Genomic DNA, 56008 nt, shown 5'->3' with positions numbered 1-56008 from the left:
GAAGTCCTTGCTGCGGCCGGTGATCCAGGCGACGGCCGCGCACAGCGCCACCGCGGCGAAGCCCAGCACCGCGGGACGGGTGGACTCCCCGCGCGCCAGTTGCCACCCGAGGACGGCGGCCGCAGCGGCCTGCGCGGCCACGACGGCGGGAACCAGCCCGAACAACGCCGAGGTCGGGGCGAAGGCGGCGACGGGCAGGGCGGTGGAGACCAGTCCGCGGATTCCGCCCGCGCGGGCGAGCAGGCTCTGCAGCGGGGGTGCCGATTCCGTCATACGGGCCGAGCGGCGGGCCGGCGGGACATGGCCCGAGGGTACTGCGCGGTGACCGGATGCGACAGCGTCCCGCCGCTACGGCAGGATGGCGCCGGTGACCTCCCGGCGGCGCCACATCGCGCGGCTGGCCTTCTTCGCCGCGCTGGTGTTCGTCGTCTTCTACCTGGTGGCGGTCGAGCGGGTGATTGACGTGGACGCGGTCCGCGGTGCGGTGGCGTCGACCGGACCGGTCGCTCCGCTGACCTACGTCGTGGTGTCGGCGGCGCTCGGTGCGCTGTTCGTGCCCGGCGCGCTGTTGGCCGGCGGCAGCGGTCTGCTGTTCGGTCCGGTGCTGGGCACCTTCGTCACGCTGGGCGCGACGGTCGGCACCGCGGTCGTCGCCAGCCTCGTGGGCCGGCGCGCCGGACGGGACAGCGCCCGCGCGCTGCTGGGGCCCGAACGCGCCGACCTGATCGACGCGCAGATCGCCCGGCGCGGCCTGTGGGCGGTGGTGGGACAGCGGTTCATCCCGGGCGTCTCCGACGCGCTGGCCTCGTACGCGTTCGGGGCGTTCGGTGTTCCGTTGTGGCAGATGGCGGTCGGGGCGTTCATCGGTTCGGTGCCGCGTGCGTTCGTCTACACCGCGCTGGGAGCGTCGATCGGCGATCTGTCGTCGCCGCTGGCGTACACCGCGATCGGTATCTGGGTGGTGACGGCGGTCGTGGGCGCCTTCGCCGCGCATCGCGGGTACCGGCGCTGGCGGCGGCGCCGGCCGTCGAGTCCGGACGGTGACACACCCGAGTCGCCCGATCACGCCTAGAGTCGGACGGGTGAGCGCCGGGGAGAGCCGCGCCGGGGTCGATCTGACCAACCTCGACCAACCGCTGAGCCCGGACGCCGGGGCGACCAAACGCGACCTCGTCGACTACCTGGACGCGGTGGCGGACCGGATCCTGCCCGGTCTGGCCGGGCGGCCGCTGACCGTCCTGCGGATCCTGCGCGGCAGGGCGCCGTTCATGCAGAAGAACGTCCCGAAGTACACCCCGGAGTGGGTGAAGACGGTGACCATCTGGGCGGAGAGCTCACACCGCGAGGTGCGGTACCCGCTGTGCGACGACCGGCGCACGCTGCTGTGGCTGGCCAATCAGCGTGCGGTGGAGTACCACCCGACCCTCGGTCTGGCCGGCGACATCTACCGGCCCACGCATCTCGTACTCGATTTGGACCCACCGACGGACGACGATTTCGCCGCCGTGGTCGCCGTGGCGCATCTGGTGCGCCGGGCGCTCGCCGACAGCGGGTTGGCCGGGGCGGTGAAGACCAGCGGCGCCAAGGGTTTACACGTGTTCGTCCCGGTCGACGACCGCGCGCCGGTCGAGGATGTGGCCGCGGCGACGCGGGCGCTCGCGGCCCGTGCCGAAGCCCTCGACCCGTCGATCGCCACCACCGCGTTCATCGTCGAGGACCGGCAGGGCAAGGTCTTCGTCGACTCCACCCGGGCCGGTGGGGCAACCGTCGCGGCGGCCTACAGCCCCCGGCTGCGCCCGGGGACCCCGGTGTCGTTTCCCGTCGACTGGTCGGACCTGTCCTCGATAGTCCCAACGGATTTCACCGTGCACACCGCCGTCGACGCGCTCGGCGGACGTGACCCGTGGGCGGAGTCGATGCCCGCATCGCAACGGTTACCGGTCGACCTGATCGAACACGGCCGCACCATCCCCGTCGCCCGGGTGGCCGCGATGCACGAGGGCAAGCGCCGCGCCCGGGCCCGCCGCACCGGCGGTGAGTGACGGGCGTCGCGCGTGAACGGCGGACTCAGGGGCTCAGCCGTTCTCGGCGGCCACCCGGGCTCGCTCCCTCATCGACGCGACCACTCCACCGTCGTTGAGGATGTCGGTTCCGGTGAGGTAGCCGGCCCGGTCGCTGACGCAGAAGGCCAACAGTTCGGCCATCTCCTCCGGCATGCCCCAGCGCGGGACGGCGGCGTCGGCAACCATCGCGCCGGCGCCGGCCTGCTCCTCGAGCCGGCCCATCTCGGTGTCGACCGACCCCGGTGACACCGAGACGATCCGCAGTCCCCGCCCGTTGAACCGCTCGGCCTGCGACGAGCTGTACCACTTCACAAAGGCCTTGCTCAGCGCGTAGGCGTAACCGGACCGCGCCTCCTCGGGAGCCATGGCGCAGGCGGCCAGCATGTCGGTCATGAACGTGTCCTCGTCCTCGAGGGCGCGGGCGAACTGTCCGGTCGGGATGATCTCGTCGGGCAGCAGGTGCGCCGCCATCGATGCCACGTTGACGATCGCGGCGCCCTCACCCGCCGTTTTGAAGAAGGTCTCGTTGACGTTCACCGTGCCGATCGCGTTGGTCCGCATGACGTATTCGGCGTCGCCCATGCTGGGACTGACACCCGCGGTGTGGATCACCGACACGACGGGCCCGAGGCTCGACGCGGTGTCGAACAGGGCGGCCACCGCATTCCGGTCGGTCACGTCGCAGTGCACGGCCGTGGGTGCGAGCCCGACGTCCCGCAGCGCGGCGACGGCATCGTCGAGCCGCTCCTTACGGATGTCGCAGAGCACCACGGTGTGGTCGCGCCCGACGATCCGCGCCGTCGCCACACCCATACCGCCCGCACCGCCGGTAATTACCGAGATTCCACTCATCCTCGGACCGTATACGTTGGATGCGGTGAACCACGCGGACAGTGAGAAAGTCGACGCGGGCGCCCTGAGCGGCATCTCGGAGACCGCGCTGCTGACCCTGAACGGCCGGGCTCACCAGGCCCGCCACCCGCAGGCGATCATCGACGACCCGATGGCCATCCGGCTCGTCGACGCCATCGACGTCGACTTCGACAAGTTCGGCCGCAAGGGCCAGGAGATGGCGTTGCGCTCGCTGGCCTTCGACCGGGCGGCCCTCCAGTACCTCGGCGCGCACCCGTCGGCCACGGTCGTCGCGCTCGCCGAGGGTCTGCAGACCAGCTTCTGGCGCCTCAGCGATGCCCGGCCCGACCTCGACTTCCGTTGGCTGACCGTCGATCTCGACCCGGTCATCGCACTGCGGGAGCGACTGCTGCCGCCGTGCGACCGGATCACCACCCTGGCGCAGTCGGCGCTGGACTTCTCGTGGATGGACCGGGTCGATGCCGCCAACGGTGTGTTCATCACCGCCGAGGGGCTGCTGATGTACCTGCAACCCCACGAGTCGATGCGTCTGATCACCGAGTGCGCGAAGCGGTTCCCGGGCGGACAGATGATCTTCGACCTGCCGCCGGTGCTCGTGAAGAAGTTCGCGCCCAAGGGGATGCGGGCCTCCCGCCGGTACCGCGTTCCGCCGATGCCGTTCAGCCTCACACCGAACCAGCTCGCCGATCTGGCCATCACGGTGCCCGGAATCCGCGCGGTGCACGACCTTCCGATGCCGAAGGGCCGCGGTGTGGTGTTCGAGAAACTGTTCCCGGCGTTCTGGCAGTTCCGGCCGACCAAACAGATCCGCGGCGCCTACACCCTGCTGGAATTCGGCTGAGCCTCGCCGCGAGCGGCGCCGAGTTCAGCCGGCCACCGCGTCGGTGAGCAGTGAGGCGATCCGCCGGTGCAGTGCGTCGGTGTCGTCCTCCACGGCGACGGTGGACAGGAACAGCGCCGCACCCGCTGCCATGGCGAGGACGGCCCGGGCGTCGCGTTCGGCGTCGGGATCGTCGGCGTCGCGCGTATGGGCGCCGAACAGGTCGATGGCGGGCCCGCTGAACGCGGCCCACAGCCGCCGCCGCATATCGTCGTTCTCCGACATCGCGAGCAGCAGGCCGGGCACCGCCGCCCGGACCTCGGGCCGGGCGAACAGCTGCCGGCTCCCCCGCACCACCCAGTCGATCCAGCCCCGCCGATCGGTCCCGGCGAACGGCGCCAGGTCCGGGGTGTCACCCAGGATGGCGTGGAACACCAACTCGGACTTCGACGGCCAGCGGCGGTTGATGCTCGACCGGCTCACCCCGGAGCGCGCCGCGATCTGGCGCATGCTCAGGTCGTCCCAGCCGGTCTCCACCAGCAGCTCCCGGGTCACCGCGAGCACCCGCTCGTCGATCGAGCTGTCCCTGGGGCGACCCTGCGCCCTCATGTCCTCCACGCCCGCAATTCAACCGCAGTGTGCGTTAGGCCGGCCCGCCCCGGAACCTCGACACTAGGCTGAGCACGTCGGTCGGCGTGGGGAGCTCGTGTGGTCACTTTGGACCGGCTCGTCAATGTGCTCGGCGGGTACGGAGTCCAGTTCCGGACGGGCTCGACGCCGCGCTCCACCGAGTTGCGCACCGTGGTGATGCGTGAGGACCGCGACGTCGTCGGCGACGTGCTGCTGGCGGTCGGCGCCGATTCCGTGGCCACCGCACTCGAATGGGCCCGCGCGGCCCGGGCGGCGGTGGTGCTGGTCCGCGGCGACCACGGCACAGTCGCGGCGGAGTCCGGGCAGCCCGCGGTGCTGACGGTCGACCCGGACGTGTCGTGGAGCGAACTGGCGGCCGTGGTGTTCGGGCTGGTGCTCGAGGGCCGCGAGACCGAGTCCGGGCGCGGCCCGACCGATCTGTTCGCGCTGGCCGACAGCCTGTCCGATGCGATCGGCGGCGCGGTCACCATCGAGGACCGGCACTGGCGGGTGCTGGCCTACTCGCGGATGCAGCAGCACACCGACGACGCCCGCGTCGCGACCATCCTCGGCCGACAGGCGCCCGACCGGCTGCGCGCGCTGTTCACCGAACGCGGCGTGGCCCGGCACCTGGCGAGCTCCGACGCGCCGATGTTCGTCGCCCCGTCGCCCGAGGACGGGCTCGCCGGCCGGATGGTGATCGCGGCCCGCGCCGGTCGCGAACTGCTCGGCTCGGTGTGGGTGGCGTGCGCCGAGGAACTGCGCGGCGACCAGCTGCGGGCGCTGGCCGACGGGGCCCGCATGGTCGCACTGCACCTGTTACGGTCGCGGGCCAGCGCCGACCTGGAGCGGCAGGTGGAGTCCGACCTGGTCATCGGTCTGCTCGACGGCACGGTGGACGCCCCGACCGTGGTGAGCAAGCTGGCGTTGCCCCCGTCGGGGTTGCGGGTCATCGCGCTGCGGGCCCGCCTCGGCGAAGAACGCCACGCGGCGCTGCTGCTGGCCTTCGAACGCGCCACCACGGGCTTCGGGTGGTCGCGGCCGGGGCGCAGCACGCTGTCGGACACCACCGTCTACACGGTGCTGCCGAGCGAACCGGCCGCCAGCGCGCGGCACTGGGTCGACAGCCTGCGTGCCGCGCTGCCGGAGCGGGCCGCCATACTCGCCGGGATCAGCAGCACCGCAACGGTTCTCGAGCTCCCCACGGCTCGTGACGAAGCCGACGAATGTCTGGCGCTGCACGAACTGCAGGGCGGCGTCGGCGAGGCGCCCGCCTACGACGAGTCCTGGGACGACATCGTGCTGCGTCGGCTGCGGATCGCCGCCCGCGTCGGCCGTACCCCGCAGCGCGGTCCGGTGGCGGATCTGCGGCGCCACGACGAGCACCACGCGACCCGCTACGTCGACACGCTGCGGGCCTGGCTGGCCGCGCAGGGTGACCTGCACGAGGCGGCCGAACGCCTCGGCGTGCACGAGAACACCGTGCGCTACCGGCTGCGCAAGATGGCCGAGGTGACCGACCTCGACCTCACCGATGCGCGCAAGCGGCTGGCCATGACGGTCGAACTCGCCGCTACAGACGACGACGGTTTCACGTTGTCGGGCCCCGACAAATCCTCCTAGCCGTGTTGTCCTGAGCGGGCAACCGCCTCACGCCTCCGCCCGCCATCATCGGTGGGGACAGTGCTGCCCGGAGCAGCCGTCCAGTGGGAGGTGACGTGATGTTCGGCGGGGACGGATTCGACGGCGGGCCACGATCGGTGATCGTGGTGGGCGCCGGCATCGTCGGCCTGTCCACCGCCTGGTTCCTGCAGGAACGCGGCGTCGAGGTGACGGTCGTCGACCGCGGCGGCGTGGCCGCGGGCGCATCCTGGGGTAACGCCGGGTGGGTGTCGCCGGCGCTGACGATCCCGCTCAACCAGCCGTCGGTGCTGGGGTACGGCCTGCGGTCGCTGGCGAATCCGGCCGCGCCGTTGCACGTGCCCGCCCGCGCCGACGTTCGGCTGTGGTCGTTCCTGACCCGCTTCGCGGCCAACTGCCGACGGTCGTCGTGGGACCGCGCGGTCACCGCCAACCTGCCGTTCAACGCCGAATGCCTCGAGGCGTTCGACGTGCTGACCGGCAACGGCGTCGACGCGCCGACCACCGACTGCCCGATCACTGCGATGTTCACCTCACAGCGCCGCGCCGCGCATCTGCTCAACGAGCTGGGCGCGTTGCGGGAGGCCGGCCAGGACGTGTCCTACCGTCGCCTCACCCGCGCCGAGCTCGAGGACTACGTACCGCTGGCATCGCGGGCGGTGACGGTCGGCGTCAGCGTCGAGAACCAGCGGTTCGTGGACCCGGGACGGTTCACCCACGCGCTGGCCCGCGCCGTCGTGGCGCGCGGCGCGACCATCGCGGAGGTGGACGTCGTCGACGTGCTGCCGGACCGTCGGGGCGCGCGCGTCTATCCGCGGACCGGTACACCGCTGACCGCCGACGCCGCCGTGATCGCCACCGGCGCGTGGTTGTCGACGCTCGCCGACCGCTGGGTCCGCACGCCGGTGCGCGCCGGCCGGGGTTATTCGTTCACCGTGCCCGTCGACCGCCCGCTGCCGGGTCCGTTCTATCTGCCCGAGGTGCGGGTGGCGTGCACGCCGTACCAGGGCGCGCTGCGTGTCGCGGGCACCATGGAGTTCCGCGAACCGGACGAGCCGGTGATCCCGGCCCGCGTCGAGGCGATCGTGTCCTCGGCCGCACCGCTGCTCGACGGCGTGCGCTGGGGTGAGCGCACCCACGAGTGGGTGGGTCCGCGGCCGGTCACCACCGACGGCCGTCCGCTCATCGGAGCGGCGGCACCCGGCGTCTTCGTCGCCGGCGGACACGGCATGTGGGGGCTCGCGCACGGCCCCGTCACCGGTCGCCTGCTCGCCGAGCAGATCACCACCGGTAAGCAACCCGAGGCGCTGCGGGCCGTCGACCCGCTGCGCTGACCACGAACCCGCATCGAGTCGTCAGGGGCGGCGCATCGGCCCGCCCCTGACGACGATTCCGGCGCTATTCATCGAGGAGGACCCGTGACCACGGCACAACGCATTTGGATGACCCCGGTCGCCTATCGGCGCCTGCAGGACGAGCTGACCGAACTGCGCACGCTGATCTCCACCGAGGCCGCCGACGACGGCGAGGAGAACACCGTCGCGGTGCAGCGGGCCCGCCAGGCTCGTATCCAGCAGATCCATGATCTGCTGCTCAACGCCGTGGTCGGCGAGGATCCGCCCGACGACGGGGTCGCCGAACCCGGCATGGTGCTGACCGTCCGGTTCGACCAGACCGGGGACCAGGAGACGTTCCTGCTGGGGGTCCGCGGGGCGGAGTACGGCGATCTCGAGGTGTACTCGGTGAACTCGCCGCTCGGTGAGGCACTGATCGGCGCCCGCGCGGGTGACCGACGCACGTACGAGGTGCCCAGCGGTGCGTCGGTCCCGGTGACGCTGCTCAAGGCGGTGCCGTTCGGGATGCACCACACACGCGACTGATTCGCGCCGAGCCGGAGGTGCTGCTCAGCCGGTGACCGCCGGCTCGCACACCGCGGCGGCCTCCTCGGCCTCGTCGCGGGGTACGTGGCCGCGGGTGAGAAGGACGAATGAGGCGGCCGCGAGCAGCGCGAACCCGAACATCACCACGCCCATCGGCACCGCGTCGGCCTGACCCGCCAACCCGACCAGAGGCGGGGTCAGCGCCCCGGTTCCGTACTGCAGGAACCCGAGCACGGCCGAGCCGGTCCCGGCGGCGTGTCTGACCTCGGTGGTGGCCAGCATCGCGGCGTTGGCGTAGATGAAGCCGACCGAACCCATGAAGCAGGCCATCAAACCGATTGTCGCCCAAGCGGTCACGTGTCCCACGGTGACCGTCACCAACAGCAGCGTGGTGACCGTGACCATCGCGAACACCCCGCCCCGCAGCACCGAGCGGGGCGAGACGCTCTTGACCAGCCGGGCCGAGATCGCACTGCCCGCACCGACGGCCAGCGCGCAGGACCCGAAGGTCAGCGAGTACATGCCCGGGGACAGCCCGATGATGTTCTGCAGGACGAACGGCGAGGCCGAGATGTAGGCGAACATCGCCCCCGCGGCGAAGGCCATGGTGAGCGTGTAGCCGATGTAGTGCCGGTTGCCGAGCACGCTGCGTGCGCTGGTGAGGAACGCGTCGAGCCCACCGGGGCGGCGACGTTCGGCCGGTAGCGACTCGGGCGCGAAGAAGACCACGCCGAGCAGCATGAGCAGGTTCATCAACGCCAGCACCGCGAAGACGGCCCGCCATCCCACGGTGGTGACGACGGCGCCGCCGAGCATGGGCGCCGTGATCGGGGCCAGCACGCTGATGAGCATCATCACCGCGAACAGTCGCGCGGCGTCGGCGCCGCGGGCGCGGTCGGCGATGATCGCGCGGGCCAGCACCACCCCGGCCGCGCCGGCGAATCCCTGCGCGAACCGCAGGCCGACGAGGATCTCGATCGACGGCGCCACGATGCACAGTGCGCTCGCGGCCAGACACAGCAAGGTTCCGATGAGCAGGGGCCCGCGCCGGCCGTATCGGTCAGACAGCGGACCGATCACGAGTTGGCCGACCGCGAGTCCGACGAGGAAGGTGGTCAACGTCAGCTGGATCATCGACGCGGACGTTCCGAACTCCTCCGCCATCTGCGGAAACGCCGACAGATACATGTCGATGGAGAACGGCGCCACCGCATTGAGCAGGGCGAGGACGGCGATCAGCGCCGCCGACGGCGATCCGGCCGCCACGACCTTTCCCGGCATGGATTTCCTTCCAGCGTGCGCGGCGGACCCGGCACTACCTTTGAAACCATACGTATCTAGAAATACATGTGTCAAAATATCCATATGGCGGATGTGAGCGAACCCACCGGCGGCCACCGCGACCTGGCGCTCGCCCTGCACGACCTGTCGTGGCGGATCGCCCGGTTCGGCCCGGCGCAGGTGGGCCTGGAGCCGCTACCCGCCTCGGAGCTCACGGTGCTGCGGGCGGTGATGGACGAGCCCGGCCGCAGCGTGTCCGAGGTGGCCGCGGCCACGACCATGCAGTCGAGCAACGTCAGCACGGCGGTCCGCTCGCTGATGGAACGCGGACTGCTCGACAAACACGCCGACCCGCGCGACCGCCGGGTCTCGCTGCTGCAGCCGACGTCCCGCGCGCTCGCCGAGCGGGAGGCCATCGAGAACGCCATCACACGCTCGGTGTCCGCTGCGCTCACCGCGCTGCCCGACACCCACGTCGACGCGCTCGTCGCGGCCATCCCGGCGATCCGCGAGCTGACCGCCGAGGTCGCACCATCGCTGACCGTACGGATCGGTGCCACGCAGCGCGGCGCCTGACGGTTACGGACCCGGCGTGAACGACGCGATGATCGCGTCGGTCGGCGACCGCCACGTCAGGCCGAAGTCGGCCAGAGTGGCCGAGTCGTCGGTCGGGGTCGCGGCCGTGAGCAGCAGCGCGGCCTCGTAGGAGAGCCCGTCGCCGAGCGGCACGATGCCGGCCAGCGTGTCGCCGATTCGGCTCATCCCGCGAAAGACGCCTTGGCTCAACGGGATCCGCCGGATCCGTCGACCCGACCCGCGCTCGAGCGCGTCGATCATCCCGTCGAAGGTGATCAGTTCGCCACCGCACACATACCGTCGCGGCCCACGGCCGGGTTTCATCACCGCCGCGTGGACGGCGGCGACGTCACGCACGTCGATCATCTGCATCCCGCCACGCAACCTGGGGGCCACCCCGAACCGCACGATCGGCGCCCACCCGCGTTCGGTGACGCCGGGTGCGGTGTGGAACGCCGGACCCACCACGCTCGACGGGTAGGTGACGACGACGGGCGCTCCGTCGGCCTGGAGCCGCCTGGCGGCCCGGTCGGCGTACCCCTTGGTCTTCGCGTAGGCGCTGCGGCCGTTCGCCGGCGGCGTGTCCGGGCCGATGATCCCGTCGGGCGGTGGGAACAGTGAGCTGTAGCTGCTCACCGATACGACGGGGTCGAGGCCGGCGCGGACGGCCTGGGTGAGCAGCGCCTCCGTCGCGTAGGCGTTGACCTCCCACATCAGTGCCGCGCGCCGGTTGTCGGTGCCCACCACGCCCGCCCCGTGCAGCACGGCGTCGCAGCCGTCGAGCAGCCGGTCGATGGTCGTGGCATCGCGGATGTCACCGGAGAACACCTCGACGTCTCCGAGTTCGGCGAGGCGGTCGAGTACCGTGGCACCTTCGGCGTCGGGCCCGACGAGCAGCCGTACCCGATGGCCGTCGGCCAGAAGCGCACGGACGCAATGGGCCCCCACGTATCCGGTTCCACCGGTGACGCCGATCAGCATCGATCCTCCTCCTTCGAACGCGGTGCGCGTATCGCGCGTTACGGTACCAGTGGCATCGTTATAGGACGATCAGCCCGCCGGACACCACCGTCGCATTCGAGTACGGCATGCTCGAAATCATCTGGCGGGCAGCGGATGCCACGGTTCGGCACCGATGGCCCCAGCGAAGATCACCGAACGCCGTTTCACCGGGCCTGACATCGGCAACACTGGCAGGGCAGCGTGCCGGTACCCCGTCCGCTCTCGGCCGCCCTGACGGCCGGAGTCGGTACTCGACGCGGTTGCGGTGACAGAAAGGAACACCATGGCGCTCGACGACGACGACATCACCACCACGCCCGGCGGCGGAGAAGGCACCGCTGACGGCGGATCCAACCCCGAGGGCCACGACGGCGGAGCCGACGGCACCGCTGACGCCGGCGAGGGAACCGCCGACGGCGGCTCGAACCCGGAAGGCCACGACGGCGGAGCCGACGGCACCGCCTGACCGATCGACATGCTGAGCCGCTGCATCGCCACCGACCCGCACACGTTCGCCACCGAACACTGGGGTCGCCGACCGCTGCTCAGCCGTTCCGAGGCGCTGCCCCGCGACTTCGGGGATCTGCTCTCGCCCGGCATGGTCGACGAGCTGATCGCCGAGCGCGGGGTACGCGCCCCGTTCATCCGGCTCGCCAAAGAGGGTGACGTCCTCGCCAAGGACTGCTACCTCGGGCCGGCCGGGTTCGGCGCGGAGATGCCCGACCAGGTCGACTCCGCCAAGGTGCTCACCCAGTTCGCCGGGGGCGCAACCATCGTGCTGCAGGGTCTGCACCGTCTCTGGCCGCCGGTGATCGACTTCGTCCGCCACCTCGTCGACGACCTCGGCCATCCGGTCCAGGCCAACGCCTACATCACGCCCCCGGACAACCAGGGCTTCGAACCGCACTACGACGTCCACGACGTCTTCGTGCTGCAGACGGCAGGCCAGAAGCGCTGGGTCGTCCACGAACCCGTCCATCCGCACCCGCTGCCGTCGCAGCCGTGGACGCGACACCGGGCCGCGGTGGCCCGGCGCGCCGCCGCCGAACCCGTGGTCGACACCGTGCTGTCCGCCGGTGACGCGCTGTATCTCCCTCGCGGATGGGTGCATTCGGCTCAGGCCCTCGACACGACGTCGATCCACCTCACTATCGGAGTGTCGGCCGTGACGGGCGTCGACGTGGCCCGCGCCGTCGTCGACGTGCTGGCGGACGACCCCGCGTTCCGGGCGTCGCTGCCCATGGGCGGCGACCCGGCCGATCACGATGAGATCATCGCCACGGTGACCAAGGTGATGGCGCAGATGGTCGAGACCATGCGCGACGATGCGACCGCGCTCAGCGGCGCGGCCGCAGATCGGTTGACGCGCAGGCACACCGAACGGACCCGTCCGGTCGCCGTCCGTCCGTTGGCGACGCTGGACGCGGCCGCGCACGCCGACACCACCCCGGTGCGCTGGCGCCACGGGCTGGTCGCGACGGTCGACACCGCCGGTGACCGGATCGCGCTGCGACTACCCGACCGGGTCATCTCCTTCCCCGCCTCCTGCGCGGAGGCGGTGCTCGCGCTGCACCGCGGGATGGTGGCCGACGCGGGCAACCTCCCCGGACTCGACCGGGCCGACGGCACCGTGCTGATCCGCAGACTGCTGCGCGAAGCGGTCGTGACACCGGCGCCGGCCACCGCATGACGATGCGCAAGCGCACGCCGTGCAGTGACCAGTCGCTGCATCGTGGCGATCCGATGTACGGCACCGCCTCAGCCGGGACCTCGTGGGTGTTGCTCGAACTGCCCGGCGGCTGGGGGCCTTCGGCGTTCCTGCAATCGCCCGCGGTGATCGATCCCGAACTCGGACGGGCGATCGTCCGCCGCATCGAGGGCGCCAAGATGCGCATCGCCGCCATCCGCCGCCACGGCCGTCGGTCCGCCACCCCCCGGTGGCGGTGGTTCGTGGCCAGGACGGGGCTCGGCAGCGAGGCGCTGTACTCCGGGGAGGTCGACGCCCCGGGCGACTACCTCGACCTCGCACTGGACGGATCCGACGGCGCCCTGTCCACCGATCCGGTCGTGGCCGTCTGCGCGCACGGCAGACATGACCAGTGCTGCGCGGTGCGCGGCCGCGGCGCCATCGCGGCCATCGCCGCCGCCTATCCCGAAAGTGCCTGGGAGTGTTCCCATCTGGGCGGTGACCGCTTCGCGGCGACGATGCTCATCCTGCCGGAGGGGCTGTGTTACGGGCGGGTGGACTCCACCGATGCGGCCGAGCTCGTCCGGCTCTATCACGACGGCCGGTTGGACAACCGGTACCTGCGTGGCCGCACCTCGCTGCCGCATGCGGTGCAGGCGGCGCAGTATTTCGCGCGCGAGAAGTACGGGGACGATCGCATCGCGAGCCTCTCACCGCTGTCCGTCGAGCGGGACGACGACGTCCACCGGGTGGTGCTCGACGGCGACGCTGGCCCGGTCGAGGTGACGCTCGACGAAGGGTGGTCGGAACCGCTGCTGTCGCAGTGTCACGCCAAAGTGCCCGGGCGCGTGAAGGTCTATCACCTGGTGTCGATGACACCGGCCTGACCGCCGGGCCGGTCAGCGGACCGCCGGCTCGGGCACCTTCCAGGCGCTGCCCTGTTCGCGGTCCAGCGCGGTGATCCCCTTGTTCTTCAAGCCGAAGATGTAGACCAGCAGGCTGACCCCGATCACCACCGTGACGTACACGATGAACAGACCGATCCGGTCGGCCGACTTCGCCCCCTGATACAGCAGCGGCGCCGTGCCGCCGAACGCCGAATTGGCCAGCGCGTAGCCCAATCCGACACCGAGCGCGCGGACGTCGGCGGGGAACAACTCCGCCTTCACGATCGCGTTGACCGACGTGTAGCCGGTCAGGATCACGTACCCGACCGCGGTCAGCGCGAACGCCATCAGCGGCGACGTGGTCTGCGGCAGGTACGTCAACAGCACATAGGTGTAGAGGACGCCGCCGACGGCGAAGGAGACCAGCAGGGGTTTGCGGCCCACCTTGTCGCTGAGCAACCCGCCGAGCGGCTGCAGCAACATCAGGAAGATCAGGCCGAGCAGGTTGATCCACGTCCCGGTCAGCGCCCGATCGTCTCCGAAGGTGGACTTCACGATCGCCGGTGCGTTGATCGTGTACGTGTAGAACGCCACCGTGCCGCCCGCGGTGATGAGGAAGCACAGCAGCAGGGCCCGCCAGTGCGTGGTGAACAGCGCCTTCACCGAACCGGCCTCGCGGTCCTTGCCTTCGCGGATCGCTTCCAGGTGGGAGTCGCTGAGCGATTCGTCCATCGAACGGCGCATCCACAGCACCACCAGGGCCGCGATGCCGCCGATGAAGAAGCCGATCCGCCAACCCCATTCGGTCACCGCCTCGACGTCCAGGACGGCGAGCGCGATCAGCAGCGTGAACTGCGCGAGCACGTGCCCACCGACGAGGGTGACGTACTGGAACGACGACAGGAAGCCGCGCCTGCGCGGGGTGGCCGCCTCGGACATGTACGTCGCCGAGGTGCCGTACTCACCGCCGGTGGCGAACCCCTGCAGGAGCCTGGCCGCGATGAGGATCACCGCCGCCCAGTAGCCGATGACCTCCCGGGTGGGCATGACGGCGACCACGAACGAGCACGACGACATCACGGTGATGCTGACCATCAACGCGGCCTTGCGCCCCCGCCGGTCCGCGAAGCGCCCGAAGAACCACGAACCCACCGGCCGCATCACGAACGTCACCGCGAAGATCGCGTAGATGTACAGCGTGGAGTTCTCGTCGTCGGAATCGAAGAACTGCGCCTCGAAGTACGTCGCGAACACGGTGTAGACGTAGACGTCGTACCACTCGACCAGGTTTCCCGCCGACCCCCTGATGGTGTTGAGGACGGCACGCCGTGTGCTCGTGGGAGCCCGTGTCGGGCCGGTCGTGTCGGTCGGCGTCTCCCCATCGCTCATCGGGGGACGATAACGCGGATGGCGGCCCGTCCGGCGGGGATCGGTCACGAAACGCGGGGCAAACACTCGGCCCGATCTGAGCAAACACCCTGCACCCACGCCGGCTTTGCCCCAGAATCACTGCCGGATCGCCATCCGCGCCACGAGGGGGAAGACCCATGAGCACGGCAGCCGAGCGCGCAGCACAGTTGGATCTCGTCGCCCGACTCAAGTCGGCGTATCCGGAACTCCCGGATGCCCCGACGCCCGACCAACTCGACCACGGCCGCATCACCGCCTACCTCAAGCCGGTGCACGACGTCGGCGGTGAGCCCGACGCCCCGATGAAGTACGAGAACAAGCAGTACGAACAGTGGGAGGAAGCCACCTACGTCATCTGCGAAGTCCTCGCCTGGCGGGGTATCTGGCTGTCGGAGGAGCGGCGCCGCATCGGCAACGTCGACGTCGGCCGGGCGCAGTATCTGGGGCTGCCCTACTACGGCCGCTGGCTGCTCGCGGTCGCCCGCGTGCTGGTGGAGAAGCACCACATCGGGCTCACCGAACTGACCGAGCGCATGGCCGAGGTGAAGGCCCGATACGCCGGCGGGCTCGACGGCCGGAAACCCGACGCGCAACCGAAAGCCGAGGGCGACGGTTCGCAGGTCGCCCGCAACGAGCACCACCGTCACGCGGTCGGCAAGGGGGACCCTCAGGTGTACGCCGGGCTGGCCGGCCGGCCGAAGTTCGCCGTCGGGGACGCGGTTCGGGTGCGCGAACTGCCCGTGCTGTTCTACACCCGCACCCCCGAGTACACCCGCGGCGCCACCGGCGTCATCGCGACGGTGGCCTACGAGAGCCCGGCCGCCGAGGACGAGACCTGGGACCGCCGAGACGCGACCCCGGAATGGTTCTACGTCGTGCGGTTCAACCAGTCCGAGCTGTGGCACGGCTACACCGGCACGGCCACCGACACCCTGCAGACCGAACTGCCCGAGCGTTGGCTCGAAGCGGCGAGCTGAACACCGGAGGACACCACCGTGACCCACGACCACGACCACGACCACGACCGGACCGTCAAGCCGATGGTCGACGAGATCACCGACTTCGAGGTCCTCGAGATCGCGCTGCGCGAACTGTGCATCGAGAAGGGCATCTTCACCGCCGAGGAGCACCGCCACTTCACCGAGTTCGCCGAGCAGATCGGCCCCACCCCGGCCGCGCGTCTGGTCGCGCGGGCGTGGCTGGACGCCGACTTCAAGGACCTGGCGCTGCGCGAACCGATGACCGCCAGCAAGGAGGTCGGCGTCGACTGGATGGAACCGACCGGGTTCGGCACGCCCAGCGATTTCACCGCGTTCGAGATCCTCGCCGACACACCGACTCTGCACCACGTGATCGTGTGCGCGCTGTGCTCGTGCTATCCGCGTCCCATCCTCGGCAACTCACCGGAGTGGTACCGCACACCCAACTACCGTCGGCGCCTGGTCCGCTGGCCCCGTCAGGTGCTGGCCGAGTTCGGGCTCTACCTCCCCGACGACGTCGAGGTCCGGGTGCAGGACTCGAACCAGAAACACCGCTTCATGGTGATGCCCATGCGCCCGGAGGGCACCGACGGCTGGACCGAGGAACAGCTCACCGAGATCATCACGCGCGACTGCCTCATCGGCGTCGCGCTGCCCAAGCCGGGCGTCACCACGAACGTGATCGTGGACACCCGACCGGCGATCCACCCGATCGGCGACTGAGGCCACCCGATGAGTGCATCCGAGCACACCCCGATCGAAACACTCGCCCGCATCGTCGAACGCGGTCAGGTGTGGCCGCGCATGGCAGCCAAGTACGGCGTCGAGAACCCGGTGCCGCCGTGGAAGACCAGCCTCGACGGGCTCTGTGACGCGCTCGATCACGGCGCCTGCGGCGATGCGAACATCCCCACGTTCGCGGAGCGCCGGGACGAGGAGGATCACCTGTCCGCGACCGTCTACGCCGATCTGCCCTACCCCGAGAACCAGCTGGTGTCACTGGCGCACTCGCTGCTCATCCGCGGCGTCATCGACGAGTCCGAACTGCGGCAGCGTCTGGCCGGGATCCGCGCCCGCCTCGAAGCCTCCTGACGTCGCCCACGGCGGGCCCATTCGCGACGTGATCCGATTCGTCCATCTGCTGACGCTGCTGGGCCTCGTCGCCGTGCCCGCGGCCGGGTGGTTCGCCGCGGACTGGTCGGGCGGTACCACGCTCGCCGTGTACTGGGTCGAGAACGTGGCGACGTGCGTGTTCGTCTCGCTGCGAATCCTCGCGCACCAGACGTGGAGTCCCCGGCGCGGACATTTCCGGTACACGGCGCCCAGCGCCGACCGGCGCACCGCCCGCGGCTCGTTCCTCAGCGGCTTCGTCGTCACCGGTTTCGCCTTCTGCGCCGCGCACGGTGTGTTCCTGGGCGTCATCCTGTTTCTGCTCGACCGCAACGGCAAGAGCGGCTTCGCCGAGATCGACTGGCGCAGCGTCGGAGTCGGCTGCGCGGGCGTGGTCATCCTGCTCGCCGTCGACTTCCTCGTCGACCTGCCCGGGCTGCGCCGGCTGCCGTTCCACCAGCTCGAGCAGACCGCGAACCAGGGTGTCGGGCGCGTCATCGTCGTCCACCTCACGCTCATCTTCGGCATGGTGGGCGTGGCCGTGACCGGGGCGCCGTCGACGTTCTTCGGGGTCTTCATCGTCCTCAAGACGCTGTTCGCGATCAGCACGGCGCTGCCCCAATGGGAGCCCGAGGCGGCGCCGACATGGTTCAGCCGCCTGATGAACCGCCTTCCCAACGTGCACCCTGGCCGGACCTTCGAGGAGTTCTGGGCCGCGGACCGCGCCGCCGAACGCGCACGCCGCGAGCAGAACGAGCGACCGTGGAGCGGCGGCCGACGCGGGTAAGGCAGGCTGGAGACACTGTGCTGACCACCCAACCCACCGCCCGATGACCGTCCCACTGCTCGACGATCCGAGTGACCTCGCGCCCCTGCGCGCCAAGGGCACCGACGCCGACGAACTCTTCGCCGCGTTCTCCGCGTGGGCCGAGGCCAACGGCACGCCGTTGTACCCGGCGCAGGAGGAGGCGCTGATCGAACTGGTCAGCGGCGCGAACGTCATCCTCGCCACCCCCACCGGCTCCGGGAAGTCGCTGGTCGCCACGGGCGCGCAGTACTTCGCGCTGGCCGGCGCGGACGCGAGGAGCAAACAGGGCGGGAGCCGGCGCAGCTACTACACCGCGCCGATCAAGGCGCTGGTCAGCGAGAAGTTCTTCGCGCTGTGCGGGGTGTTCGGCGCGGAGAACGTCGGCATGCTCACCGGCGACGCAGCGGTCAACGCGGCGGCGCCGATCATCGCGTGCACCGCCGAAGTGCTGGCCAACATCGCGCTGCGCGAGGGGTCCGGCAGCGACGCCGGACTCGTGGTCATGGACGAGTTCCACTTCTACGGCGACCCCGACCGCGGCTGGGCCTGGCAGGTGCCGCTGCTCGAACTGCCGCGCGCCCAGTTCCTGTTGATGTCGGCCACCCTCGGCGACGTCACGTTCCTGCGCGAGGACCTCACCCGCCGCACCGGCAGGCCGACCGCGCTGGTCGCCCATGCCGAACGTCCGGTTCCGCTGTTCTACTCGTACGCGACCACGCCGATGCACGAGACGATCTCCGACCTGCTCGACACGAAACAGGCGCCGATCTACGTCGTCCACTTCACCCAGGCGTCCGCGCTGGAGCGGGCGCAGGCACTGATGAGCATCAACGTGTGCACGAAGGCGGAGAAGGCCGCGATCGCCGAACTCATCGGGGCGTTCCGCTTCTCCACGGCCTTCGGCGCCACGCTGTCGCGTCTGGTGCGCCACGGCATCGGCGTCCACCACGCCGGGATGCTGCCCAAGTACCGGCGCCTCGTCGAACAACTCGCCCAGGCCGGTCTGCTGAAGGTCATCTGTGGCACCGACACCCTCGGCGTCGGCATCAACGTGCCGATCCGCACCGTGGTGTTCTCGGCCCTGTCGAAGTACGACGGCACCCGCACCCGCCTGCTCAACGCCCGTGAGTTCCACCAGATCGCCGGGCGGGCCGGACGCGCCGGCTACGACACCGCGGGCACCGTCGTCGTGCAGGCCCCCGACCACGAGGTCGAGAACCTCAAACAGTTCGCGAAGGTCGCCGACGATCCCAAGAAGCGTCGAAAGCTGGTGCGCCGCAAGGTCCCCGAGGGTATGGTGCCGTGGAGCGAGTCGACCATGACCCGTCTGGTCGACGCCGCCCCGGAGGCGCTGCAGAGCAACATGCGGGTGTCGACGGCGATGATCCTCGACGTGGTCGCCAGGCCGGGCGACCCGTTCGAGGCGATGCGCCGGCTGCTCACCGACAACCACGAACCGCGCAAACGGCAGCTGCAGCTCATCCGCGAGGCGGTCGGCATCGCCCGCTCGCTGCTGCAGGCCGGGGTCATCGAGCGCGTCGACACCCCCGAGGGCCGGCGCTACCGGTTGACGGTCGACCTGCCCCATGACTTCGCGCTGTACCAGCCGCTCTCGACGTTCGCGCTGGCCGCCATCGAGGTTCTCGACACCGAGGCGCAAACCTATGCACTGGACGTGGTCTCGGTGATCGAGGCGACACTGGAGGATCCGCGCCAGATCCTGGCGGCGCAACTGAAGAAGGCCAGAGGCGAAGCGGTCGCCGCGATGAAGGCCGAGGGTATCGAGTACGACGAGCGCATCGAACTGCTCGACGACGTCACCTATCCCAAACCGCTCGAAGAGCTGCTCGAGCACACCTACGAGGTGTACCTGCAGAGCAATCCGTGGGCCGCCGACGGCACGCTGTCCCCCAAGTCCGTGGTGCGCGAGATGTGGGAGCGGGCATTCACCTTCCGCGAGTACGTCAGCGTCTACGGGCTCACCCGCTCGGAGGGCGCGGTGCTGCGCTACCTGTCCGACGCGTACAAGGCGCTGCGCTCCGGTGTGCCCGCCGCGGCCCGCACCGACGAGGTCACCGATATCGTCGAGTGGCTGGGCGAGCTTGTGCGACAGGTGGATTCGAGCCTGCTTGACGAGTGGGAACAGCTCACCAGCCCGGACCAGCCGTTGGACGCGCCCGTCTCGGTGCCCACCCGTCCGCGGCCGCTGACCGGTAACGAGCGCGCGTTCACCGCGATGGTCCGCAACGCGCTGTTCCGGCGGGTCGAGCTGTTCGCCCGGCGTCGCTGGGCCGATCTCGGCGAGTTGGACGGCGGCTCCGGGTGGACGGCGCAGCAGTGGGCAGAGGTCGGTGACGCGTACTTCGACGAACACGACGACGTGGGCACCGGCGCGGACGCCCGCGGTCCGGCGCTGCTGATCGTCGACCGGCGGCTCGGGGTGTGGCGGGTGCGGCAGATCCTCGACGACCCGGCAGGCGACCACGACTGGGGTTTCGAGGTGGAGGTGGATCTCGACGCCTCCGACGAGGAGGGCGCGGCGGTCCTGCGACTCCTCGACGCCGGCCGCCTGGACTGACGTCTATTTCCAGGCGAAGACCGGCTGCTCCAGGTCGTCCACGCGGTCGGGGCGGCCTTCGAGCGCGAGCCAGCGCAGTTGCAGCAGCACCGCACCGGTCGGGGCGTGGATGAGGTCGTTGCCCAGCGGGATCTGCACCACCGGCCGCGGGCTCTCCGGGATCGTGACGAACCGGGGCGAATCGTCGCGCTGCAACTGGTGCAGCCCCACCCGGTAAGCCGCCACCACCTCGTCGGGGGCGGGCCGCAGATCGAGCCGGCCCCCGCCCCACACGACCACCGGGGTGATGACGTACCCGGAGCGCGTCGGATAGTCGTCGAGCAGCCCGAGCACCGACGAATCCGGCAGCGCGACGCCCAGTTCCTCGTCCAGTTCGCGCAGTGCGGCCTCGACGGCGCTCTCCCCGGGGTCGAGCCGGCCGCCGGGAAGCGCCCACTGGGCCGCATGCGAGGACAGCCGAGATGCCCTGCGGCACAGCAGGAACGCCGCACCGCCGGAGACGTCGACCATCCGGCCGTCGAGACCGGCCTCCATCGGTCGGCCGTCTATCCAGTCGTCGACCGGCGCCGGATCCACCCGGTCCTCCCCGGTCTCGGAGTCGACGAGCACCACCGCCACCGCCGCGTGCCGTTTGGTCGGGTCGGTCACGGTGCGTCGCTCGTGGCCCGCCAGGTGGGTCGAGATGCGCTCGCGCAGCGGCTCATCGTAGGAGATGGTCACCGGTCCACCGTACGAGGGCGGGCTGGTCAGTCCCGCGCCAACTCCTCCCGGACCACCGCCACGAAGCCGTCGACGTCGGCCTCGGTGGTGTCCCACGCGGTCATCCAGCGGACCTCGCCGCGCGACCGGTTCCAGTCGTAGAAGCGCACCCGCGCGCGGATGCGGTCGGCCGCCGCGGTGGGCAGCGTCGCGAAGATCGCGTTCGCCGCGGTGTCCTGGGTGAAGGCCAGACCGGGCAGCGTCCCGTCGTCGACGCCGTTGTCGAGCGCGGTGCGCAGCCGCGCGGCCATGGCGTTCGCGTGCGCCGCACTGCGCAGCCCGAGGTCGTCGTCGAACAGCGCCAGCAGTTGCGCGGAGGCGAATCGCATCTTGCTGGCCAGCTGCATCGTCAGCTTGCGCAGATAGCTCAGACCCGTCGCGCGGTCCGGGTCGAGGACCACCACGGCCTCCACACCGAGCAGCCCGTTCTTGGTGCCGCCGAGGCTGAGGACGTCCACCCCCGCGTCGGTGGTGAACTCGCGGAACGGCACGTCGAGGGCGGCGGCGGCGTTCCAGAGCCGGGACCCGTCCATGTGGACGGCCATCCCCCGGCTGTGGGCGAGGTCGGCGACCGCCCGCACCTCGGCCGGGCTGTACAGCGTGCCCAGTTCGGTGGCCTGGGTGATGCTCACCGCAAGTGGCTGGGCCCGGTGTTCGTTGCCCCACCCCCACGCCTCGCGCTCGATGAGGTCGCCGGTCAGCTTCCCGTCCGGCGCGTCGACGGTGAGCAGTTTGATGCCGGTCATCCGCTCGGGGGCGCCGGCCTCGTCGGTGTGGATGTGCGCGGTCGACGCCGCGACCACGGCGCCCCAGCGCGGCAGCACGCTGGTGAGCGAGACGACGTTGGCGCCGGTGCCGTTGAACACCGGGAAGACCTCGGCCCGCAGGCCGAAGTGCTCGCGGACGACCTCGCGGAGCCGTGCGGTGTACCGGTCCTCCCCGTAGGCCACCTGGTGGCCACCGTTCGCGGCGGCCAGCGCGGCGAGAACCTCTGAGTGCACGCCGGCGTAGTTGTCGCTGGCGAAGCCGCGCCAGTCCGGGTCGTGGAGCGAGGAGAGCGTCACCGGGCAATCCTTCCACCGCCGTTGACATGCAAGTGAATGCTTGCCTATCGTGGCCGGTGTGGGTGACGTCTTCAAGGCGCTGGCCGATCCCACGCGCCGGACGATCCTCGACGAACTGGCCGACCGGAACGGGCAGACGCTGTTCGAGATCTGCGCGCGCCTGACCACCAAGCACGGGCTCGGCTCGTCGCGGCAGGCGATCTCGCAGCATCTCGACGTCCTCGAGGATGCGGGCCTGGTCCAGACCAGGCGCGACGGCCGGTACAAGTTCCACTACCTCGACACCACACCGCTCGAACCGATCGTCGAGCGGTGGCTCGACAAGACCCGGAAGGACAGGGAGGCACCACCGTGAAGATTCATCTGACGAGCGTGCTCGTCGACGATCAGGACAAGGCGCTGCGCTTCTACACCGAGGTGCTCGGCTTCGCCCCGAAGCACGACATCCCGATGGGTCCGGCGCGGTGGATCACCGTGGTGTCCCCGGAGAATCCGGACGGCACCGAACTGGTCCTCGAACCGGACGGCCACCCCGCCGTCAAACCGTTCAAGGAGGCCCTGGTCGCCGACGGGATCCCGTTCACGTCGTTCGCCGTCGACGACGTCGCGGCGGAATTCGACCGGCTCAGCGGACTCGGGGTGCACTTCACCCAGGAACCCGTGGACATGGGGCCGGTGACCACCGCGGTGTTCGACGACACCTGCGGGAACCTGATCCAGATCGCTCAACAGAAGTAGCCGACCGCGTTCACCGTGAGCCGCGGCCAGTCTATCGGTCGGGTGGGGGCTTGCGGCAAGGGCGGGGTCATCCCCCAAAATGGCTGGCTTCGGCCGGATTCGAGGGGTGGTGAGGCGATCATGCGGGAGTACGAGGACGAGCTGCGATCCGAGCGCACGTATGTGACGGGGTTGTACACCCGCCTCGATGGCGAACGCGCGCGGGCCAAGGAGAAGTACGCCGCGGCGCTGCGCGGCGACGGTGCGCTCGTGGAACGTGACGCCGAGGTGCGGGCACTGGCCAAGGAGATCCAGCGCCTCGACGTCGCGGACGACGGGCTGTGCTTCGGCCGGCTGGACGCCGACTCCGGTGAGCGTCTCTACATCGGCCGGATCGGCCTCTTCGACCGCGACGACGATTTCGAACCGCTGCTGCTCGACTGGCGGGCGCCGTTGGCGCGGGCGTTCTACGTCGCCACCGCCGCGCACCCCGAGGGGATGCGCAGACGACGCCAATTCCACACGCGCGGGCGGCGGGTGCTCGACTTCACCGACGAGGTCTTCGGCCGGCCCCGCGGCGACGAACGCGGCGGCGAGTCGGCGTTGCTCGCCGCGGTGAACGCGCCGCGCGGTGAGGGGATGCGCGACATCGTCGCGACGATCCAGGCCGAGCAGGACGCGATCATCCGGCACGACCACCCGGGGGTGCTGGTGATCGAGGGCGGCCCGGGCACCGGGAAGACCGTGGTGGCGCTGCACCGGGTGGCCTACCTGCTCTACACCCAGCGCGCGCGCATCGAACGCCACGGCGTGCTGGTGATCGGCCCGAACCCCGCCTTCCTCGACCACATCAGTCGCGTCTTGCCGTCGCTGGGTGAGACGAACGTCGTGCTCATGACCACCGGCGATCTCGTGCCCGGATTGTCCGTCACCGCCGAGGACGGTGCCGAGGCCGTCGCGCTCAAGGGGTCGCTGAAGATCCTCGACGTGCTCGCGGCGGCTGTCACCGACCGGCAACGGGTGCCCGAAGAGCCCCTGGTCATCGACCTGCCCGACGTCACCGTGCAGATCGACCCCGACACCGCGCAGTGGGCGATAGACGAGGCCCGTGGCAGCGGATTACCACACAACCACGCACGCAAGGTCTTTCGCGAGACCGTCGAGTACGTGCTCACCGAACGCGCGGTCTCGCGGATCGGCAGGGGCTGGCTGTCGCGGGCGGACAAGGGCGCGTGGGAGGAACTGCGCGCCGATGTGCTCGAAGACCTCGCGGACAGCGAGCAGTACCTCGCCGCCCTCGATGAGCTGTGGCCGGTGATGACCCCGCAGCAACTGCTGTCAGAACTCTACGAATCCCCAGAACGCCTGCGCGCGGCGGGCGCCGACGAGAAGCTGTGGCGCGCCGACGGCGCCGCATGGACGGTGTCGGACGTGCCGTTGCTCGACGAACTGGTCGACCTGCTGGGCCGCGACACGGCCGCGGACATCGCCGCCGAGAAGGCCCGAGAGGTTGAAACCGACTACGCCGAGGGCGTCCTCGAATCCATGGTCGCCCACGAGGATCTGATGGACGACGAAGACCTGCTCCTCGCCACGGATCTCTTGCACGGTGAGGAACTGGCGGACCGCTTCACCGAACGGGACACCCGCGAGCTGTCCGAACGTGCTGCAGCGGACCGGGATTGGACCTACCGCCATGTCGTGGTCGACGAGGCACAGGAACTGTCCGAGATGGACTGGCGGGTGCTGATGCGCCGGTGCCCGAGCAAGTCGTTCACTGTGGTGGGGGATCTGGCCCAACGCCGTTCGCCCGCGGGGGCGCGGTCCTGGGCGGAGATGCTCGAACCGTACGTGCCGGGCCGCTGGGTCTACCGGCCGCTGTCGGTCAACTACCGCACCCCCGCGGAGATCATGGCGGTCGCGGCCGCGGTGCTCGCCGAGTTCGCGCCCGACGCGCAACCGCCCGAGTCCGTCCGGTCCACCGGGTCACCGCCGTGGCGCCGTCGGGTGACACAGGACGACGTTGCCTGCGCCATCGAGGAATTCGTGCGGGACGAAGCCGCACGCGAAGGCACCAGCGTCGTGATCGGACCGCCGGACGTGCCCGGTACGGTGGCGCCGGCCGAGGTCAAGGGTTTGGAGTTCGACGCGGTCCTCGTCGTCGAGCCGGAACGGATCTTCGACGGTCCGCGCGGCGCCGCGGACCTCTACGTCGCCCTCACCCGCGCGACCCAGCGCCTCGGCATCGCGCACTGCGGCCCGCTTCCGCCGTCGCTCGACGGGCTGAGGGAACTGCCCGTCGATCGGGACGTCGCGAGCTAGGGTCGAGGGATGCGCATCGTTGTCCGGTCCGTCACGGCCATCGTCCTGACGGCAGGTGCACTGGGCGCGGCGATCCCGGTCGCGGCCCAGCCCGCGGCGCCTACCATCACCCAGATACCGGAACGTCCCCTGGCGGAGGGCTTTACGCCGTTCGTCGACAACCCCGCGATCGTCGACCCCCGCCCGCAGAGCATCGAGTCGTGGGGACGCCTACCCGACGACCGCGCGATCACCGTGCGCTTCACCGCCGGTACGCCCGAGTGCTACGGCGTCCACGCGGAAGTGCAGGAGACCGCCGACATCGTCGCGGTGAAACTGCGCTCCGGTGTGCTGCCGGAAGCGGTGAACCGGGCCTGCATCGCGATCGGGGTGTTCGCGAGCCTGCCGGTCGGACTCCAGGCGCCACTCGGTGACCGGGCGGTCGTCAGCATCACCTGATCGCTGTAGCCGCGACGAACCCGAAATGTCGGACCCTGCTGCTTGTATGGGGTCATGTCCTCGAGCATGGCGTCCGGCGCGGTGGTGGTGCGCCCCATCGACCGGCTCGAGGTGTTGTTCGAGGAGTTGGCGGAGCTGACCGGTCAGCGCAACGCGATCGACGCCCGGCTGGTGGAGATCGCCGCCGAGATCGACCACGACGAACTGTGTGGCATGACGGGCGCGACGTCGGTGGCGCATCTGATGGCGTGGAAGACCGGGTCGTCGTCGAGGAACGGTAAGACCATCGCCGCCATCGCCCACCGCATCGCGGAGTTCCCCCAATGCCTGCAGGCTCTGCGGGAGGGCCGGCTGTCGCTGGATCAGGTCGGGGTGATCGCCGAGGGCGCGGGGCCAGGGTCCGATGAGCATTACGCCGAGCTGGCGCAAAGCGCCACGGTCAACCAACTCCGCACCGCGATCACACTCGAACCCCGACCCGAACCCGAACCCGCACCCGAACCAGAACGTGAGTCGGACGCCGAACCCGCGCCTGCTCCCGGGCCGGTCCCGCAGGCGTCGATCACCAAGACCTCCGATGAGCAGTACACCTACTGGCGCATCGCGATGCCGCATGCCGAGGCGGCGGTGTTCGACGCGGCCCTGCAGTCCCACCACGATGGGTTGGTCGCCCAGTGGAAACACGACCACGACACCGACAGCCCGGGCGCGGGCGACAGCCCCGGTGCCCGGCCGCCGTTTCCCACCCTGGTCGATGCGTTCAATAGCCTGGTCGAGGCCGGGTGGGACGTCGAGGCCGCTCGCCGCCCGCACGGGCATCGCACCACTGTGGTCGTGCACCTCGACCTCACAGCCCGTATCGCCGCGCTGCACCTGGGGCCGCTGCTCTCGGATGCCGGTCGCCGCTATCTGACCTGTGACGCCACCTGCGAGGTGTGGTTCGAACGCGACGGGCAGCCCATCGGCGCCGGGCGCGCCACCCGGCTGATCAGCCGCCGCCTGCGCCGCGCCCTGGAACATCGCCACCCCACGTGTGCGGTCCCCGGATGTGGGGCCACCCGAGGTCTGCACGCCCACCACATCCGGCACTGGGAAGACGGTGGCCGCACCGACCTGGACAACCTGGTGCTGGTCTGCCCCTACCATCACCGGCTGCACCACAAAGGCGTCATCACCATCACCGGACCCGCCTCCCGACTCGCCGTCACCGACGGCGCCGGCCGCGCACTGCACTCGGGGTCACTCGCGCGCCCGCCGAATCAGCCCCCGCCCACGGTCGCGCCCTACCGAGGTCCCACCGGGGAGCGCGCCGACTGGTGGTGGTACCCGCCATACCAACCCCCACCAACAACACAGAACTGAGGCGGTCATCCCGGACCGAGCCCCCATGTGTGTTCCGTAACCGTCATCGATCTCGATGCGCCCTGTCCGCGTAAAGCCGCATAGGCTGGGGTAATCCGGTGGGCGCAGCGCGGCCCCCGCTCGCTGCATTCACGATCCACTCGGAGGAGATTCATGCGTCGGCGGCTGCCGCAATGGGCGATGACCACACTGGCGATTGTCGGCGTGGCGCTGCTCCTCAACGGCTGTGAGGCACAGGTCTGGGGTACGCCGCCGGGTGGACGGGCTCGACGCCCGCGTCCGGCAAGCCACCGCCGACGCGGCGGCGTCCGGGGCCGACGTCGAGGTGGTCGTGTTGGACCGCAACACCGGTCAGATCGTCTCCGACGGAGCCAACAGGCCCTTCCCTATCGCGTCCGTGGTGAAGCTGTTCATCGCCGACGACCTGCTGCTGCAGGAGTCGGAGGGCAAGACGAAACTCTCGGCAGCCGACCGCAGGTCGCTCGACGTCATGCTGCGTTCTTCCGACGACAGTGCGGCTCAGACGTTCTGGGACCGCAGCGGCGGCAACGCGGTCATCGCACGCGTCGTGGCTCGTTACGGGTTGACCGGGACGACGGCCCCGTACAACGGACACTGGGATGTCACGACGAGCACCGCAAGCGATCTCGTCCGCTACTACGACATGCTGCTGAACGGCGCCGGTGGGTTGCCCGCAGAACAGGCCGACATCATCATCGACAACCTCGCGCGGTCCACACCGACCGGGACGGACGGGTATCCGCAGCGGTTCGGCATCCCTGAGGGGCTCTACGCCGAGCCCGTTGCGGTCAAGCAGGGCTGGTTCTGCTGTTGGAACGGCGCGAACCAGGTGCACGTGTCCACCGGCGTGATCGGACCCGAACGCCGCTACGTGATGGCGATCAGTTCCCTGGACCCCACCGGCGAGGCCGCCGCCCGCGAGAACATCACACGGGCCGTCAGGACGATCTTCCCGGGCGGCAGGATCAGCTGACTCACCCCACCGCCGTCGGGGACGGCGCCGCGGACCCGCCGTGCGTCTTGTCGGCGGTCATCAACCGGATGATCTCCTCACGGTCGGCCGGAGACGGCAGCCCCATCCACGGCGCGTACCCGTACACCTCGTGCAGCGGTGTCGACCCGTAGCGCCCGTCGAGGATGTCCACCGAGTCGCAGCCGATCAGACCGGGGTGGTGCACCCCGCACGCCTCGGCCACCTTGACCAGATCGCGGCGCAACGTCTTGATGTAGTTCGCCGCGCGCTCGGCCTTCACCTCGGGCACCAGGCCGCGGGCCAGCCACGCGTTCTGGGTGGCGACGCCGGTGGGACACGTGTCGGTATGGCACTTCTGGGCCTGGATGCAGCCGATCGCGAGCATCGCCTCCCGCGCGACGTAGACCATGTCGCATCCGAGCGCGAAGGCGACGATCGCGTTGTCGGGCAGACCGAGCTTCCCGCCGCCGATGAACGTGACCTGCTCGTGCAGGTTCCGCTGCGCGAAGATCCGGTACACCCGGGAGAAGCCCACCTGGAACGGCAGCGACACGGAGTCGGTGAAGATCAGCGGCGCGGCGCCGGTGCCTCCCTCACCGCCGTCGATCGTCACGAAGTCCACGCCCCGTCCCGTCTCACACATCGAGTCGGCCAGTTCGGTCCAGAACTCCAGATCACCGACCGCCGCCTTGATCCCCACCGGCAGTCCCGTCTCGCTCGCCAGCAGTTCCACCCAGTCGAGCAGGCTGTCGGTGTCGGAGAACTCCGCGTGTCGCGACGGGCTCACGCAGTCGCGCCCCTCCGGGATACCGCGGGCGGCGGCGATCTCCGCGGACACCTTGGGGGCGGGCAGCAACCCGCCGAGGCTCGGCTTGGCGCCCTGGCTGAGTTTGATCTCCAGCGCCCGCACCGGCGCACCGGCCACCGCGTCCTTGAGCTTCTCCAGATCGAAGCGGCCCTCGTCGTCGCGGCAGCCGAAGTAGGCGGTGCCGATCTGGAAGATCAGCTCCCCGCCGTTGCGGTGGAAGCGGGAGATGCCGCCCTCGCCGGTGTTGTGCAGACAGTCGGCCATCGCGGCGCCGCGGTTGAGCGCCTCGATCGCGTTGCCGGACAGCGATCCGAAGCTCATCGCCGAGATGTTGACGACCGAGGCCGGCCGGAACGCCTGGGGCCGGTTGCGCGCGGCGCCGACCACCTTGGCGCACGGCAACTCGACGTCGCGTCCGGCCCTCGGCGCCGACGCGGGGCCGTTGCGGCCGAAGGTCCGGTGTTTGATCACCGGGTAGCCGCTCGAGTGCTCGAGGTCGTTGTCGGTGCCGAAGCCGAAGTAGTTGTTCTCGTTCTTCGACGACGCGTACACCCAACGCCGCTGGTCGCGGGTGAACGGGCGCTCCTCGTCGTTGGCCGCGACGATGTACTGCCGCAGCTCCGGGCCGACCGCCTCCAGGAGGTACCGCGCGTGCCCGACGACCGGGAAGTTGCGGAGAAGTGCATGTCTGCGTTGGAAGAGGTCTCGCAGGCCGACAGCCGCCACCGTCGAGGCGGCCGCGGTGGCGAGACCCCGAACGGCCCGGCTCATGGCGTCAGTGTTTCCGGCCGACCGACGGCCGAAACTTCCCGGCCTCAGGTGGGCCCGACGCGGCCCGTCAGCCAGCGGATGGTCCGGACCTCGCTGTCGCGGTAGGGCTGCCCGTCGGGGCGCAGCAACTCGTGGAACCAGGCCTTCGGGGGTGAGGTGTAGGGCTTCTCCCACGAGTCCCACGGCAGATGGGTCTGGGTCTTGCCGACCACCAGCCCCCAGTTGTAGGCGCCCACGTTGCGTCGTTTGGCCAGCGGCAGGATCTCCTCGACGGTGTTGCCGAACTCACGGGCCAGGTATTCGGTGCACACGATGGGTCGCCCGAGCGGGCGCAGTTCGGCGATCCGCGCGTCGAACTCGTCCGCATCGCCGTAGTTGTGGAAGGTGATCACGTCGGAGTTGTCCAGCTGGATGCGGGCGATGGTGCTGCGGCGTCCGGGGTCCGCCCACTGCCCGTCCCACACTCCGCTGGTCAGCGGCTGGGCGGGGTCGACGTCGCGGGCCCAGCCGAAGACCTGCGGCAGCAGCTCCGCCACCCGCTCGACCTTGTCCTTGCGCTCGACCTGGCGGTACTGGTTGGCGGGGTTGTCCGGTTCGTTCCACAGATCCCAGCCGAGGACGCGCTCGTCGTCGCGGAACTGGGTCAGCACACCGGTGACGTAGTCGCGCAGGACGCGCCGGTAGCGGGGGTCACCGATGAAGTGGGCGCCGGGGCCCTGCACCCAGCCGGAGTTGTGCACACCCGGCCGCGGCGGGCGCTGGCGGCCGAGTTCGGGCAGCGGATCCCAGCACGAGTCGAACAGCACGAACAGCGGCCGGATGCCGTGCCGGGCGGCGATCGCGACGAACTGCGCGAGCCGGCGCTGGAAACCGTTGCGGTCCTGTGCCCACAGCTGATCGTGCAGGAAGACCCGCACCGTGTTGAGTCCGATGCGGCGGGCCAGCATGAGCTCGGTGTCGATGCGCCGCCGGTCGAACGTCGCGGCCTGGAACATCTCCAGCTGGTTGACGGCGTTGGAGGGGATGAAGTTCGCACCGACGAGCCAGCCCTGCTGCTGGTACCAGGCGTGGGCGCGGGCGGCCGACCACCGGCGGGATGCGGCGGACGCACGGGGCAATGCGGACGCCGCGGCAGACGCCGTCAGCAGCGCGGGCAGTTTGAGCGCGGCGCGTCGGGCGAACGGGCGATGCTGATTCCCCCCGGGCACGTCGGGTGTGCTCGTCAATGTGCAGTCTCCGGCTTCGACTCTGGGTTCGGATTCGCACGCCGCCCCCGACCGCGCGACGTGCCCTCGGACAGGCAGCAGGGGCGACGCTCGTGGTGCGCGACGCCCCCGCCCCATCTGTCGTACCCGTGCGGCGGGGACGCTACAACGCGGTGGGCTCGGCACCGGCCGGTGAGCCGGGGAAACCCCATGGCGACAGGCGATTTCGCGCCGGATTGTGTTTCCCGTCACGGCCGCGGAGCCGAACCGGCGAATACTGTCGTTCGCAAGTACCGCCACCGGACCGCCCTGTACCGTGAGCAAACACGCATCGGGGCGTGTGCCCGGGGGGAACTGTCCATGCAATGGGTGTACGACTGGTGGCGGCAGCCGGACCATTTCGATTGGCTCAGCGGTTATCTGCAGACCCGTGGAATGGCGACGGTGATGCGTCGCGGCCTCGCCGTGGTCGCCGCATCGCTGGCGTTGGTGCCGGTCAACGCCTTGTGGGGGCCCGCCTCGATCGACGACCGGCTGGCAGTGGGCCTGGCGACGGTGGCTTCGCTGGCGGGGCTGAGTCTGGCGGTGCTGTGGTTGAGGCGCTGGCCGACGCGGACCGAGTCGGTGGTGTTCGCCGCGATCGGCAGCGCAACCATCGCCGGGGGCTGTCTCTGGCAGGCCGAACCGCTGATCGGCCTGACGTTCTGCACGGCGCTGGCGGTGTCGGGCGGCTACATCGCGTTCTTCCACACCGCGCGCTACATGCTGATGAACTTCGCGCTGGCCGTCGGAGTGGGCGCGTGGCAGGCGATCCGGGTGGCCGCCGAGGGCGAACCCGTGCTGGCGCTGACCGGCTACTTCCTGGTCCTGGAGCTCAACATCGGCGTCCCGTTCGCGATCCAGGTGATCGTCCGTTCACTCGGCACCGACCTGCTGCGCTCCGACCGTGACCCGCTCACCGGACTGCTCAACCGGCGGGCGTTCACCCACGCCGTGGTCGGGCGCCTGGTGGCGCGCGCCGACCGGGCGTACCTGGCGGTGGCGCTGATCGACCTCGACCGGTTCAAGGCGATCAACGACCTTCACGGCCACGCCAGCGGGGACGCGGCGCTGGTCGACGTCGCGCAGGCGTTGACGGCTGCGGTCCCCGAGACCGCCCTGGTGTGCCGGATGGGCGGCGAGGAGTTCCTGATCGCCGACATCGTGCCGTCGGCCGCGCCGACCGAGTGGGCCCAGGGGCTGTGCGCGGCGGTCACGTCCACACCGTTCCGGATCACTGCGAGCGTCGGCACCGCCACAGTCCCGCTGCGCGACGTCAGACCGGACGAGGCCGACGAGACGTTCCACCGGCTGGTCACCGAGGCCGACATCGCGATGTACACCGCGAAACGGCGCGGCGGCAACCAGATCCAGCACGCCGGTGATGCCCGCACCGTCAGCTGAGATTCGCCGCCAACCGCAACCCGTCCTCTGTGTAGGTCGCGATCCAGTCGGCGACGGACCGCGGGTCGTACCGGGCGATGAAGGCCTCCTCTTGCACGGCCCACCTGTCCCAGTGCGGCGCGTAGGTGTCGCCGTCGCGCGCCAGCGCGCGGCGCTTGCGGTCGGCCTCCGGGGCGTCGACCCAGACAGCCAGGTCGGCGAGTGCGCGGTGCTCCACGGTCAGGGCTCCGACCCCCTCGATGATCACCCGTCGGTCGGGTTCGACGGTGTGCCAGCCCGCGGGCGTGCCGGTGGTCCAGTCCCACCTGCGCCACCGTCCGGGCCGACCGGCGGCGCGCGGTTCCAGCAGCGCCTCCCGCAGGTGCTCGACGGCCCATGCCAATCCGTCCCAGCCCGCGTAGATGTCGTCGAGGGCGACGATCACGCTGCCGTGCCAGCTCTGGTGCAGCTGTGCGGCCAGCGTCGTCTTCCCCGAGCCCGAACGCCCGTCGATCAGGACGGTGCGAGCACCGGCGTCGGCGAGTCGGCGCGCCAGGTCATCGACTTCCAATGAAGTTCCAGTGTCCGGTGGTGACGGAGACGGCGATCGCGGCGGCGGCGATGCCGAACCCGGCCAGCACCAGCGCCGCGTCGCGGGCGCCGAAACGCGACGGCCGCGCCCAGGTCCGCGTCGGGTAGGCCCCGAATCCGCGGGCCTCCATCGCGGTGGCGAGCATCGACCCGCGGCGGATGGCGAAGACCAGCAGCGCGAACGCCTGCCCCGCGACGCGCCGCAGGCGGTTGCGGTCGACGACTCCGCGGGCGCGGCGTGCGTAACCGAGGTAGCGCCAGTCCTGCCGGAGCAGCCCGACCGTTCGCAGCCCGGCCAGCGCCCCCAGCACGAACCGGGCCGGGAGCCGCAGCACCTGGGCGAGGCCGTCGGCGAGTTCCGTCGGGTCGGTGTCGATGAACAGGACCACGGACGGCAATGCGATGGCGAGCACCCGCACGAACGTCGCGACCGCCAGCGTGATGGACCCGTCGGTGACCGTGATGAGCAGGAACTGCCAGTGCACGGTGCCGCTGCGTTCGCCGTAGAGCACGATGGTGACCGCGGTGAGCCCTGCGGCCAGCACGAGCAGTCCACCGCGGATCAGGACCGCTCGCAACGGGATTCGCAACGCGAGGATCAGCAGGATCTCGAGTGCGAGCGCGGTCAGGGCCGACACCCAGTCGAGGCTGGCCACCAGGCCGGCGGCGATCACCAGGGCGGCCACCAGTTTCGCGACGGGATTGATCCCGGTCCGCACCGGCGCGGCGTCGACGCTCGTCATCGCGTTCGTCCCGACGTCGCGCTGGTCCGCATCTCGATCCGGCGGTCGCCGAGCACCGCGGCGAAGTCGAGGTCGTGGGTGACCGCGACCACCGCGGTGCCGTGGTCGGCGATCTCGGCGAGCAGCCGGACCAGTTCCTCCCAGGTGTTGCGGTCCTGGCCGAACGTCGGCTCGTCGAGCACGACCAACTCGGGCCGGGTGGCGAGCACCGTCGCGACCGACAGCCGCCGCTGCTCACCGCCGGACAGCGTGTAGGGGTTGGCGTCGGCGAGTGCGGTGAGCCGCAGCCGCTCCAACAGCGGATCGCACAGCCGGGCGACCGCGTCGTCGTCGTGGCCGAGGGCGCGGGGACCGAGCGCCAGTTCGTCGCGGACGCTGCCGGTGAGGAACTGGTGCTCGGGGTTCTGGAACACGCTGCCGATACGGGTCAGCAGTTCCCGGGAACGCCACCGGACGGGTTCGCGGCGGTCGGCGGCCGGGGCGAACCCGTCGCGCGCCTCGACCCGCCCGCCGCGGGGTGGGAGCAGTCCGCCCAGGGTGAGCGCCAGCGCGGTCTTACCCGCTCCGTTCGGCCCGGTGACGACGGTGACCGCCGCCCTGGGGACGTCGAAGACCATGTCCGCGGTGCGGGGACCGTGCGGGTACCCGGCCGACAGGGCGACGGCGTCGGCCAGCGGTTCACCCGGCACGGCGTGCCGGTCGATGGACGGCAGGGCGGCGCCGGGCACCCACACGCCCGCCCGCGTCAGGCGTTCACCCTCCCGCACGACGGTCTCGGCGGGCGGCCCGTCGGCGAGGACCTCGCCGAGGGGACCGAGCACGACGACGCGGTCGACCACGGGAAGCCACACCGCGGTGCGGTGTTCGACGACGATCAGCGTCGCGCCGGTCCGTTCGGCCACCGCGGTGACGGCGTCGCGCACCTCGACGACACCGGCGGGGTCCAGGTTCGCGGTCGGCTCGTCAAGCAGGATCAGCCCGGGGTCCATGGCGAGCACACCGGCCAGCGCCAGCCGCTGCTGTTGGCCGCCGGACAGTCGCGAGGTGTCGTGACGCAGCGGCATTCCCAGGCCGACGGCACCCAGCGCCCGCCGGACCCGCGGCCAGATCGCCTCGGGAGCGACGTTGAGGTTCTCCATCCCGAACGCCACGTCGTCGCCGACCCGCGACAGGATGACCTGCGAGTCGGGGTTCTGCAGCACCATGCCGATGCGGCCGCGGCGCTGCGCGGGTGCGACCCCGTCGACGAGGAGACGCCCCGCCTCGTCGCCGTCCTCGCCGCCGCCGAGCAGACCGGCCAGACCCTGCAACAGCGTCGATTTACCCGAGCCGCTGGCGCCGAGGAGCAGCACCCGCTCCCCTGGTTCGACGGTGAGGTTCAGATCGCGGACGGCCCACGACGGGCGACCGGCGTGGCGCCAGTGCCAACTCCCGGCGGCGACCGCGACACCGCCTGCGGTCATGGCCGAACGTCGCTCGGCGACCCCGTCCTGCCCGACGGGAACCGGGACAGCGCACCGGTTTTCGCCAGCCCACGCACCACGTACCAGGACAGGCCGCCGGCGATCACGGCACCGGAGACGGTCCCGGCGACGATGTAGATCGCCGCGAAGGCCGAGGTCGAACCCGGGTACAGGAGCAACAGCTCGTTGATCGCCATGGCCAGCCCGGCCGCCGCCCCGGCCAGCACCGCGACCGGAAGGTTCCACACCCGGTACAGGAAGCAGGCGAACACGATCTCGGCTGCCAGCCCCTGCACGAGGCCGAACTCCAGGGTCATGACACCCCACTGGTTACCGACCAGGGCGGACACCGTCGCGGCCACGAGTTCGCCGTAGACCGCCGCACCCGGTTTGCGGATCACCATCGCGGTGAGGACCCCGGCGAACAGCCAGCCGCCGCCGAGCAGCGCCTGCAGTCCCGGCAGCGCCGCACTCAGCGGGGCGCCGATCGGGTTGGACGCGACGTTCCACATCACGAACACCAGGCCGGCCGCGACGGCCAGCACGCTGGCCACCACGATGTCGACGACGCGCCAGCGGTAGCTCCGCGCGGTCACGGGAAAAGATGGGGACACGTCAGTCATCAGTTCACTCCCTACGCCGGCATTACCCGGTCAGGTTCATACGGTCGACGGCCCTCAGCCGTCCTCTCAGCGCACTCGGTGTGCACTCCCGCGTGGGTTATCGGCTCCAACGTAGCGCAGCCGCGCGCACATGTCGCCATCGGAAACCCGAGGGTGTCGTAAGTCGTGATGTACACGCCCCGCCTCAGCGCGGAAGCTGTCAGCGACGACAGGGAAGGCGGTCCGCCCATGACGATCGACGTCGCCGAACGGGAAGCGCTGCAGGAGGCGGTCCGCGATCTGCTGCGCAGCCGGTGCACCGAGCAGGATGTGCGGCGGGTGCTGACCGGCGAGGACGGATTCGACCGTGACCTGTGGCGCCGGCTGGCCGAACAGGGTGTCACCGGCATCGTGATCGCCGGCGAATACGGCGGTGTGGGCCTGGCCGCGACCGAACTCGAGGCGGTGGCCGAGGAGACCGGGGCCGCCCTGCTGCCGTCGCCGTTCATCTCCAGCGCGGTGCTCGCAGCCGCGCTCGTCCAGGCCGCCGGCGCCGAGGAGGACAAGCAGCGGCTGCTGCCCGGCCTGGCCGACGGCACCGCCGTCGGGACCGTCGCGGTGACCGGGCGGGCCGGTACCTGGACCGCCGAGGGCGTCAACGTCCGCGCCGGCGTCGACGGCACCCTGACCGGCAGCGCGCACTACGTCACCGACGGTCAGGTCGCCGACGTCCTGCTGGTCGTGGCGCAGGGCCGGGACGGTATCGGCGTCTACGAGGTGGACGCGGGCGCCGAGGGTTTCCAGCGCGTCGCGGCGACGGTGTTCGACCCGTCCGTGCGGCTGTCGACGTTCACCTTCGCCGACACCCCGGCACGCCGGCTGGGCACCGCCGGATGGGACGCGGTGCAGCAGGCGCTCGACCTGGCGACGATCGCGCTGGCCGGTGAACAGTGCGGCGGCACCCGGCGCATCTTCGAGATCACCGTGGAGTACCTCAAGACCCGCATCCAGTTCGGCAGGCCGATCGGCAGTTTCCAGGCGCTCAAGCACATGGCCGCCGATCTGCTGCTCAAGGTGGAGTCCTCCACCTCGGCCGCGCAGAACGCCGCGGCCCAGCGGGATGCCGATCCGGACACCGCGGGCGGGGCGATCGCGCTGGCGGGGTTCGCGTGCGCCGAGGCCTACCGCGACACCGCCGCGGCGGCCATCCAGATGCACGGCGGGATCGGCTTTACCTGGGAGCACCCCGCACACCTGTACCTCCGCCGGGCCCGCACCGGACTGCAGTTGTTCGGCGGCCCACGCCTGCACCGCGAGCGTTACCTCCAGTCGAAAGGCGCCTGACCCATGACCGAGACGACTCCGAGCGCCGACGAGGTGCGCGTCGAGGTGCGCGCCTGGCTCGAGCAGAACTGGACGGGTCTGCCGAAGTCGAACGACCCGTGGGTGGCCTCCCCGGAGCGTGTCGCCTGGCTCGAGAAGGTGCTCGACGCCGGCTACGCGGTACCCACCTATCCGACCGAGTGGTTCGGCCGGGCGTACCCCAACCATCTGGCATCGGCCATCGAGAAGGAGTTCAAGGCGGTCCGGGCGCCCGGCGCGCGGCGGGACAAGTACAGCATCCCGGCCAACACCGTCCTGAAGTTCGGCAACGACACCCTCAAGCGAGAGTTGTTGCGCGACTTCCTGACCGAGCGCGCCAGCACCTGTCTGCTCTACAGTGAGCCCGGCGCCGGCTCCGACCTCGCCGGTGTGCACGCCACCGCGGTGCGCGACGGCGACCGGTGGGTGGTCAACGGTCAGAAGGTGTGGACCTCCGGGGCGGCCACGGCCGACTACGGACTGCTGCTCGCCCGCACCGACTGGGATGTGCCGAAACACAAGGGATTGAGCTTCTTCATCCTGCCGATGAAGCAGACCGGCATCGAGGTCCGGCCGCTGGTGCAGATCACCGGCGAATCCCATTTCAACGAGGTGTTCATCAGCGACGCCGCGGTCCCCGACGACTTCCTCGTGGGCGGTACGGGCAACGGCTGGCGGGTGCTGCAGACCGCACTGGCCTACGAGCGGTCCATCATGGGCGACAGCGGCCGCGGGTCGCGCAACAGTTCGCGCGCCGACAGCCTGGTCGAACTCGCCCGCGAGCACGGCCGCCTCGACGACCCGGTCATCCGGGACTCGCTGGCCACCGTGCTCTCACTGCGAGAACTCAACCGGCTCAACAACGCTCGCGCGAAGGCGTCGACGTCGATCGGCACGTCGAGTTCGATCATGTCGCTGGGCAAACTCGCCATGTCCGACATCCTGCACACCGAGGCCAGGGTGAAGACCGACATCATCGGCGCCGAGGCGCTGCTGGCCGGGCCGGACAATCCCGAGGCCGACGACGTCAACTTCCTGACGCTCAACGCCTACTTCACCTCCATCGGCGGCGGCACCGATCAGATCCAGCGCAACATCATCGGCGAGCGGGTGCTCGGGCTGCCCAAGGAACCGGAGGTCGACCGCGACATCCCCTTCCGCGACGCCCGTCGGAACTGACCGATGACCGAAACCCCTCCCCACGACACCGCGACCCCTCCCCACGACACCGCGAACTACGACCCGCCGCTGGCGGGCGTCCGCATCCTCGACCTGTCCTCCGGTCCGATGACCGCGATCGGCCGGCTGCTCGCCGACCTCGGCGCGCACGTGACCGCGGTCGGACTGGCCGATGTCACCGGTGACGTCGAGGCCGCTCCGCCCATCGGCCGGGTGCCGCTGGCGACGGCGATCAACAGGCGGGGCGTCGGATCGGTCGACATCGACGCCTCCACACCCGCGGGACGGCAGCGGTGGGACGACCTGCTGGGCGCCGCCGACGTCCTGATCGAGGACACCCCACCCGGCTCCCCGGCCGAACGCGCACTCGCGGTCGACGAGGTCCGCGCCGCCCACCCGGGGCTGATCGTGTTGTCGCTCAGCGACTTCGGACGGGACTCGGACTTCAGCGGGTGGCAGGCCACCACCCCAGTGCTGCACGCCCTGACGAGCGAACTGTCCCGCTCGGGCATCCCCGGGCGCGAGCCGCTGGTACCGCCGGGTGAGCAGTTGCCGTACCACGTCGCGGCCGCGCAGGCCGGGGTCGCGGTGCTCAGCGTGCTGCTCGACCGGCTCCGCACCGGTATCGGCGACCGCATCGACTTCGCGATCGTCGAGGGGGCGATGCAGGCGCTCGACCCGCCGTTCGGGACCATGGGCACAGCGTCGGCGGGAGTGCCTACCGCCCAGCAGCAACGCAACTGGGCCGCCGAACGGCTGCGCTATCCGATCGTGCCCTGCCGGGACGGCTACGTCCGCATCTGCCTGCTGGCAAAACGCCAGTGGCACGGCATGTTCGAGTGGATGGGCCGACCCGAGGCGTTCGCCGACCCGAAGTTCGAGGGCCTGCGGGACCGGCTGACCTCGATCCCGCTCTGGACGGCCATCGAGGCGTTCTGCGCCGACAAGGACCGCGACGAGTTGGAACGGGAGGGGCAGCGGCACGGCGTGCCGACCGCCGCGGTGCTGAGCCTGACCGAGGCGCTGGCCACCGACCAGGTCGTCGCACGCGGTTTCTTCGGCACCGCCGAACTCGCCCCCGGGCTCGTCGCCCCGGTGCCCCGCGGCGTCGTCGAGATCGACGGCTGCCGCGCGAGCGCCGACGCCGGCCCCGACATCGGCGAGCGGACCCTCGACGGTGCGCCGGTTCTGCAGCACCGCAAGCGATCCGACCAGGGCCTGCCGCTCGAGGGGCTGCGTGTGCTGGACCTCGGCGTGATCGTCGTCGGCGCCGACACCGGCCGGCTGTTCGGTGATCTGGGCGCCGACGTCATCAAGATCGAGAACGCGGCGTTCCCGGACGGGATGCGGCCCGGCCGCAGCCCGATGAACGCGAGTTTCGCCGGCGGACACCGCAACAAGCGGGCGATCGGCATCGACCTGCGGTCAGCCGACGGCCGGGCCCTGGCGCACCGGCTGGTGCGCGAGGCCGACGTCGTGCTGACGAACTTCAAACCCGGAGTCGCCGCGGGCCTGGCCATGGACCACGACACGCTGAAGTCGGTCAACCCCGGCATCGTCGTTGTCGACAGCTCGGCGTTCGGCCCCACCGGTCCGTGGGCGCAGCGGCTCGGCTACGGCCCCCTGGTGCGCGCCGCGGCCGGCTTCACGAAGCAGTGGGTCTACCCGTCGGACCCGGACGAGTTCTGCGACACCGTCACCGTCTACCCCGACCACGTGTCCGCGCGCATCGGCGTCCTGGCCGCGCTCAGCCTGCTGGTGCGCCGCGAGCGCACCGGCCTGGGCGGTGCGGCCAGCATCGCGCAGTCCGAGGTCATGCTCAGCCACCTCGCCGCGGAGATCGCAGGCGAGGCACTCGTCCGCGATGGGCACGAACCGTCCGACGTGCCGGCGCACGATGCGCCCTGGGGGTTGTTCCGTGCCGCCGGTGCGGACGGCGCCGATGCGTGGGTGGCGGTCACCGTCCGCGGCGACACCGACTGGCAGGCGCTGTGCCGCGTGCTCGGCCGCCCCGACCTGGCCGACGATGCGGACCTGAGGACCCGAGCCGGCCGGGACCGCAACCGCGTTCGCGTCGACGAGGCGGTGACCGGCTGGACGGTCCGGCACTCACCCGGCGAGGCCATGGAACTGCTGCAGGCGGCCGGTGTGCCCGCCGGCGCCGTCATGCACGCCGCCGAGCTGCCGGGCTGGGAGTTCTACGCGCAGCGCCGCGCCTTCCGCGAGGAGCTGCATCCGCACGGCCGGGAACCGTACGTGCTGGAGAACGCCCAGCTGCACGCCGAGCGGATCGCGGACCCGCCACTGGGGCAGGCGCCGCTGCTCGGCGAGCACACCGTCGAGATCGCCACGACGCTGCTCGGACTGGAGCACGCCGAGGTGCAGGACCTGCTCGCGCGCGGGGTGCTGCAGACCGCGCCCCAGGCGCGTCCGCTCTAGGGCCGGCACGGTTCCGTACGATTCAGTCAAACGGACCGTCGGACGAGGTGTCTTGGAACTCGACTTCACGCGACTGAAGTATTTCGTCGCCGTCGCCGACGAACTCCACTTCAAACGGGCGGCCGACCGGCTGCGGATCACACCCCCGCCGCTGAGCAAGCAGATCAAACTGCTCGAGCGTGAACTCGGCGGGCCGCTGTTCGAGCGCAACTACCACGAGGTCCGGCTCACCCCGCTGGGTGAGCGGCTGATCGGCCCGGCCCGCGACATCCTCCGGCAGGTCGACGAGTTCAAGGCGACCGCGGCCCAGGCGGTGCAGGGAGCCCCCGCGCTGCGCATCGGCGCCACCGCCTACGCCCCGTCTGACCTGCTCGCCCAGGTGGAGGCGGCCGCCGCCGACCTGCCCGGCCCGTCGGTGTTCAGCGTCCCCGGCTCGGCCGCCGAGGTCATCGCGAAACTGGTCTCCGGACACCTGGAGATCGGCGTGATCCACCTGCCCGCCAAGGACAGACGGCTCGCGCACCGGGTCATCGCCACCTATCCGGGTGCGATCGCCGTGCGGTTCGACGATCCGCTGGCCGCCCACGACACCGTGACGGTCGAGCAGTTGCGCGATCGGGAGGTGGTCATCGACTTCGCCCGCCCCAATCCGGTGGTGCTGGCCGCGCTGACCCGGCAACTCAACGCGCGCGGGGTGCACCGGATCGTCCGCACCACCAACCAGCGCGGCGGCGAACTGGAGATGGCCGCCCAGGTGTCCAACCGGCACCTGGTGGCGATCCTGAGCTATGCCCCGGCCTCGGCCATCGGCCGGATCTTCTCGCCACCGGAGTTCAAGCTCATCCCGATCGACGAAAGCACGTGGCCGCCCGCCGAGATCGCGCTGGCGTGGGCCCGCGACCGCGCGGCGTCGATGCCGGAGATCGAATCCGCGGTGGAGCGGTTGGCGAGCGCGGTGGGCCGCGCACGCGCCTGACTCAGTCGAGACCCCGCGCGGCGAGGGCGTCGGCGAAGCCGTCGGCGGTGTGCAGGGCCGCCACCACCACCGGCGCCACCACGATGCGCGGAGAGAACCGCAGACCTCTGGCGCGACGCGCCTCCTCCACCTGGAGCACCGTCTCGACCATCAGCGGGATCGCCCGGATGGTCAGCGCGAGGCCCAGCGCGACCTGTTCGACCGGGAAGCCGAATCGGGCCAACGGCCGCATCGCGCGGGTGAGCGCGGCCAGCATGTCGGTGGTGCGGGTGCTGGTGGTGACCGCCGCCGCCAGTGCCACCGACAGCGTCAGGATTCCGCACACCACCAGGGCGCGCCGCCAGTCGGTGAACAGCAGCTGGAACCCGAAGATCACGGCGACCACCCAGAACACCGGCCGAAGTTGCGCCACAACGGTTCTCGGCCCCATCCGCGCGCACCCGAGGACGGCGGACACGACGAGGGCCGCCACGCCGAGGTGCGCGGGCGTGTCCACCGTGACCGACATCAGCGCGATCAACCCGCCGAGGCCCAGCAGTTTCAGCCCGGCAGGCAGCCGGTGCAGCAGTGACGGCCCCGGCCGGTAGACACCCAGCACCGTCATGACATCAGCCGCCGGTAGGCCGCCAGCGCGGCGGGCGGCGCGTCGTCGGCGCGGACTTCGCCCTCATCGAGGACGATCACGCGGTCGAAGTCGTCGACCAGTGTGAGGTCGTGGGTGACGACGATGAGCTGGGTGTCCAGGGTCGCGAACGCCGCCCGCAGCATCGCGGTGTTGCGCAGGTCCAGCAGGGTCGTCGGTTCGTCGGCCACCACGATGTGAGGTTCGGTGACAAGCACCGCCGCCAACGCCAGCAATTGTTTCTGACCGCCCGACAACAGATGGGCGGGATGGTCGGCGTGCCCGGCGAGGCCGAACCGCTCGAGCACCTGCCGGGTGCGGTCCGCGCGCTCGTCGCGGCTCAGCCGGTGGCGCGACAGCGACAACTCGATGTCCTCGGCCACTGTCGGCATCAGGATCTGGCGGTCGGGGTCGGTGAAGACGAATCCGACGCGGCGGCGGACCTTGCGGGTCGACCGCCGGGTGTCCAGACCGTGCACCCGCACAGTGCCCCGATCCGGGAGCACCAGCCCGTTGATCATCCGCGCCAGCGTCGATTTGCCGCTGCCGTTGGCGCCGAGCACGCCGATGCGGTGTTCACTCAGGCTCAGCGAGACGTCGCGCAGGACGGGGCGCTCACCGTAGGAATGCGAGACCCCGTCGAAGACGATCCCCTCACTCATCGGGAACGCGGCGCCGTCTCCACGGGGTGATGAGACCGGGCCGCGCGCGGTGCACCTGCGCGGCGACGAACGCCGTCACCACCGCCTTGGCGACGTCGCCGGGTATGTAGATCCCGTTGGTGGACAACGCGGCCCACCACGACAGGTCGGTGCGGATCATCAGGCCGACGGTGCCGAACGCGTAGATCACCGCCATCCCGCCCACGACGTTGATGACGACGCCCCACAGCACCCGGTAGCGCGGCATCATCATCGCGGTCAGCCCGCCGATCACCACCGCGGCGGGTAGCCACCCGACGAAGAAGCCGGCGGTGGGCGAGGAGAGCGACACCAGGCCGGTGCGGGCGCCGGCCAGAATGGGCAGCCCGGCGATCGCGAGCAGTGCGAACAGCGCGACGGCCAGCGCCCCCTTGCGCGGGCCGAGGATCGAGCCGGCGAGCATCACCCCGAGGGTCTGCACGGTGATCGGCACCCCGCTGGGACCCACCGTGAGCGTCCCCGGCAGGCCGAGGGCGGCGATCAGCGCGGCGAACACCGCCGCCTGGGTCAGGTCGGCCGCCGACACGGCCCACCGGCGCCGGGGCGCGTCCACCTTCCCGTCCATTCGGGCGATTATCGCGGGCGCCTCAGCGCGGCACGTCGGGCGGGGTGATGGTCCGTGGTGGCAGGCCGAGTGCGCGGACGTGTTCGGCGATCGATCCCAGGTTGGTGGTCCACACGTCGTCGTGGTCGAGCACGTGACGCATCAGGTCGTCGAGTTCGGCGGCGCGCGACGCCCGCCCGGTGAGGAACGGATGGTTGGTCAGCACCCAGCAGCCGCCGGCCCGGCGCATGGCGTCGAACTCCAGCTGCCACAGCTCCCGCGCCTTGCGCGGGCTCTCGATGAGGCCGCTGCCGGAGATGTCGGGCAGGAAGCAGTACTGCTCCCAGTCGTCGAGGGCCCACTGGATGGGGATCTCGACCAGAGACCGCTCGTCGCCGGGCGTCACGGCCAACTCGTAGGGATGGTCGGCGTCCATCAGGCTGGAGTCGTAGAGGAAGCCGCGGTCGGCCAGCAGCGCCGGGGTCCGCCACGACAGGTCCCACATCGGCGCCCGGTACCCGGCGGGCCGCACCCCGGCGACATCGGCGAGCGCGGCCAGGCCCCGGTCGATGACGTCGATCTCCTGCTCGAGGGTCAGCGCGGTGGGCTGTTCGTGCAGGTATCCGTGGTGGGCGATCTCGTGCCCGGCGGCGACGACGCTGCGGATGGCCTCCGGGTAGCGGTCCGCGGTGTGCCCGGGGACAAAGAACGTCGAGGCGATCTGATGGCGCTCGAGCATGTCGAGGATGCGCGGGATGCCGACCAGCGGACCGTAGGCCTGGTGGCTCATCACGCTCATCCGCGCGCCGACGGCCTCGTTCCCCCACAGCACGGCCGATTCGGCGTCCACGTCGAACGTGAACGCCGCCGCCGCGACTTTGCCGCCGGGCCAGGCCAATTCCGTCATCGGTCGGCCATCAGGGTGATCAGCTCGTACGCGAGGTTCGCCCCGGCGACCGCGGTGACCTCGGCCTGGTCGTAGGCCGGGGCCACCTCCACGATGTCGGCGGCCACGATGTTCAGCCCGCGCATGGCCCGCAGCACCGCCACCAGTTCCCGGCTCGTCATCCCGCCGATCTCGGGTGTGCCCGTGCCAGGGGCGAAGGCCGGATCCAGGACGTCGATGTCGATCGACACGTACACCGGATGCTCACCGACCCGGTCGAGCACCCGCTCGATGACACCGTCGACGCCGATGCGGTCGATGTCGCGGCAGTGCACCACGGTGAAGCCCAGTTCGGCGTCCTCGAGCAGGTCGGCGCGGTCGTAGAGCGAACCGCGGATCCCGACGTGCGCCGAATGGTCCTTGACCAGCAGCCCCTGTTCGGAGGCGCGCCGGAACGGGGTGCCGTGGGTGCAGGGGGCGCCGAAGTAGGTGTCCCAGGTGTCGAGGTGGGCGTCGAAGTGCACCAGCGCCACCGGCCCGTGCACCTCGTTGACGGCCTGCAGGGCGGGCAGCGCGATGGTGTGGTCCCCGCCCAGCAGCACGACGCGCTGTTCGGGCCGGGTGAGCAGACCCCGCACCCCGGCGCGGATCTCGTCGACGGCGGTGGTGATGTCGAACGGGTTGGCCGCGATGTCACCGGCGTCGACCACCTGGGCGGCGGCGAACGGCGCCACGTCGAGCGCGGGGTGGTAGGGCTTGAGCAGCCGCGAGGCCTGGCGGATCGCGGCCGGTCCGAAGCGGGCCCCGGGCCGGTAGGTCACCCCGCCGTCGAAGGGCACGCCGAGGACGGCGATGTCGTGGTCTGCGACCTCGTGGCGCTGCGGCAACCGCGCGAACGTCGCGATACCGGCGTACCGCGGGACCGCCCGCGCGTCGACCTGGCCGAGCACCCCGGTCTCCGACCTCACGTACTGCACGTGCCCTCCCTCTGTGGTCATACCCTCCCCCTCGTCGAGCCGCCGTTACACGAGATCACCTGACCGACAACGGCTTCCACCTCGAAATCGCAGAGCAGTTCGACCGCCGCGGACACCTCCGCGGGCGCTCCGATGCGGCCGAGCGGGATCGCCTCCGCGTACCGCTCGTGCATGGTGGCGAGGTCCACCCCCGCCGCCTCGGCGTCGACGCGCAGCTGCGGGGTGTTGGTCACCCCCGGGGCGACGGCGTTGACGATGATGCGTTCGGGCGCCAGTTCGCGGCCCAGTGTCTTGACCAACGAGATCAGCCCCGACTTCGCGGCGCTGTAGGCGGTGGCCTCCGGCCAACCGGTCACGCCCCATTCGCTGGTGATCACGACGATGCGCCCGCCGCCGCGGGCCCGCATGTGCGGGAGGACCGCCTGCACGAGGAAGAACGTCCCACCCAGGTTGGTGTCCACGACCTTCCACCAGTCGGCGTCGTCGTGCTCGGTCAGCGGCCCCATGGTCATGTAGGCGTGGTTGGCGACGAGGATGTCGAGGCGTCCGGCCCGCTCGGCGACGTCGCCGGCGATCCGCACGCATTCGGCCGGGTCCGACACGTCTCCCGCGGCGGTGAGCCCACCGATCTCGTGCGCCAACGCGCGAAGCGGTTCGCCGTCGCGAATGTCGTTGACCGCCACGGTGGCCCCCGCGGCTGCCAGACGGCGGGCGTGCGCGGCGCCCATACCCTGGGCCGCGCCGGTGACCAGCGCGACCCGGCCGGTCAGATCGGTGGTCATATGACGGCTCCCGCGTTGACGTTGAGGACGTCACCGGCACTGAACGTCGCGTCACAGACCAGGTATTCGACGCAGCGGGCGACCTCGCGCGGTGTCGTGAGCCGCCGCAATGGCAGCGAGTTCAGGTATTCCGGTGTGCGACAAGGATTGTCGGCGGTGAGCAGTGGGGTGTCGGTCGGGCCCGGCGCCACCGCGTTGACCCGCACACCGCGGGGGGCCACCTCGGCGGCCAGGCTGCGGATCAGGCCGATGACGGCGCCCTTGGCCGCGGCGTAGTGCGCGTCGCCGTCGCCGCCGCCGACCGCCAGCTCGCTGGCGACGGCCACCAGGGTGCCCCGGGTTTCCAGCAGGTCGGGAAGGGTGGCGCGCGCGATGTTGGACAGCCCGCCCAGGTGCACGCGCAGCATGGTGCGCCACGCCTCGGCGGTGATGTCGGCGACCGGGACCATCTCGTAGTGGCCGGCGGAGTTCACCACCGCGCCGATCGGTCCCAGCCGGTCCCGCAGTTCGGCGACCGCGGCGACGACCGCTTCGGAATCCGAGATGTCCACGGCGACAGAGTGTTCGACGTCCGGTGCCGGTTTGCGGTCCAGGCAGCCGACGGTGTAGCCGCGGGCGGCCAGGGCGTCGACCACCGCGGCGCCGATGCCGCTGGCACCCCCGGTCACCAGCGCCACGGGGCGATCAGTCACGGGTGTCGGCCAGTTCGTCGCGCACCTCCGCGTCGTCGATCACCGCGGTGCCCCCGATGCGGGACCGCACCGTCGCCAGCAGCAGCGCGCCGAGTACGCCCAGCACCGCGACGCCGATCCACACCGACCAGTCCAGGTAGCGCTGCTCGAAGGCCACCCGGGGCCACGCGATGTTGAGGAACTGCAGCGTCGCCCACACCACCGCGACGACCGCGACCGGAAGCGTCAGGCGGCCGAGGGAGAAGGCACCCGGGGTCCACGCCCGTCGCAGCAGCACCGCGAGGAACCCCACGAGCGGGAACAGGAAGGCCAGGTAGAAGCCGCCCGCGGTGAAGTTCACCATCAGCGAGTAGACGTCCCCCGCGACGATGCTGAGCAGGAACAAGGCCGCGCCGACCACCGTGGTGACCAGGATCGCCACCACCGGGATGCGCGCCCTGCCCCGCAGTTGCACCAGCACGTTCGCCGCGGGCAGGGCGCCGTCGCGGGCGTAGGCCCAGATGACCCGGGACCCCGAGGTCTGCAGCGCGAGGAAGCTGGCGAGGAAGCCGATGACGAACAACACCTGGACGGGCTTCGCGATGCCGGCGCCCAGCGCGGTGGTCAGCGTGTCGTAGACCGGGTCGGCCACGGCGCCGTCGGCCACCGCGCCGAGGTCCGGGATCGCCAGGATGATCGCCAGGCTCGAGTAGGCCACCACGATCGCGATGAACGCCAGGGAGAACAGCACCGCCTTGGGCAGGTCGCGGCGTGGCTCGTGCACCTCCTCGGCGATGGAACCGGCGCTCTCGAAGCCGACGAACGACCAGCCGATGAACGCGACCGCCAGCATGAACGGACCGGTCAGGTAGGCCAGCGTCCCGGTGTCCGCGCCGCCGCCCTCGAAGAGCACCGACAGCGAGTTCTCGCGGTGGAACAGCAGCAGCCAGGTGCCGAGCACCACCGAGCCGACCACCTCGGCGATGATGCTGCCGACCATGAAGATCTTCAGTGCGCCCCGGCCGACCAGGTTGACGGCGGTGCCGGCGAGCAGGATCCCCAGGGCGATCAGCGCGAGCGTCCCGCCGGAGGGATCTTCCAGCCCGAAGATGTTGGCCATGAAACCCGCGGCGCCGAGCGCGACGGTGGCCATCGCGATGACCAGCGTCCACATGTAGACCCAGCCGGCGAACCACCCGTAGTTGGTCCCGAGGAGCCGGCGCGACCACTGGTAGATCGATCCCTCCAGCGGCCAGCGCGACACCAGCGTCGCGAACACCAGCGCGACGAGGAACTGGCCGCCGAACACCAGCAGAAAGCCCCACCAGAAGCTGGGGCCCGCCGCCGAGAGCGCCAGCCCGAAGATGCCGTAGAGCGCGACGATCGGCGAGATGAAGGCGAACGCGAACGCGAACGCCGACCACAGCGAGAACTCCCGGCGCAGCTGGTGCGGCTGCTCGGAGACCGATGACGACATGTGCTGCTCCCCTGGGTCGGTGCACTTTGTCACGAACTATCACCCCAGCTCAGCGCTGACGCCAGGCCATCCGGTGAACACGCAGCGATCCCACTGGGCGGCGGCGCCGCGTTGGAGGATCGCACAACGCCGATGGGCCCGGATGTGTCATCGGCGTTACGCTCGTCCAATGACGGCCGAGCCTGTCGACACGGGCGCCCCCACCCTGCGGGCGCTGCTCGATGCATCGCGCCTGGGTCTCGCCGTCCCCGACGGCACGTCCCAGGATCTCGACCGGCCGATCAGCTGGGCGCACATCACCGAGATGCGCGATCCGTCGCGGTACCTGCGCGGCGGGGAGTTGGTCTGCACCGTCGGCCTGAGCCTGCAGGCCCCGCAGGACTGCCGCACCTTCGCCGACGCGTTGGCCACGGCACGGGTGGCGGGCGTGTGCTTCGGCGTCGGCGACGGACACGACCAGGTGCCCGCCGCGCTGCTGGAGCACTGCGGGCGCCACGGCCTTCCGGTGCTGATCGCCGCACCGAGCGTGCCGTTCAGCAAGGTCAGCCGCTTCGTCGCCGAGTACGAACTCGGCGCCGAGATCGCGGTGGCCCGGGCGACCTACGCGCTGGTGCCCGAACTGCTCTCGTCGTTGCGCCGGCATGCGTCCGCACGTGACCTGCTCGACACCGCCGGCCAGATCCTGGGGTGCTACTTTCTGCTCGACCGGGAGGGCTCGCACGAATCGGCGTCGGTGTCGGTCGACGTGCCGGGTGGGGGAACGCTCGGGTGGATCGGCACCGGTGATCCGCCGGAGTCCGCGGTGCTCGACCTCATCGCCCGGTTCGTGCGGGCGACCCAGGCGGAACGCGACGTCGAGGCCGCCCTCGCCCGGGAACGGGTCGGCCAACTGCTCTCGCTGGTCGAGCGCCGGATGCTGCTGCCCGATGCGTTGAGTCAGCTGCTGGACTGGCCCGGCTTCGCCGCCGGACACCTCACCTGTTCGGCCTGGCCCACCGGAGCCGGCGCCCTGCTGTCGATGGCGGTCCCCGACGCGTTGGTCGGCGACGCACCCGACCTGTGCCTGATGCTCACCACGCAGTCGCTCGACGGGACCGACGATCTGTCACTGCCGTCCGGGCACTCGGCGCCGGTGCCGCTGACCGAGATCGGTTCGGCCATCGGCCAGGCGCGCATCGCCCTCGACCTGGCGCAGCGCCGGGGCCGGCGGGTCGGACCCGACCAGCTCAGCACCCTGGACAGCCTGCTCGAACAGCTTCCCCCCGCCCAGTTGGCGCCCTTCCGTCAGCAACTCATCGATCCCCTCGCGGAGATGGACCAGCGCAGGGGCACCCAGCACGTCCGCACACTGCGCGCCTTCCTCGCCGCGAACGGTTCACTCAGCGATACCGCCCGCGACCTGTACCTGCACACCAACACGGTGCGCCACCGGCTGGTCCGCATCCTCGAGCTCACCGGCCGAGACCCGTTGGACCACAACGACCAGGCGGCGTTCTCGATCGGTCTGCACGCGCTCGACCGGGAATCGACGCGCTGAACTCCCTAGTTTTTACAAGTCGATATTGTGTAAACTCCGGTCATGAGCACCCGGCGCCGGGACGTCCTGACCGTGTTGCGCGAGGCGGCGACTCCGCTGAGCATCGCGCAGATCGCCGGGGAGCTGGCCGTGCATCCCAATACCGCGCGGTTTCACCTGGAGGCGCTGGTCGAGGCCGGGCAGGTGGAGTCCGTCGAGGTCGACCGTTCGGGACCCGGCCGCCCGCCGTTGATGTTCCGGGCGGTGGCGGGCATGGATCCGGCGGGACCACGCGACTACCGGATGCTGGCCGGGATCCTCGCCGACGCACTCGCCCGACAGCCCGACGCGGCGCGGCGAGGCGTCGCCGCGGGGCGTAGCTGGGCTGAACGCGCCACCGCGCCCGCCCGCACGCGCAGCCGCCGACAGGCCGTCGACCGGCTCACCGGGATGCTCACCGAACTGGGGTTCGCGCCCGAAACACGCCGTGGCGCAGGGGCGATCGGCGAGATCGGCCTGCGCAACTGCCCGTTCCTCGAGCTGGCCGACACCCGCCGCGACGTGGTGTGCCCGGTGCATCTCGGGCTCATGCAGGGAGCCCTGTCCGCATGGGAGGCCCCGATAACCGTCGAAGCACTGACCCCGTTCGCCGAGCCGGACCTGTGCGTCGTGCATCTGCAGAAAGCCGGTGAGTCCTCATGAGTACCGCACACGCCGTCGCTGTCGCGATTCTCTTCACATGGCTGGGAATGGTGCTCGCCATCTCGTTCCTCGAAGCGCCGCTGAAATTCCGCGCTCCCGGAGTGTCGCTCGCCCTCGGACTCGGCATCGGCCGACTGGTCTTCCGTGCCCTGAACACGGTCGAGGCCGTCCTCGCGGTGGTTCTGCTGGCCACCGTCGCCGTCGAACCACCGCCTCCGACCGCCCTGATCGGGGTGGGTGCCGTCGTCGTGGTGTTGGCCGTCCAACTGCTGGCGGTGCGGCCGCGCCTGGCTCGGCGGTCAGAACTGGTCCTGGCCGGCGCCGCCGCGTCCGACGGTCCGGCCCGGCGGTCGACGGTCCACTACGAGTACGTCGGCCTGGAACTGGTGAAAGTCGTCGCGCTCGTCGTCGGTGGCGTCGCGATGCTGGCCGGATGAGCAGCGAGAGCACGGGACAACGATGCAGTTCGACACCATGGGCGAAGCGCAGGCTCTCGACAGTCCTGGACGCGATCTCGCCACCCGTGCGGATGTGGAGTCGTTGTTGCGTCGCTTCTACGGGCAGGCGTTCGAGGATGAGCTTCTCGCCGTGCCGTTCGCCGATCTGATCTCCGGCGGTCTGGATCAACACCTTCCCGTCATGTGCGACTTCTGGGAGACGGTGTTGTTCCGAGCGGGACTGTACCGGGGCAACGCGCTGCATGTGCATCGCCGGATTCATGCTGTAACACCCTTGGGGGCAGAGCATTTCGTCCGCTGGCTGACCTTGTGGACCACCACCGTCGACGAGATGTACGAGGGGCCTGTCGCCCAGCACGCCAAGATCCAGGCCACCAGGATCGCCGACGCGATGCACCGCCGCCTAGTGAAGGAGAAGTCATGAGAGTCGTCGTGGACCGTGATCGCTGTGAGGGGAACGCCTTCTGCGTGAGAATCGCGCCGGCGGTCTTCCAACTCGACGATGACGAATACGCCGTCGTCATCGCCGACCCCGTGCCGGCCGGCCAGGAGGCGCTCGTCGAGCAGGCCATCGCCGACTGCCCGCGCGCGGCGTTGTCGCGCGGACGCTGACCACCCGGGAACTGGGCGATCGTCGGTGCTCCGGACACCGGCCGCATACGGTCGGAGAGTGAACTTCGACGAATACCGCGCACACGACGCGGTCGGGCTGGCGAAGCTGGTCGCCGACAAGCAGGTCACGGCGGCAGAGCTGCTGGACCTGGCCAGGGAGCGGGCGGCCGCGGTCAATCCGCGGATCAACGCGATCGTGCGGGACATCCCCGCCGCGCCGTCACCCGGGGCCGCCGGACCGTTCGCCGGTGTGCCCTTCCTCATCAAGGACCTGGCGCAGGACTATGCGGGGCTGCCGACCTCGGCCGGGTCGCGCGCGCTCATGGCGACGCCGGTCGCAGAACACGCGACCGTCGTGCAGCGGTGGCTCGACGCCGGTCTGACGATCTTCGGCAAGACCAACACCCCGGAGTTCGGGGCCAAGGGGATCACCGAGCCCGACGCCTGGGGGCCGGCGCGCAACCCGTGGGACCTGACGCGGACGCCGGGCGGTTCGTCCGGTGGTTCGGCGGCCGCGGTCGCCGCCGGCATCGTGCCGTGCGCCGGCGCCAACGACGGTGGCGGCTCGATCCGCATCCCGGCCGGATGCTGCGGGCTGGTGGGGCTCAAACCGGGCCGGGGGCTGACGCCGTCCGGTCCGGCGGTCGGTGAGCCCATGCACGGGGCGGCCGTGCAGGGTGTGGTGTCGCGGACGGTGCGTGACACGGCCGCGATGCTCGACGTGCTGCGCGGCGGCGAGCCGGGCGGCCCGTACGTGCCCGCCGTACCGAGCGAATCGTTCGCGTCGTCGGTGGGACAGGACCCGGGCACGCTGCGGATCGGTGTGCGGGTGCCGTCGGCCATCAACCCGGCCCCACACCCGGAGGCGCGCACCGCCGTCGAGAAGACCGTGCGGGCGTTGGCCGACCTGGGCCACCACGTCGAGGAACTGCCGGTCGCACCGTTCGACGACGCGGCGCTGGCGCGCGACTTCCTGCTGACGTGGTTCGTCCACAACGCCTACGAGGTCCGTGAGGCCAAACGGCTTTCCGGCGCCGGGGACGACGCGTTCGAGCGGGACACGTTGATCATGGCGGCCATCGGCGGGGCGACGAGCAGTGTGGACTACGTCGACGCCGTCGAGCGCCGACATGAGCACACCCGCCGGCTGACGACGTTCTTCGAGTCGTACGACCTGCTGCTGACACCCACGCTGGCGACTCCGCCGCCGACGATCGGCGAGTTCGACCTGCCGGTCGCGCTGCAGCGCGCCTCCGACGTGTTGATCAAGACGCGCACGGCCAGGATGCTGCGCTACACCAAGATCGTCGACGACATGGTGGACAAGAACCTGTCCTGGGTGCCGTACACCCAGCTGGCGAATCTCACCGGGCGACCGGCCATTTCGCTGCCCCTGCACTGGACGTCCGACGGCCTGCCGCTGGGGGTCCAGTTCGTCGCGCCGTTGGCGGGAGAGGCGCTGCTTCTGCGATTGGCCGCTCAACTCGAACAGGCGGTGCCGTGGGCGGATCGCGTCGCCCCGGTCTAGGGCGTCTCGGCCGCGAGGCGCTGACGCAGGACGGCGGCGCGACGCATGAGGTGGTTGCGTTCGGCGAGGTTCTGCGCCGTGACGGCGGCTTCCGCGTACAGGCCCGCGGCCGTGGCCAAGTCACCCTCCCGCTCGCGTAAGTAGGCCACCGACGCGGTGTAGCGCGGCAATGCCGGATCGAGGTCGGCCAGTGCGGCGAGCCCCGCGCGCGGCCCGTCCGCCTCACCGACGGCGACCGCACGGTTGAGCCGGACGACCGGGCTGTCGGTCAGGCGGACGAGTTCGTCGTACCACTCGACGATCTGCACCCAGTCGGTCTCCTCGGCGGTCCGCGCGTCGGCGTGCAGCGCGGCGATCGCCGCCTGCGCCTGGTACTCGCCCAGCCGGTCGCGGGCGAGCGCGGCCTGCAGCACGGCCACACCCTCGACGATCAGTTCGCGCCGCCACAGGCTCCGATCCTGTTCGGCGAGTGGCACCAGGCTTCCGTCGTCGCGGGTCCGTGCCGGGCGCCGGGCATGGTGCAGCAGGAAGAGCGCCAGCAGACCGGACACTTCGGGATCGTCGGTCATCGCGGCCAGCTGCCGGGCCAACCGGATCGCCTCGGCCGCGAGGTCGACGTCACCGCTGTAGCCCTCGTTGAACACGAGGTACAGCACGCGGAGCACCGTGCGCAGGTCGCCGGGTCTGTTCAGCGGGATTCCGCTGATTGTCCGCTTGGCACGGCTGATCCGTTGCGCCATCGTCGATTCCGGCACGAGATAGGCCTGCGCGATCTGCCGGGTCGTGAGACCGCCGACGGCCCGCAGCGTCAGCGCGACCGCCGACGCCGGGGTGAGACTCGGATGTGCGCAGAGGAAACAGAGCCACAGCGTGTCGTCGGTGGACTCGGCCGGGCCGGGCGGTGGCTCCTCCGCTGATCGCACCTCACGGTGGCGGCGCGCCACCTCGGACCTGGTGAGGTCCAGGAAGCGGCGCCACGCCGTCGTGATGAGCCAGCCCTTGGGATCGTCCGGGGCCTGCGTCGGCCAGGTGTCGAGCGCCCGGATCAGCGCCTCCTGGACCGCATCCTCGGCGGTCGCGAAGTCCGCCCCGCGGTGGACGAGGGCGGCCAACACACCGGGGATCAGTTCCCGGAGCCGGTTCTCGTCCACCGCACCGATGTCCACTACTCGGTGGAGCCGGGCGCCGCGGTCATGAACGGCCGCACCTCGAGCCACTCGTGGATCGGTCTGCCACCCGCACCGGGCGCCGCGGACAGTTCGCCGGCCAGTTCGACCGCGCGCTCGTAGGAGTCGACGTCGATGATCATGAACCCGGCGATCAGGTCCTTGGTCTCGGCGAACGGGCCGTCGGTCACGGGCGGCCTGCCCTCGCCGTCGTGGCGGACCCAGGCGCCGTCGGCCGCGAGGGCCTGGCTGTCGACGAACTCGCCGCTGCCCCTCAGGCGTTCCGCGAAGTCTTCCATGTACTGCATGTGCGCCTCGATCTCCTCGGGCGTCCACCGATCCATCGGCACGTCGTTGACCGCGGCCGGCGCACCCCGGTAGTGCTTGAGCAACAGGAACTTCGCCATGACTTCTCCCTTCAGGTCGCGACCCTAGTTGGTCGCTCACCCCCTGGGACGGAGCCGTGAGGACGTTCTCGACATCCCTGCCGGGCCGACACGACGGAGCGCGGTTACCGCCGCGCGTCACGGGGTACGAACCCGACATGACATCTGCCGACGAGAATGTAACGCCCGACCCCGCCAAGAAGGACGAGGAGGTGCTGGCCCCCGCCACCCCCGGCGCGGAAGCGCTCCCGCTGCCCGAGGACGAGGTCGACAAGCCCTCGCAGGGCTGAGGGCGCGCCTGCCGGAATCAGTCTCGCCGTCGCCGCGTTGAACCGCTTCGTGGCTACCGATGACCTCTTCCGACCGCTCACCGTCGGCTCCCTGACGGTCCCCAATCGCTTCGCGATGGCGCCGATGACCCGGCAGGCCTCGCCCGGCGGTGTCCCGGGCGACGATGTCGCCGAGTACTACCGTCGCCGCGCCGCGGGCGGGGTGGGACTGATCATCACCGAAGGCGTCCGCCTGCCGGATCCGGCCTCCGGCTACCCGTCCTCCATCCCCACGATCGCCGGTGACGACGTGCTCGCCGGGTGGTCGCGCGTTCTTCAGGCCGTCCATGGCGAGGGCGGCACGGTCGCCGCCCAGTTGTGGCACCAGGGTGCGCAGCGCGACGACACGGACGGCGTCGTCCCGGTCAGTCCGTCGGGTGTCGACGGCCACGGCCGGCCGCGGGGACGTGCACTCGAGACCGACGAACTGCCGCAGATCGCCGAACTGTTCGCCGAGAGCGCCCGGACGGCACGGGACGTGGGCTTCGACGCCGTCGAACTGCACGGCGCACACGGTTATCTGCTCGACGAATTCCTCTGGGCCCGAACTAATCTGCGAGCCGACGGTTACGGCGGAAGCCTCGCCGAACGCACCCGCTTCCCGGCCGAGGTGGTGGCGGCGGTGCGTGCGGCCGTCGGTCCCGACTTCCCGATCATCTTCCGGTTCTCACAGTGGAAGGGCACCGACTACGCGGCCTCGATCGCCGACGACCCGACGCAGCTGCAGGATCTGCTCGGCCCGCTGGCCGCGGCCGGGGTGGACGTCTTCCATCCCTCGACCCGGCGGCACTACGTACCGGCGTTCCCCGACCATGACGGCGCCCTGAGCCTGGCCGGATGGACCGGGAAGGTCACCGGGCTGCCGGTCATCGCGGTCGGCTCCGTCGGGTTGGAGACGCAGTTCCGCAGCGAGAAGCAGGGCCAACTGATCCAGCCGGCATCTGTGGACCGCCTCGTCGAGCAGTTCGACGCCGGCGAATTCGACATCGTGGCCATCGGCCGCGCGCTGCTCGCCGACCCCGCGTGGGTCAACCGGTTGCGCGACGGCGAACTCGACGGCTTCGCCGGATATCACCCCGAGACGGCGCTGGCGAAACTCGCCTGAGGCCCGCGGCGGTTGGCTACGGTGACCTCAGTGTCAGGGTGAGGTAGCCGCTATCGCGGTGGTTGGATCCTTTGCATCTGGTGTCTGGCTCGTACGGTGGCTG

Annotated in this window: 57 protein-coding genes, 1 pseudogene and 1 riboswitch (1 of these 59 cut by a window edge); of the genes and pseudogenes, 34 read left to right on the top strand and 24 right to left on the bottom strand. The window is 70.7% G+C overall.

The genetic code is table 11. The features are described from left to right. Nucleotides 1-273, bottom strand: partial view of a DUF3159 domain-containing protein gene (locus AU195_RS10000; protein WP_059158917.1) — the beginning only. The gene continues 348 nt to the left of window position 1, outside the view; 273 of the gene's 621 nt are visible here — the first part of the coding sequence; it begins with the start codon at nucleotides 271-273; its stop codon lies off the left edge, out of view. Nucleotides 274-358: 85 nt separating this feature from the next. On the opposite strand from AU195_RS10000, the gene AU195_RS09995 reads away from it, so the two are divergent. Beyond that, on the top strand, nucleotides 359-1072 hold the full coding sequence (locus AU195_RS09995) for a TVP38/TMEM64 family protein (protein WP_059158916.1): 714 nt from the start codon (nucleotides 359-361) through the stop codon (nucleotides 1070-1072). Between the two features lie 10 nt (nucleotides 1073-1082). After that, nucleotides 1083-2042: a DNA polymerase domain-containing protein gene (locus AU195_RS09990; protein WP_059158915.1), complete on the top strand. Its 960-nt coding sequence runs from the start codon at nucleotides 1083-1085 to the stop codon at nucleotides 2040-2042. 33 nt (nucleotides 2043-2075) lie between these two features. Here the strand turns inward: AU195_RS09990 and AU195_RS09985 are convergent, their stop codons facing one another. Then, nucleotides 2076-2915 carry an SDR family oxidoreductase gene (locus AU195_RS09985; RefSeq protein ID WP_082703020.1) on the bottom strand — a complete coding sequence of 280 codons (840 nt, stop codon included), beginning with the start codon at nucleotides 2913-2915 and terminating at the stop codon, nucleotides 2076-2078. A gap of 25 nt (nucleotides 2916-2940) precedes the next feature. On the opposite strand from AU195_RS09985, the gene AU195_RS09980 reads away from it, so the two are divergent. Then, the gene (locus tag AU195_RS09980; protein ID WP_059158913.1) at nucleotides 2941-3777 is read left to right on the top strand and encodes a class I SAM-dependent methyltransferase; all 837 of its coding nucleotides are present in this window, start codon (nucleotides 2941-2943) and stop codon (nucleotides 3775-3777) included. Between the two features lie 24 nt (nucleotides 3778-3801). Here AU195_RS09980 and AU195_RS09975 read toward each other — a convergent pair whose 3' ends face one another. Next, entirely contained in the window at nucleotides 3802-4365 is a 564-nt protein-coding gene (locus AU195_RS09975; RefSeq protein ID WP_172800535.1) for a TetR/AcrR family transcriptional regulator, read from the bottom strand. A gap of 99 nt (nucleotides 4366-4464) precedes the next feature. On the opposite strand from AU195_RS09975, the gene AU195_RS09970 reads away from it, so the two are divergent. The 3 genes from AU195_RS09970 (at nucleotide 4465) to AU195_RS09960 (ending at nucleotide 7907) form a co-directional block, all read left to right on the top strand. Beyond that, the gene (locus AU195_RS09970) at nucleotides 4465-6009 is read left to right on the top strand and encodes a PucR family transcriptional regulator (RefSeq protein WP_059158911.1); all 1545 of its coding nucleotides are present in this window, start codon (nucleotides 4465-4467) and stop codon (nucleotides 6007-6009) included. A gap of 98 nt (nucleotides 6010-6107) precedes the next feature. Beyond that, nucleotides 6108-7361, top strand: a complete 1254-nt coding sequence (locus AU195_RS09965; RefSeq protein WP_059158943.1) for an NAD(P)/FAD-dependent oxidoreductase — start codon at nucleotides 6108-6110, stop codon at nucleotides 7359-7361. A gap of 84 nt (nucleotides 7362-7445) precedes the next feature. Beyond that, nucleotides 7446-7907: a GreA/GreB family elongation factor gene (locus tag AU195_RS09960; RefSeq protein WP_059158910.1), complete on the top strand. Its 462-nt coding sequence runs from the start codon at nucleotides 7446-7448 to the stop codon at nucleotides 7905-7907. A 24-nt stretch (nucleotides 7908-7931) separates the two neighbouring features. Here the strand turns inward: AU195_RS09960 and AU195_RS09955 are convergent, their stop codons facing one another. Continuing rightward, nucleotides 7932-9188, bottom strand: a complete 1257-nt coding sequence (locus AU195_RS09955) for a multidrug effflux MFS transporter (RefSeq protein WP_059158909.1) — start codon at nucleotides 9186-9188, stop codon at nucleotides 7932-7934. Between the two features lie 84 nt (nucleotides 9189-9272). On the opposite strand from AU195_RS09955, the gene AU195_RS09950 reads away from it, so the two are divergent. Next, the gene (locus AU195_RS09950; RefSeq protein ID WP_059158908.1) at nucleotides 9273-9764 is read left to right on the top strand and encodes a MarR family winged helix-turn-helix transcriptional regulator; all 492 of its coding nucleotides are present in this window, start codon (nucleotides 9273-9275) and stop codon (nucleotides 9762-9764) included. Between the two features lie 3 nt (nucleotides 9765-9767). Here the strand turns inward: AU195_RS09950 and AU195_RS09945 are convergent, their stop codons facing one another. After that, a complete protein-coding gene (locus AU195_RS09945) occupies nucleotides 9768-10745 on the bottom strand; it encodes an NAD-dependent epimerase/dehydratase family protein (protein WP_059158907.1) in 978 nt (325 codons plus the stop codon). A 304-nt stretch (nucleotides 10746-11049) separates the two neighbouring features. Here AU195_RS09945 and AU195_RS09940 point away from each other — a divergent pair, with 304 nt between their 5' ends. Genes AU195_RS09940 through AU195_RS09930 form a run of 3 tightly spaced genes read left to right on the top strand, consistent with a single transcriptional unit; the run spans nucleotide 11050 to nucleotide 13340 of the window. Beyond that, on the top strand, nucleotides 11050-11232 hold the full coding sequence (locus tag AU195_RS09940; protein WP_011768421.1) for a hypothetical protein: 183 nt from the start codon (nucleotides 11050-11052) through the stop codon (nucleotides 11230-11232). A 9-nt stretch (nucleotides 11233-11241) separates the two neighbouring features. Next, nucleotides 11242-12456, top strand: a complete 1215-nt coding sequence (locus AU195_RS09935; RefSeq protein ID WP_059158906.1) for a cupin domain-containing protein — start codon at nucleotides 11242-11244, stop codon at nucleotides 12454-12456. Beyond that, nucleotides 12453-13340 carry a ferredoxin family protein gene (locus AU195_RS09930; protein WP_059158905.1) on the top strand — a complete coding sequence of 296 codons (888 nt, stop codon included), beginning with the start codon at nucleotides 12453-12455 and terminating at the stop codon, nucleotides 13338-13340. The genes AU195_RS09935 and AU195_RS09930 overlap by 4 nt, the downstream gene beginning before the upstream one ends. Before the next feature lie 12 nt (nucleotides 13341-13352). On the opposite strand, the gene AU195_RS09925 is transcribed toward AU195_RS09930, so the two are convergent. Continuing rightward, entirely contained in the window at nucleotides 13353-14729 is a 1377-nt protein-coding gene (locus AU195_RS09925) for an MFS transporter (protein ID WP_059158904.1), read from the bottom strand. Between the two features lie 158 nt (nucleotides 14730-14887). Here AU195_RS09925 and AU195_RS09920 point away from each other — a divergent pair, with 158 nt between their 5' ends. From AU195_RS09920 to AU195_RS09900, 5 genes are all read left to right on the top strand, one after another. Continuing rightward, nucleotides 14888-15727, top strand: coding sequence for a nitrile hydratase subunit beta (locus AU195_RS09920; RefSeq protein WP_059158903.1), 840 nt, complete (start codon nucleotides 14888-14890; stop codon nucleotides 15725-15727). Between the two features lie 63 nt (nucleotides 15728-15790). Continuing rightward, nucleotides 15791-16453, top strand: coding sequence for a thiocyanate hydrolase subunit gamma (gene scnC, locus AU195_RS09915; protein WP_157531099.1), 663 nt, complete (start codon nucleotides 15791-15793; stop codon nucleotides 16451-16453). Between the two features lie 9 nt (nucleotides 16454-16462). Next, complete coding sequence (locus AU195_RS09910) at nucleotides 16463-16822, top strand: hypothetical protein (RefSeq protein ID WP_059158901.1); 360 nt, start codon at nucleotides 16463-16465, stop codon at nucleotides 16820-16822. A gap of 28 nt (nucleotides 16823-16850) precedes the next feature. Further along, complete coding sequence (locus AU195_RS09905) at nucleotides 16851-17627, top strand: DUF6498-containing protein (protein WP_059158900.1); 777 nt, start codon at nucleotides 16851-16853, stop codon at nucleotides 17625-17627. A gap of 43 nt (nucleotides 17628-17670) precedes the next feature. Continuing rightward, the gene (locus AU195_RS09900) at nucleotides 17671-20226 is read left to right on the top strand and encodes a DEAD/DEAH box helicase (RefSeq protein ID WP_059158899.1); all 2556 of its coding nucleotides are present in this window, start codon (nucleotides 17671-17673) and stop codon (nucleotides 20224-20226) included. Nucleotides 20227-20229: 3 nt separating this feature from the next. Here AU195_RS09900 and AU195_RS09895 read toward each other — a convergent pair whose 3' ends face one another. Together AU195_RS09895 and AU195_RS09890 are read right to left on the bottom strand one after the other, a co-directional pair. After that, nucleotides 20230-20946, bottom strand: coding sequence for an NUDIX hydrolase (locus AU195_RS09895; RefSeq protein ID WP_059158898.1), 717 nt, complete (start codon nucleotides 20944-20946; stop codon nucleotides 20230-20232). A gap of 26 nt (nucleotides 20947-20972) precedes the next feature. Then, nucleotides 20973-22049: a threonine aldolase family protein gene (locus tag AU195_RS09890; RefSeq protein ID WP_059158897.1), complete on the bottom strand. Its 1077-nt coding sequence runs from the start codon at nucleotides 22047-22049 to the stop codon at nucleotides 20973-20975. Between the two features lie 58 nt (nucleotides 22050-22107). On the opposite strand from AU195_RS09890, the gene AU195_RS09885 reads away from it, so the two are divergent. The 6 genes and pseudogenes from AU195_RS09885 (at nucleotide 22108) to AU195_RS09860 (ending at nucleotide 27882) form a co-directional block, all read left to right on the top strand. Further along, nucleotides 22108-22404, top strand: a complete 297-nt coding sequence (locus AU195_RS09885) for an ArsR/SmtB family transcription factor (RefSeq protein ID WP_059158942.1) — start codon at nucleotides 22108-22110, stop codon at nucleotides 22402-22404. After that, complete coding sequence (locus tag AU195_RS09880) at nucleotides 22401-22787, top strand: VOC family protein (RefSeq protein ID WP_059158896.1); 387 nt, start codon at nucleotides 22401-22403, stop codon at nucleotides 22785-22787. Before AU195_RS09885 ends, AU195_RS09880 begins: the two co-directional genes overlap by 4 nt. A 120-nt stretch (nucleotides 22788-22907) precedes the next feature. After that, nucleotides 22908-25088: an RNA polymerase recycling motor ATPase HelR gene (gene helR, locus AU195_RS09875; RefSeq protein ID WP_059158895.1), complete on the top strand. Its 2181-nt coding sequence runs from the start codon at nucleotides 22908-22910 to the stop codon at nucleotides 25086-25088. A gap of 9 nt (nucleotides 25089-25097) precedes the next feature. After that, the gene (locus tag AU195_RS09870; protein WP_059158894.1) at nucleotides 25098-25526 is read left to right on the top strand and encodes a hypothetical protein; all 429 of its coding nucleotides are present in this window, start codon (nucleotides 25098-25100) and stop codon (nucleotides 25524-25526) included. A 54-nt stretch (nucleotides 25527-25580) separates the two neighbouring features. Then, the gene (locus AU195_RS09865) at nucleotides 25581-26888 is read left to right on the top strand and encodes an HNH endonuclease signature motif containing protein (protein WP_059158893.1); all 1308 of its coding nucleotides are present in this window, start codon (nucleotides 25581-25583) and stop codon (nucleotides 26886-26888) included. Nucleotides 26889-27041: 153 nt separating this feature from the next. Beyond that, nucleotides 27042-27882, top strand: a pseudogene (locus AU195_RS09860) (serine hydrolase). A gap of 1 nt (nucleotide 27883) precedes the next feature. Here the strand turns inward: AU195_RS09860 and AU195_RS09855 are convergent. Then, nucleotides 27884-29461, bottom strand: a complete 1578-nt coding sequence (locus AU195_RS09855; RefSeq protein WP_059158892.1) for an FMN-binding glutamate synthase family protein — start codon at nucleotides 29459-29461, stop codon at nucleotides 27884-27886. A gap of 44 nt (nucleotides 29462-29505) precedes the next feature. Further along, complete coding sequence (locus AU195_RS09850; RefSeq protein ID WP_059158891.1) at nucleotides 29506-30687, bottom strand: cellulase family glycosylhydrolase; 1182 nt, start codon at nucleotides 30685-30687, stop codon at nucleotides 29506-29508. Between the two features lie 339 nt (nucleotides 30688-31026). Here AU195_RS09850 and AU195_RS09845 point away from each other — a divergent pair, with 339 nt between their 5' ends. After that, nucleotides 31027-32109, top strand: a complete 1083-nt coding sequence (locus tag AU195_RS09845; protein ID WP_059158890.1) for a GGDEF domain-containing protein — start codon at nucleotides 31027-31029, stop codon at nucleotides 32107-32109. Here AU195_RS09845 and AU195_RS09840 read toward each other — a convergent pair. The 4 genes from AU195_RS09840 to AU195_RS09825 form a co-directional block, all read right to left on the bottom strand. Then, nucleotides 32102-32659 carry a nucleoside/nucleotide kinase family protein gene (locus tag AU195_RS09840; RefSeq protein WP_059158889.1) on the bottom strand — a complete coding sequence of 186 codons (558 nt, stop codon included), beginning with the start codon at nucleotides 32657-32659 and terminating at the stop codon, nucleotides 32102-32104. The genes AU195_RS09845 and AU195_RS09840 overlap by 8 nt on opposite strands. Next, on the bottom strand, nucleotides 32646-33422 hold the full coding sequence (locus AU195_RS09835) for an energy-coupling factor transporter transmembrane component T family protein (protein ID WP_059158888.1): 777 nt from the start codon (nucleotides 33420-33422) through the stop codon (nucleotides 32646-32648). Before AU195_RS09835 ends, AU195_RS09840 begins: the two co-directional genes overlap by 14 nt. Next, nucleotides 33419-34885 (bottom strand): ABC transporter ATP-binding protein, encoded by a 1467-nt coding sequence (locus AU195_RS09830; RefSeq protein ID WP_059158887.1) that lies wholly within the window; start codon nucleotides 34883-34885, stop codon nucleotides 33419-33421. Before AU195_RS09830 ends, AU195_RS09835 begins: the two co-directional genes overlap by 4 nt. Next, entirely contained in the window at nucleotides 34882-35508 is a 627-nt protein-coding gene (locus tag AU195_RS09825) for an ECF transporter S component (protein ID WP_059158886.1), read from the bottom strand. The genes AU195_RS09830 and AU195_RS09825 overlap by 4 nt, the downstream gene beginning before the upstream one ends. Beyond that, nucleotides 35500-35610: riboswitch (TPP riboswitch) on the bottom strand. It overlaps the preceding gene by 9 nt. Before the next feature lie 126 nt (nucleotides 35611-35736). Here AU195_RS09825 and AU195_RS09820 point away from each other — a divergent pair. From AU195_RS09820 to AU195_RS09805, 4 genes are read left to right on the top strand one after another with little or no spacing between them, the layout of a single operon-like run. After that, nucleotides 35737-36831 (top strand): acyl-CoA dehydrogenase family protein, encoded by a 1095-nt coding sequence (locus AU195_RS09820; protein ID WP_172800533.1) that lies wholly within the window; start codon nucleotides 35737-35739, stop codon nucleotides 36829-36831. A gap of 3 nt (nucleotides 36832-36834) precedes the next feature. Then, nucleotides 36835-38028 (top strand): acyl-CoA dehydrogenase family protein, encoded by a 1194-nt coding sequence (locus AU195_RS09815; protein WP_059158884.1) that lies wholly within the window; start codon nucleotides 36835-36837, stop codon nucleotides 38026-38028. Nucleotides 38029-38031: 3 nt separating this feature from the next. Further along, complete coding sequence (locus AU195_RS09810; protein WP_059158883.1) at nucleotides 38032-40467, top strand: CaiB/BaiF CoA-transferase family protein; 2436 nt, start codon at nucleotides 38032-38034, stop codon at nucleotides 40465-40467. A gap of 52 nt (nucleotides 40468-40519) precedes the next feature. Beyond that, the gene (locus AU195_RS09805; RefSeq protein WP_059158882.1) at nucleotides 40520-41443 is read left to right on the top strand and encodes a LysR family transcriptional regulator; all 924 of its coding nucleotides are present in this window, start codon (nucleotides 40520-40522) and stop codon (nucleotides 41441-41443) included. Nucleotide 41444: 1 nt separating this feature from the next. On the opposite strand, the gene AU195_RS09800 is transcribed toward AU195_RS09805, so the two are convergent. From AU195_RS09800 to AU195_RS09765, 8 genes are read right to left on the bottom strand one after another with little or no spacing between them, the layout of a single operon-like run. After that, nucleotides 41445-42047 carry a CbiQ family ECF transporter T component gene (locus tag AU195_RS09800; protein WP_059158881.1) on the bottom strand — a complete coding sequence of 201 codons (603 nt, stop codon included), beginning with the start codon at nucleotides 42045-42047 and terminating at the stop codon, nucleotides 41445-41447. Then, nucleotides 42044-42727: an energy-coupling factor ABC transporter ATP-binding protein gene (locus tag AU195_RS09795; protein ID WP_059158880.1), complete on the bottom strand. Its 684-nt coding sequence runs from the start codon at nucleotides 42725-42727 to the stop codon at nucleotides 42044-42046. Before AU195_RS09795 ends, AU195_RS09800 begins: the two co-directional genes overlap by 4 nt. Beyond that, on the bottom strand, nucleotides 42720-43331 hold the full coding sequence (locus AU195_RS09790) for a biotin transporter BioY (RefSeq protein WP_059158879.1): 612 nt from the start codon (nucleotides 43329-43331) through the stop codon (nucleotides 42720-42722). The genes AU195_RS09795 and AU195_RS09790 overlap by 8 nt, the downstream gene beginning before the upstream one ends. Before the next feature lie 22 nt (nucleotides 43332-43353). Continuing rightward, nucleotides 43354-44217 carry a polysaccharide deacetylase family protein gene (locus tag AU195_RS09785; RefSeq protein WP_059158878.1) on the bottom strand — a complete coding sequence of 288 codons (864 nt, stop codon included), beginning with the start codon at nucleotides 44215-44217 and terminating at the stop codon, nucleotides 43354-43356. Next, nucleotides 44214-45194: an agmatinase gene (gene speB / locus AU195_RS09780; RefSeq protein WP_059158877.1), complete on the bottom strand. Its 981-nt coding sequence runs from the start codon at nucleotides 45192-45194 to the stop codon at nucleotides 44214-44216. Before speB ends, AU195_RS09785 begins: the two co-directional genes overlap by 4 nt. Continuing rightward, nucleotides 45191-45955 (bottom strand): SDR family NAD(P)-dependent oxidoreductase, encoded by a 765-nt coding sequence (locus tag AU195_RS09775; RefSeq protein WP_059158876.1) that lies wholly within the window; start codon nucleotides 45953-45955, stop codon nucleotides 45191-45193. Before AU195_RS09775 ends, speB begins: the two co-directional genes overlap by 4 nt. Then, nucleotides 45952-46647 (bottom strand): SDR family NAD(P)-dependent oxidoreductase, encoded by a 696-nt coding sequence (locus tag AU195_RS09770; RefSeq protein ID WP_059158875.1) that lies wholly within the window; start codon nucleotides 46645-46647, stop codon nucleotides 45952-45954. Before AU195_RS09770 ends, AU195_RS09775 begins: the two co-directional genes overlap by 4 nt. Continuing rightward, on the bottom strand, nucleotides 46640-48103 hold the full coding sequence (locus tag AU195_RS09765) for an APC family permease (RefSeq protein ID WP_059158874.1): 1464 nt from the start codon (nucleotides 48101-48103) through the stop codon (nucleotides 46640-46642). The genes AU195_RS09770 and AU195_RS09765 overlap by 8 nt, the downstream gene beginning before the upstream one ends. A gap of 169 nt (nucleotides 48104-48272) precedes the next feature. On the opposite strand from AU195_RS09765, the gene AU195_RS09760 reads away from it, so the two are divergent. From AU195_RS09760 to AU195_RS09735, 6 genes are read left to right on the top strand one after another with little or no spacing between them, the layout of a single operon-like run. After that, nucleotides 48273-49640 (top strand): PucR family transcriptional regulator, encoded by a 1368-nt coding sequence (locus AU195_RS09760; protein ID WP_172800532.1) that lies wholly within the window; start codon nucleotides 48273-48275, stop codon nucleotides 49638-49640. Between the two features lie 42 nt (nucleotides 49641-49682). Beyond that, on the top strand, nucleotides 49683-50321 hold the full coding sequence (locus tag AU195_RS09755) for a helix-turn-helix transcriptional regulator (RefSeq protein ID WP_059158873.1): 639 nt from the start codon (nucleotides 49683-49685) through the stop codon (nucleotides 50319-50321). After that, nucleotides 50318-50758 carry a hypothetical protein gene (locus tag AU195_RS09750; protein ID WP_059158872.1) on the top strand — a complete coding sequence of 147 codons (441 nt, stop codon included), beginning with the start codon at nucleotides 50318-50320 and terminating at the stop codon, nucleotides 50756-50758. The genes AU195_RS09755 and AU195_RS09750 overlap by 4 nt, the downstream gene beginning before the upstream one ends. 22 nt (nucleotides 50759-50780) lie before the next feature. Then, the gene (locus AU195_RS09745; protein WP_286149202.1) at nucleotides 50781-51203 is read left to right on the top strand and encodes a group III truncated hemoglobin; all 423 of its coding nucleotides are present in this window, start codon (nucleotides 50781-50783) and stop codon (nucleotides 51201-51203) included. Next, nucleotides 51200-51391, top strand: a complete 192-nt coding sequence (locus tag AU195_RS09740; RefSeq protein WP_059158871.1) for a ferredoxin — start codon at nucleotides 51200-51202, stop codon at nucleotides 51389-51391. Before AU195_RS09745 ends, AU195_RS09740 begins: the two co-directional genes overlap by 4 nt. A 58-nt stretch (nucleotides 51392-51449) precedes the next feature. Next, nucleotides 51450-52919, top strand: a complete 1470-nt coding sequence (locus AU195_RS09735) for an amidase (protein ID WP_059158870.1) — start codon at nucleotides 51450-51452, stop codon at nucleotides 52917-52919. Here AU195_RS09735 and AU195_RS09730 read toward each other — a convergent pair. After that, complete coding sequence (locus tag AU195_RS09730; protein ID WP_059158939.1) at nucleotides 52916-54070, bottom strand: RNA polymerase sigma factor; 1155 nt, start codon at nucleotides 54068-54070, stop codon at nucleotides 52916-52918. The genes AU195_RS09735 and AU195_RS09730 overlap by 4 nt on opposite strands. Nucleotides 54071-54084: 14 nt before the next feature. Further along, a complete protein-coding gene (locus AU195_RS09725) occupies nucleotides 54085-54492 on the bottom strand; it encodes a YciI family protein (RefSeq protein WP_059158869.1) in 408 nt (135 codons plus the stop codon). A 137-nt stretch (nucleotides 54493-54629) separates the two neighbouring features. Between AU195_RS09725 and AU195_RS26165 the strand changes: the two genes are divergently transcribed. Both AU195_RS26165 and AU195_RS09720 read left to right on the top strand, forming a co-directional pair. Next, the gene (locus tag AU195_RS26165; protein WP_286149198.1) at nucleotides 54630-54761 is read left to right on the top strand and encodes a hypothetical protein; all 132 of its coding nucleotides are present in this window, start codon (nucleotides 54630-54632) and stop codon (nucleotides 54759-54761) included. Nucleotides 54762-54810: 49 nt separating this feature from the next. Next, a complete protein-coding gene (locus tag AU195_RS09720) occupies nucleotides 54811-55905 on the top strand; it encodes an NADH:flavin oxidoreductase (protein WP_059158868.1) in 1095 nt (364 codons plus the stop codon). Nucleotides 55906-56008: the final 103 nt, after the last annotated feature.

This window comes from Mycobacterium sp. IS-1496 (assembly GCF_001499995.1).
Lineage (GTDB): Bacteria > Actinomycetota > Actinomycetes > Mycobacteriales > Mycobacteriaceae > Mycobacterium.
Note: the sequence above shows the minus strand (reverse complement) of the source record. Positions and strands in the feature narration are given on the sequence as shown.

Coding starts and splice junctions, on each gene's coding strand:
- speB (WP_059158877.1), bottom strand. CDS start 45,194: ATGACCACAGAGGGAGGGCACGTGCAGTACGTGAGGTCGGAGACCGGG.
- AU195_RS09800 (WP_059158881.1), bottom strand. CDS start 42,047: ATGACGGTGCTGGGTGTCTACCGGCCGGGGCCGTCACTGCTGCACCGG.
- AU195_RS09965 (WP_059158943.1), top strand. CDS start 6,108: ATGTTCGGCGGGGACGGATTCGACGGCGGGCCACGATCGGTGATCGTG.
- AU195_RS09910 (WP_059158901.1), top strand. CDS start 16,463: ATGAGTGCATCCGAGCACACCCCGATCGAAACACTCGCCCGCATCGTC.
- AU195_RS09830 (WP_059158887.1), bottom strand. CDS start 34,885: ATGACCGCAGGCGGTGTCGCGGTCGCCGCCGGGAGTTGGCACTGGCGC.
- AU195_RS09985 (WP_082703020.1), bottom strand. CDS start 2,915: ATGAGTGGAATCTCGGTAATTACCGGCGGTGCGGGCGGTATGGGTGTG.
- AU195_RS09810 (WP_059158883.1), top strand. CDS start 38,032: ATGACCGAAACCCCTCCCCACGACACCGCGACCCCTCCCCACGACACC.
- AU195_RS09845 (WP_059158890.1), top strand. CDS start 31,027: ATGCAATGGGTGTACGACTGGTGGCGGCAGCCGGACCATTTCGATTGG.
- AU195_RS26165 (WP_286149198.1), top strand. CDS start 54,630: ATGACATCTGCCGACGAGAATGTAACGCCCGACCCCGCCAAGAAGGAC.
- AU195_RS09855 (WP_059158892.1), bottom strand. CDS start 29,461: ATGAGCCGGGCCGTTCGGGGTCTCGCCACCGCGGCCGCCTCGACGGTG.
- scnC (WP_157531099.1), top strand. CDS start 15,791: ATGGTCGACGAGATCACCGACTTCGAGGTCCTCGAGATCGCGCTGCGC.
- AU195_RS09995 (WP_059158916.1), top strand. CDS start 359: ATGGCGCCGGTGACCTCCCGGCGGCGCCACATCGCGCGGCTGGCCTTC.
- AU195_RS09795 (WP_059158880.1), bottom strand. CDS start 42,727: ATGAGTGAGGGGATCGTCTTCGACGGGGTCTCGCATTCCTACGGTGAG.
- AU195_RS09870 (WP_059158894.1), top strand. CDS start 25,098: ATGCGCATCGTTGTCCGGTCCGTCACGGCCATCGTCCTGACGGCAGGT.
- AU195_RS09760 (WP_172800532.1), top strand. CDS start 48,273: ATGACGGCCGAGCCTGTCGACACGGGCGCCCCCACCCTGCGGGCGCTG.
- AU195_RS09865 (WP_059158893.1), top strand. CDS start 25,581: ATGTCCTCGAGCATGGCGTCCGGCGCGGTGGTGGTGCGCCCCATCGAC.
- AU195_RS09975 (WP_172800535.1), bottom strand. CDS start 4,365: ATGAGGGCGCAGGGTCGCCCCAGGGACAGCTCGATCGACGAGCGGGTG.
- AU195_RS09820 (WP_172800533.1), top strand. CDS start 35,737: ATGACGATCGACGTCGCCGAACGGGAAGCGCTGCAGGAGGCGGTCCGC.
- AU195_RS09825 (WP_059158886.1), bottom strand. CDS start 35,508: ATGACTGACGTGTCCCCATCTTTTCCCGTGACCGCGCGGAGCTACCGC.
- AU195_RS09815 (WP_059158884.1), top strand. CDS start 36,835: ATGACCGAGACGACTCCGAGCGCCGACGAGGTGCGCGTCGAGGTGCGC.
- AU195_RS09785 (WP_059158878.1), bottom strand. CDS start 44,217: ATGACGGAATTGGCCTGGCCCGGCGGCAAAGTCGCGGCGGCGGCGTTC.
- AU195_RS09940 (WP_011768421.1), top strand. CDS start 11,050: ATGGCGCTCGACGACGACGACATCACCACCACGCCCGGCGGCGGAGAA.
- AU195_RS09775 (WP_059158876.1), bottom strand. CDS start 45,955: ATGACCACCGATCTGACCGGCCGGGTCGCGCTGGTCACCGGCGCGGCC.
- AU195_RS09945 (WP_059158907.1), bottom strand. CDS start 10,745: ATGCTGATCGGCGTCACCGGTGGAACCGGATACGTGGGGGCCCATTGC.
- AU195_RS09920 (WP_059158903.1), top strand. CDS start 14,888: ATGAGCACGGCAGCCGAGCGCGCAGCACAGTTGGATCTCGTCGCCCGA.
- AU195_RS09740 (WP_059158871.1), top strand. CDS start 51,200: ATGAGAGTCGTCGTGGACCGTGATCGCTGTGAGGGGAACGCCTTCTGC.
- AU195_RS09925 (WP_059158904.1), bottom strand. CDS start 14,729: ATGAGCGATGGGGAGACGCCGACCGACACGACCGGCCCGACACGGGCT.
- AU195_RS09835 (WP_059158888.1), bottom strand. CDS start 33,422: ATGACGAGCGTCGACGCCGCGCCGGTGCGGACCGGGATCAATCCCGTC.
- AU195_RS09755 (WP_059158873.1), top strand. CDS start 49,683: ATGAGCACCCGGCGCCGGGACGTCCTGACCGTGTTGCGCGAGGCGGCG.
- AU195_RS09950 (WP_059158908.1), top strand. CDS start 9,273: ATGGCGGATGTGAGCGAACCCACCGGCGGCCACCGCGACCTGGCGCTC.
- AU195_RS09900 (WP_059158899.1), top strand. CDS start 17,671: ATGACCGTCCCACTGCTCGACGATCCGAGTGACCTCGCGCCCCTGCGC.
- AU195_RS09930 (WP_059158905.1), top strand. CDS start 12,453: ATGACGATGCGCAAGCGCACGCCGTGCAGTGACCAGTCGCTGCATCGT.
- AU195_RS09725 (WP_059158869.1), bottom strand. CDS start 54,492: ATGGCGAAGTTCCTGTTGCTCAAGCACTACCGGGGTGCGCCGGCCGCG.
- helR (WP_059158895.1), top strand. CDS start 22,908: ATGCGGGAGTACGAGGACGAGCTGCGATCCGAGCGCACGTATGTGACG.
- AU195_RS09765 (WP_059158874.1), bottom strand. CDS start 48,103: ATGTCGTCATCGGTCTCCGAGCAGCCGCACCAGCTGCGCCGGGAGTTC.
- AU195_RS09750 (WP_059158872.1), top strand. CDS start 50,318: ATGAGTACCGCACACGCCGTCGCTGTCGCGATTCTCTTCACATGGCTG.
- AU195_RS09955 (WP_059158909.1), bottom strand. CDS start 9,188: ATGCCGGGAAAGGTCGTGGCGGCCGGATCGCCGTCGGCGGCGCTGATC.
- AU195_RS09745 (WP_286149202.1), top strand. CDS start 50,781: ATGCAGTTCGACACCATGGGCGAAGCGCAGGCTCTCGACAGTCCTGGA.
- AU195_RS09935 (WP_059158906.1), top strand. CDS start 11,242: ATGCTGAGCCGCTGCATCGCCACCGACCCGCACACGTTCGCCACCGAA.
- AU195_RS09790 (WP_059158879.1), bottom strand. CDS start 43,331: ATGGACGGGAAGGTGGACGCGCCCCGGCGCCGGTGGGCCGTGTCGGCG.